Annotated in this window: 57 protein-coding genes and 2 tRNA genes (2 of these 59 only partly in view); 42 read left to right on the top strand and 17 right to left on the bottom strand. The window is 65.2% G+C overall.

What is annotated here, in order from left to right; translation table 11 throughout:
- From tig to J2Y55_RS06335, 8 genes are all read left to right on the top strand, one after another.
- Positions 1-131 carry the 3' end of a trigger factor gene (tig, locus tag J2Y55_RS06370; RefSeq protein ID WP_310149375.1) on the top strand. It extends 1,309 nt beyond the left edge of the window, so only the last 131 of its 1,440 coding nucleotides appear in the window; its start codon lies off the left edge, out of view; it ends in the stop codon at positions 129-131.
- Positions 132-290: 159 nt separating this feature from the next.
- Positions 291-917: an ATP-dependent Clp protease proteolytic subunit gene (locus tag J2Y55_RS06365; RefSeq protein WP_404978830.1), complete on the top strand. Its 627-nt coding sequence runs from the start codon at positions 291-293 to the stop codon at positions 915-917.
- Between the two features lie 285 nt (positions 918-1,202).
- Positions 1,203-2,471 (top strand): ATP-dependent Clp protease ATP-binding subunit ClpX, encoded by a 1,269-nt coding sequence (gene clpX, locus J2Y55_RS06360; protein ID WP_069691738.1) that lies wholly within the window; start codon positions 1,203-1,205, stop codon positions 2,469-2,471.
- Positions 2,472-2,768: 297 nt separating this feature from the next.
- On the top strand, positions 2,769-5,198 hold the full coding sequence (gene lon / locus J2Y55_RS06355; protein ID WP_310149371.1) for an endopeptidase La: 2,430 nt from the start codon (positions 2,769-2,771) through the stop codon (positions 5,196-5,198).
- A 167-nt stretch (positions 5,199-5,365) separates the two neighbouring features.
- Positions 5,366-5,441 (top strand) — tRNA-Val (locus J2Y55_RS06350).
- 187 nt (positions 5,442-5,628) lie between these two features.
- Complete coding sequence (locus tag J2Y55_RS06345) at positions 5,629-6,051, top strand: hypothetical protein (RefSeq protein ID WP_310149368.1); 423 nt, start codon at positions 5,629-5,631, stop codon at positions 6,049-6,051.
- A 204-nt stretch (positions 6,052-6,255) separates the two neighbouring features.
- Positions 6,256-6,332 (top strand) — tRNA-Asp (locus J2Y55_RS06340).
- Positions 6,333-6,477: 145 nt separating this feature from the next.
- Positions 6,478-7,242 carry a molybdate ABC transporter substrate-binding protein gene (locus J2Y55_RS06335; protein ID WP_310149365.1) on the top strand — a complete coding sequence of 255 codons (765 nt, stop codon included), beginning with the start codon at positions 6,478-6,480 and terminating at the stop codon, positions 7,240-7,242.
- Between the two features lie 19 nt (positions 7,243-7,261).
- Here the strand turns inward: J2Y55_RS06335 and J2Y55_RS06330 are convergent, their stop codons facing one another.
- Positions 7,262-7,885: a YcbK family protein gene (locus tag J2Y55_RS06330; protein WP_310149362.1), complete on the bottom strand. Its 624-nt coding sequence runs from the start codon at positions 7,883-7,885 to the stop codon at positions 7,262-7,264.
- 2 nt (positions 7,886-7,887) lie between these two features.
- Positions 7,888-8,442: an HdeA/HdeB family chaperone gene (locus J2Y55_RS06325; protein ID WP_310149360.1), complete on the bottom strand. Its 555-nt coding sequence runs from the start codon at positions 8,440-8,442 to the stop codon at positions 7,888-7,890.
- Between the two features lie 68 nt (positions 8,443-8,510).
- On the opposite strand from J2Y55_RS06325, the gene J2Y55_RS06320 reads away from it, so the two are divergent.
- The 27 genes from J2Y55_RS06320 to der all read left to right on the top strand — a co-directional run bounded on the left by J2Y55_RS06320 (position 8,511) and on the right by der (position 34,025).
- Positions 8,511-8,891: an NADH-quinone oxidoreductase subunit A gene (locus tag J2Y55_RS06320; protein ID WP_092166616.1), complete on the top strand. Its 381-nt coding sequence runs from the start codon at positions 8,511-8,513 to the stop codon at positions 8,889-8,891.
- Between the two features lie 64 nt (positions 8,892-8,955).
- The gene (locus J2Y55_RS06315) at positions 8,956-9,540 is read left to right on the top strand and encodes a NuoB/complex I 20 kDa subunit family protein (RefSeq protein ID WP_069691732.1); all 585 of its coding nucleotides are present in this window, start codon (positions 8,956-8,958) and stop codon (positions 9,538-9,540) included.
- A gap of 9 nt (positions 9,541-9,549) precedes the next feature.
- Entirely contained in the window at positions 9,550-10,149 is a 600-nt protein-coding gene (locus tag J2Y55_RS06310; RefSeq protein WP_310149353.1) for an NADH-quinone oxidoreductase subunit C, read from the top strand.
- Positions 10,150-10,199: 50 nt separating this feature from the next.
- The gene (locus tag J2Y55_RS06305) at positions 10,200-10,559 is read left to right on the top strand and encodes a four helix bundle protein (RefSeq protein ID WP_310149349.1); all 360 of its coding nucleotides are present in this window, start codon (positions 10,200-10,202) and stop codon (positions 10,557-10,559) included.
- Between the two features lie 45 nt (positions 10,560-10,604).
- Positions 10,605-11,795 carry an NADH-quinone oxidoreductase subunit D gene (locus J2Y55_RS06300; protein ID WP_310149346.1) on the top strand — a complete coding sequence of 397 codons (1,191 nt, stop codon included), beginning with the start codon at positions 10,605-10,607 and terminating at the stop codon, positions 11,793-11,795.
- A complete protein-coding gene (locus J2Y55_RS06295) occupies positions 11,792-12,124 on the top strand; it encodes a hypothetical protein (protein ID WP_310149343.1) in 333 nt (110 codons plus the stop codon). The genes J2Y55_RS06300 and J2Y55_RS06295 overlap by 4 nt, the downstream gene beginning before the upstream one ends.
- 8 nt (positions 12,125-12,132) lie before the next feature.
- Positions 12,133-13,356 (top strand): NADH-quinone oxidoreductase subunit NuoE, encoded by a 1,224-nt coding sequence (nuoE, locus tag J2Y55_RS06290; protein WP_310149340.1) that lies wholly within the window; start codon positions 12,133-12,135, stop codon positions 13,354-13,356.
- Positions 13,357-13,366: 10 nt separating this feature from the next.
- Entirely contained in the window at positions 13,367-14,671 is a 1,305-nt protein-coding gene (gene nuoF / locus J2Y55_RS06285) for an NADH-quinone oxidoreductase subunit NuoF (RefSeq protein WP_092165906.1), read from the top strand.
- Positions 14,672-14,675: 4 nt separating this feature from the next.
- Positions 14,676-16,739 (top strand): NADH-quinone oxidoreductase subunit NuoG, encoded by a 2,064-nt coding sequence (nuoG, locus tag J2Y55_RS06280; protein ID WP_310149335.1) that lies wholly within the window; start codon positions 14,676-14,678, stop codon positions 16,737-16,739.
- A 6-nt stretch (positions 16,740-16,745) separates the two neighbouring features.
- On the top strand, positions 16,746-17,765 hold the full coding sequence (gene nuoH, locus J2Y55_RS06275) for an NADH-quinone oxidoreductase subunit NuoH (protein WP_310149331.1): 1,020 nt from the start codon (positions 16,746-16,748) through the stop codon (positions 17,763-17,765).
- A 37-nt stretch (positions 17,766-17,802) separates the two neighbouring features.
- Positions 17,803-18,291: an NADH-quinone oxidoreductase subunit NuoI gene (gene nuoI / locus J2Y55_RS06270; RefSeq protein ID WP_103716946.1), complete on the top strand. Its 489-nt coding sequence runs from the start codon at positions 17,803-17,805 to the stop codon at positions 18,289-18,291.
- A 129-nt stretch (positions 18,292-18,420) separates the two neighbouring features.
- The gene (locus J2Y55_RS06265) at positions 18,421-19,041 is read left to right on the top strand and encodes an NADH-quinone oxidoreductase subunit J (RefSeq protein WP_092165896.1); all 621 of its coding nucleotides are present in this window, start codon (positions 18,421-18,423) and stop codon (positions 19,039-19,041) included.
- Positions 19,038-19,346, top strand: coding sequence for an NADH-quinone oxidoreductase subunit NuoK (gene nuoK, locus J2Y55_RS06260; protein WP_069691720.1), 309 nt, complete (start codon positions 19,038-19,040; stop codon positions 19,344-19,346). The genes J2Y55_RS06265 and nuoK overlap by 4 nt, the downstream gene beginning before the upstream one ends.
- 26 nt (positions 19,347-19,372) lie before the next feature.
- Positions 19,373-21,397, top strand: coding sequence for an NADH-quinone oxidoreductase subunit L (gene nuoL, locus J2Y55_RS06255; protein WP_310149326.1), 2,025 nt, complete (start codon positions 19,373-19,375; stop codon positions 21,395-21,397).
- A 4-nt stretch (positions 21,398-21,401) separates the two neighbouring features.
- Positions 21,402-22,913 (top strand): NADH-quinone oxidoreductase subunit M, encoded by a 1,512-nt coding sequence (locus J2Y55_RS06250; RefSeq protein ID WP_310149323.1) that lies wholly within the window; start codon positions 21,402-21,404, stop codon positions 22,911-22,913.
- A gap of 12 nt (positions 22,914-22,925) precedes the next feature.
- On the top strand, positions 22,926-24,353 hold the full coding sequence (gene nuoN, locus J2Y55_RS06245; protein WP_310149320.1) for an NADH-quinone oxidoreductase subunit NuoN: 1,428 nt from the start codon (positions 22,926-22,928) through the stop codon (positions 24,351-24,353).
- 150 nt (positions 24,354-24,503) lie between these two features.
- The gene (locus J2Y55_RS06240) at positions 24,504-25,280 is read left to right on the top strand and encodes a biotin--[acetyl-CoA-carboxylase] ligase (protein WP_310149317.1); all 777 of its coding nucleotides are present in this window, start codon (positions 24,504-24,506) and stop codon (positions 25,278-25,280) included.
- A 227-nt stretch (positions 25,281-25,507) separates the two neighbouring features.
- Positions 25,508-27,178 (top strand): ribonuclease J, encoded by a 1,671-nt coding sequence (locus J2Y55_RS06235; RefSeq protein WP_092165869.1) that lies wholly within the window; start codon positions 25,508-25,510, stop codon positions 27,176-27,178.
- Between the two features lie 178 nt (positions 27,179-27,356).
- Positions 27,357-27,761: a methylmalonyl-CoA epimerase gene (mce, locus tag J2Y55_RS06230; RefSeq protein WP_310149312.1), complete on the top strand. Its 405-nt coding sequence runs from the start codon at positions 27,357-27,359 to the stop codon at positions 27,759-27,761.
- A 5-nt stretch (positions 27,762-27,766) separates the two neighbouring features.
- Positions 27,767-28,174 (top strand): RidA family protein, encoded by a 408-nt coding sequence (locus J2Y55_RS06225; RefSeq protein WP_310149308.1) that lies wholly within the window; start codon positions 27,767-27,769, stop codon positions 28,172-28,174.
- On the top strand, positions 28,171-28,401 hold the full coding sequence (locus tag J2Y55_RS06220; RefSeq protein WP_069691713.1) for a DUF1467 family protein: 231 nt from the start codon (positions 28,171-28,173) through the stop codon (positions 28,399-28,401). The genes J2Y55_RS06225 and J2Y55_RS06220 overlap by 4 nt, the downstream gene beginning before the upstream one ends.
- Positions 28,402-28,779: 378 nt before the next feature.
- A complete protein-coding gene (locus J2Y55_RS06215) occupies positions 28,780-29,325 on the top strand; it encodes a peptidylprolyl isomerase (RefSeq protein WP_310149304.1) in 546 nt (181 codons plus the stop codon).
- A 37-nt stretch (positions 29,326-29,362) separates the two neighbouring features.
- Positions 29,363-30,010, top strand: coding sequence for a hypothetical protein (locus J2Y55_RS06210; RefSeq protein ID WP_310149302.1), 648 nt, complete (start codon positions 29,363-29,365; stop codon positions 30,008-30,010).
- Positions 30,010-30,480, top strand: coding sequence for a peptidylprolyl isomerase (locus J2Y55_RS06205; protein WP_103716935.1), 471 nt, complete (start codon positions 30,010-30,012; stop codon positions 30,478-30,480). Before J2Y55_RS06210 ends, J2Y55_RS06205 begins: the two co-directional genes overlap by 1 nt.
- 8 nt (positions 30,481-30,488) lie before the next feature.
- Positions 30,489-31,574 (top strand): tRNA preQ1(34) S-adenosylmethionine ribosyltransferase-isomerase QueA, encoded by a 1,086-nt coding sequence (gene queA / locus J2Y55_RS06200; protein ID WP_310149286.1) that lies wholly within the window; start codon positions 30,489-30,491, stop codon positions 31,572-31,574.
- A 219-nt stretch (positions 31,575-31,793) separates the two neighbouring features.
- A complete protein-coding gene (locus J2Y55_RS06195; protein WP_310149283.1) occupies positions 31,794-32,456 on the top strand; it encodes a tetratricopeptide repeat protein in 663 nt (220 codons plus the stop codon).
- A gap of 153 nt (positions 32,457-32,609) precedes the next feature.
- A complete protein-coding gene (gene der, locus J2Y55_RS06190; RefSeq protein WP_310149280.1) occupies positions 32,610-34,025 on the top strand; it encodes a ribosome biogenesis GTPase Der in 1,416 nt (471 codons plus the stop codon).
- Positions 34,026-34,242: 217 nt separating this feature from the next.
- Here the strand turns inward: der and J2Y55_RS06185 are convergent, their stop codons facing one another.
- From J2Y55_RS06185 to rpsF, 11 genes are all read right to left on the bottom strand, one after another.
- On the bottom strand, positions 34,243-35,076 hold the full coding sequence (locus J2Y55_RS06185) for a tetratricopeptide repeat protein (protein ID WP_310149277.1): 834 nt from the start codon (positions 35,074-35,076) through the stop codon (positions 34,243-34,245).
- 45 nt (positions 35,077-35,121) lie between these two features.
- Positions 35,122-35,862 carry an SDR family NAD(P)-dependent oxidoreductase gene (locus J2Y55_RS06180; RefSeq protein ID WP_310149275.1) on the bottom strand — a complete coding sequence of 247 codons (741 nt, stop codon included), beginning with the start codon at positions 35,860-35,862 and terminating at the stop codon, positions 35,122-35,124.
- Between the two features lie 19 nt (positions 35,863-35,881).
- Positions 35,882-37,354 (bottom strand): amidophosphoribosyltransferase, encoded by a 1,473-nt coding sequence (purF, locus tag J2Y55_RS06175; RefSeq protein WP_310149272.1) that lies wholly within the window; start codon positions 37,352-37,354, stop codon positions 35,882-35,884.
- A gap of 44 nt (positions 37,355-37,398) precedes the next feature.
- Positions 37,399-38,082 carry a CvpA family protein gene (locus tag J2Y55_RS06170; protein ID WP_310149269.1) on the bottom strand — a complete coding sequence of 228 codons (684 nt, stop codon included), beginning with the start codon at positions 38,080-38,082 and terminating at the stop codon, positions 37,399-37,401.
- A 107-nt stretch (positions 38,083-38,189) separates the two neighbouring features.
- Positions 38,190-39,587: a DNA repair protein RadA gene (gene radA / locus J2Y55_RS06165; protein ID WP_310149266.1), complete on the bottom strand. Its 1,398-nt coding sequence runs from the start codon at positions 39,585-39,587 to the stop codon at positions 38,190-38,192.
- A gap of 99 nt (positions 39,588-39,686) precedes the next feature.
- On the bottom strand, positions 39,687-40,817 hold the full coding sequence (gene alr / locus J2Y55_RS06160; protein ID WP_310149263.1) for an alanine racemase: 1,131 nt from the start codon (positions 40,815-40,817) through the stop codon (positions 39,687-39,689).
- Complete coding sequence (locus tag J2Y55_RS06155; protein WP_310149260.1) at positions 40,814-42,301, bottom strand: replicative DNA helicase; 1,488 nt, start codon at positions 42,299-42,301, stop codon at positions 40,814-40,816. Before J2Y55_RS06155 ends, alr begins: the two co-directional genes overlap by 4 nt.
- Positions 42,302-42,468: 167 nt before the next feature.
- Positions 42,469-43,032 carry a 50S ribosomal protein L9 gene (gene rplI / locus J2Y55_RS06150; RefSeq protein ID WP_092165833.1) on the bottom strand — a complete coding sequence of 188 codons (564 nt, stop codon included), beginning with the start codon at positions 43,030-43,032 and terminating at the stop codon, positions 42,469-42,471.
- Positions 43,033-43,067: 35 nt separating this feature from the next.
- The gene (locus J2Y55_RS06145; RefSeq protein ID WP_310149257.1) at positions 43,068-44,009 is read right to left on the bottom strand and encodes a hypothetical protein; all 942 of its coding nucleotides are present in this window, start codon (positions 44,007-44,009) and stop codon (positions 43,068-43,070) included.
- A gap of 162 nt (positions 44,010-44,171) precedes the next feature.
- Complete coding sequence (gene rpsR, locus J2Y55_RS06140; RefSeq protein WP_038367644.1) at positions 44,172-44,417, bottom strand: 30S ribosomal protein S18; 246 nt, start codon at positions 44,415-44,417, stop codon at positions 44,172-44,174.
- Between the two features lie 3 nt (positions 44,418-44,420).
- The gene (rpsF, locus tag J2Y55_RS06135) at positions 44,421-44,891 is read right to left on the bottom strand and encodes a 30S ribosomal protein S6 (protein WP_069691695.1); all 471 of its coding nucleotides are present in this window, start codon (positions 44,889-44,891) and stop codon (positions 44,421-44,423) included.
- A 328-nt stretch (positions 44,892-45,219) separates the two neighbouring features.
- Here rpsF and fabD point away from each other — a divergent pair, with 328 nt between their 5' ends.
- The 7 genes from fabD to gmk all read left to right on the top strand — a co-directional run bounded on the left by fabD (position 45,220) and on the right by gmk (position 52,057).
- On the top strand, positions 45,220-46,164 hold the full coding sequence (gene fabD, locus J2Y55_RS06130; protein WP_310149252.1) for an ACP S-malonyltransferase: 945 nt from the start codon (positions 45,220-45,222) through the stop codon (positions 46,162-46,164).
- A 31-nt stretch (positions 46,165-46,195) separates the two neighbouring features.
- Positions 46,196-46,933 carry a 3-oxoacyl-[acyl-carrier-protein] reductase gene (gene fabG / locus J2Y55_RS06125; protein ID WP_310149250.1) on the top strand — a complete coding sequence of 246 codons (738 nt, stop codon included), beginning with the start codon at positions 46,196-46,198 and terminating at the stop codon, positions 46,931-46,933.
- Positions 46,934-47,192: 259 nt separating this feature from the next.
- A complete protein-coding gene (locus J2Y55_RS06120) occupies positions 47,193-47,426 on the top strand; it encodes an acyl carrier protein (RefSeq protein WP_054207921.1) in 234 nt (77 codons plus the stop codon).
- A 54-nt stretch (positions 47,427-47,480) separates the two neighbouring features.
- A complete protein-coding gene (gene fabF / locus J2Y55_RS06115; RefSeq protein WP_310149243.1) occupies positions 47,481-48,746 on the top strand; it encodes a beta-ketoacyl-ACP synthase II in 1,266 nt (421 codons plus the stop codon).
- 146 nt (positions 48,747-48,892) lie between these two features.
- Positions 48,893-50,281, top strand: a complete 1,389-nt coding sequence (gene mltG / locus J2Y55_RS06110) for an endolytic transglycosylase MltG (RefSeq protein WP_310149237.1) — start codon at positions 48,893-48,895, stop codon at positions 50,279-50,281.
- Between the two features lie 240 nt (positions 50,282-50,521).
- Entirely contained in the window at positions 50,522-51,403 is an 882-nt protein-coding gene (locus tag J2Y55_RS06105) for a YicC/YloC family endoribonuclease (protein ID WP_310149235.1), read from the top strand.
- Positions 51,404-51,409: 6 nt separating this feature from the next.
- Complete coding sequence (gmk, locus tag J2Y55_RS06100) at positions 51,410-52,057, top strand: guanylate kinase (protein WP_092165811.1); 648 nt, start codon at positions 51,410-51,412, stop codon at positions 52,055-52,057.
- 45 nt (positions 52,058-52,102) lie between these two features.
- Here the strand turns inward: gmk and J2Y55_RS06095 are convergent, their stop codons facing one another.
- From J2Y55_RS06095 to J2Y55_RS06080, 4 genes are all read right to left on the bottom strand, one after another.
- Complete coding sequence (locus tag J2Y55_RS06095) at positions 52,103-53,002, bottom strand: Bug family tripartite tricarboxylate transporter substrate binding protein (RefSeq protein ID WP_310149228.1); 900 nt, start codon at positions 53,000-53,002, stop codon at positions 52,103-52,105.
- A gap of 306 nt (positions 53,003-53,308) precedes the next feature.
- Positions 53,309-54,157, bottom strand: a complete 849-nt coding sequence (gene rsmA / locus J2Y55_RS06090; protein ID WP_310149224.1) for a 16S rRNA (adenine(1518)-N(6)/adenine(1519)-N(6))-dimethyltransferase RsmA — start codon at positions 54,155-54,157, stop codon at positions 53,309-53,311.
- Complete coding sequence (pdxA, locus tag J2Y55_RS06085) at positions 54,154-55,170, bottom strand: 4-hydroxythreonine-4-phosphate dehydrogenase PdxA (RefSeq protein ID WP_310149221.1); 1,017 nt, start codon at positions 55,168-55,170, stop codon at positions 54,154-54,156. Before pdxA ends, rsmA begins: the two co-directional genes overlap by 4 nt.
- Before the next feature lie 34 nt (positions 55,171-55,204).
- Positions 55,205-56,131, bottom strand: the end of a protein-coding gene (locus J2Y55_RS06080) for an LPS-assembly protein LptD (RefSeq protein WP_310149218.1). 1,611 nt of this gene lie beyond the right edge of the window; 927 of the gene's 2,538 nt are visible here — the last part of the coding sequence; its start codon lies off the right edge, out of view — the gene reads right to left on this strand; it ends in the stop codon at positions 55,205-55,207.

Raw genomic sequence — 56,131 nt, 5'->3', positions numbered from 1 at the left:
TCACGCGCGAAGCGCTCTACGCCGATGACGAGGCGGATGAGACTGCCGAGGCCAAGCCGAAGAAGGCCGCCAAGAAGGCCAAGAAGGCTGACGCCAAGGGCGAGGACAAGGCCGAAGACGCTTCGGCCTGATTGTCGGCAACCTTAATCGCAATATTCGCGCCGCCGGGCTTCATGCTGGGCGGCGCTTCTCTTTTCAGCCGCGTTTGCCGTGCTTATGTGGGTGTCCTCCGAGACATTCGCTGATTCCCCATCCGCCGAAGCCGGCGCCGCCACCCAAGGACGATTTTCATGCTGCGCGATCCGATCGAGACCTACAACAATCTCGTCCCGATGGTGGTCGAGCAGTCCAGCCGTGGCGAGCGCGCCTTCGACATCTATTCGCGGCTGCTGCGCGAGCGCATCATCTTCCTGACCGGTCCGGTCGAGGACTATTCCGCCTCGCTGATCGTGGCGCAGCTCCTCTTCCTCGAGGCCGAGAACCCCAAGAAGGAAATCTCCTTCTACATCAACTCGCCCGGTGGCGTGGTGACGTCGGGCATGTCGATCTACGACACAATGCAGTTCATCCGCTGCCCGGTCACGACCTTGTGTGTCGGCCAGGCCGCCTCGATGGGCTCGCTGCTGCTGACCGCCGGTGCCAAGGACATGCGTTTCGCGCTACCCAACGCCCGCATCATGGTCCACCAGCCCTCGGGCGGCTTCCAGGGCCAGGTCACCGACATCCTGATCCACGCCCGCGAGGTCGAGAGCCTGAAGCGCCGGCTGAACGAGATCTACGTCAAGCACACCGGCCGCTCCTATGCCGACATCGAAGCGGCGCTGGAGCGCGATAATTTCATGACTGCCGAAGCGGCGCGCGATTTCGGCCTGATCGACAAGGTCATCGACAAGCGGCCGGAAGACGCGACGGCCTGATCGGCCGCGTGGGCTGCGACCAGCCGCCCCGTTGCCTGTGGGTTGGCGCGGCGGCTGCGAAGGGCCATATTGCAAGGGGACCGGCCCCATGTTTGCATGGGGAATCGGGCGAGCGGACTGGCGCTCCCAAACGGTCCGGTTTTGGGTCGGCTCTGTCCACCGGGTGTTCCGGAACGGGGCGTTAACCTAATGATCGTGATCTGAGCGTCTATTAATGACGGAGAGACGACGGTTGCATCCGCTCAGGCTGATGTGGTCGTCCGGCTCCGAGAATGGAGATGGACGATGAGTAAGGTCAGCGGCGGCGATTCGAAGAGCACCCTCTACTGCTCTTTCTGCGGCAAGAGCCAGCACGAGGTTCGCAAGCTCATTGCGGGCCCGACCGTGTTCATCTGCGATGAATGCGTCGAGCTCTGCATGGACATCATCCGCGAGGAATCGAAATCCGCGCTGGTGAAGTCGAAGGACGGCGTTCCGACACCGCGCGAGATCCGCAAGGTGCTGGACGACTACGTCATCGGCCAGGACCACGCCAAGAAGGTCCTCTCGGTCGCGGTCCACAACCACTACAAGCGCCTTTCGCACGCCTCGAAGCACAATGACGTCGAGCTGGCGAAGTCGAACATCCTGCTGATCGGCCCCACGGGCTCGGGCAAGACGCTGCTTGCGCAGACGCTCGCCCGCATTCTCGACGTGCCCTTCACCATGGCCGACGCGACGACACTGACGGAAGCCGGCTATGTCGGCGAGGATGTCGAGAACATCATCCTGAAGCTGCTCCAGGCCTCCGACTACAATGTCGAGCGGGCGCAGCGCGGCATCGTCTATATCGACGAGATCGATAAGATCAGCCGCAAGTCGGACAACCCCTCGATCACCCGCGACGTTTCGGGCGAGGGCGTGCAGCAGGCCCTGCTCAAGATCATGGAAGGCACTGTCGCCTCCGTGCCGCCGCAGGGCGGGCGCAAGCATCCGCAGCAGGAATTCCTGCAGGTCGACACCACGAACATCCTGTTCATCTGCGGTGGCGCTTTCGCGGGGCTGGACAAGATCATCTCCAGCCGTGGCAAGGGCACCTCGATCGGCTTCGGCGCGACGGTGAAGGGGCCTGACGACCGCCGCACCGGCGCGATCTTCCGCGAGGTCGAGCCCGAGGATCTGCTGAAGTTCGGCCTGATCCCGGAATTCGTCGGCCGCCTGCCGGTCCTGGCGACTCTGGAGGATCTCGACGAAGCGGCGCTGAAGACCATCCTGACCGAACCGAAGAACGCGCTGGTGAAGCAGTATCAGCGCCTGTTCGAGATGGAGGACACCGAGCTGACCTTCACCGACGAGGCCGTCAGCCTGATCGCCCGCAAGGCGATCGACCGCAAGACCGGTGCGCGCGGCCTGCGCTCGATCATGGAAGGCATCCTGCTGGAGACGATGTACGAGCTGCCGGGGCTGGAAGGCGTCGAGCAGATCGTGATCGGTCCGGAGGCCGTCGAGTCGAAATCGCGGCCGCTCTTCATCTATTCGGAGCGTGAGGAAGAGGCGAAGTCGGCCTCTGCGTGAGATGCCCGCCAAGCACCCAAGACATTGCAAACGCGCGCCTGTTGGCGCGCGTTTTGCGTCGTGGGGCAGGTTGGGCGGTCGCTTGCTTCACCCCGCGACAATCCAACCTGGGGATGCCTCGAAGGCTCGCTTGAAAGCCGGCGAGGAAGTCTCCACTTTAGGTGCACTTGCGAGAGTCGCATGCCTGTTGAGGGTGTGATGCGCGAGGGCGGACGTGGCGATCGTCGTCTCGGCCGCATACGTCAGGTGGCTCCGCCCATTTGGGGGTAGGCCTGGCGCAACCACAAAGGACAAGTCATGACTGGCTCGGCGCCCCGCGCTCCTTTCGTTCCCGGCGAGACCGGCCTCTACCCGGTGCTCCCCCTGCGCGACATCGTCGTTTTTCCGCATATGATCGTGCCGCTCTTCGTTGGCCGCGAGAAGTCCATCCGCGCCCTCGAGGAGGTCGTGAAGACCGATGGCCTGATCCTGCTCGCCACCCAGAAGAATGCTGGCGACGATGATCCTGCGACCAAGGATATCTATGAAATCGGTACGCTTGCCCGCGTGCTGCAACTGCTGAAGCTGCCCGACTCGACCGTGAAGGTGCTGGTCGAGGGCGTCGGCCGCGCCAAGGCGACCGCTTATGTCGCCGATGACGCCTTCTATCAGGCCGAGGCCGTTGGCCTGGCCGAGGAAGACGGCAAGAAGGTCGAGGTCGAGGCGCTGGGCCGTTCGGTCGTCAGCGAGTTCGAGAGCTATGTAAAGCTCAACAAGAAGATCTCGCCCGAGATCGTCGCCGCGGTCTCGCAGATCGACGAAGCCTCCAAGCTCGCCGATACCGTCGCCTCGCATCTTGCCGTCAAGATCGCGGACCGCCAGGCGGTGCTCGAGATCACCCATGTCGCGCATCGGCTGGAGAAGGTTCTCTCGCTGATGGAAAGCGAGATGTCGGTGCTCCAGGTCGAGAAGCGCATCCGCTCGCGCGTCAAGCGCCAGATGGAGAAGACGCAGCGCGAGTACTATCTCAACGAGCAGATGAAGGCGATCCAGAAGGAGCTCGGCGACGGCGAGGAAGGCCGTGACGAGCTGGCCGAGCTGGAAGAGCGCATCGCCCGCACCAAGCTCTCCAAGGAGGCCCGTGACAAGGCCGTCGCAGAGATGAAGAAGCTGCGCCAGATGTCGCCGATGTCGGCCGAGGCGACGGTGGTGCGCAACTATCTCGACTGGATGCTCGGCATTCCGTGGAACAAGCGCTCCAAGATCAAGAAGGATCTCTCGATCGCGCAGGGCGTGCTCGACGACGATCATTTCGGCCTCGACAAGGTCAAGGACCGCATCGTCGAATACCTCGCCGTGCAGCAGCGGACGAACCGGCTCGCCGGTCCGATCCTGTGCCTCGTCGGTCCTCCCGGTGTCGGCAAGACCTCGCTCGGCAAGTCGATCGCCAAGGCGACGGGCCGCGAATTCGTGCGCATGTCGCTCGGCGGCGTGCGTGACGAGGCCGAGATCCGCGGCCATCGCCGCACCTATATCGGCTCGATGCCCGGCAAGATCATCCAGTCGATGAAGAAGGCCAAGACCTCCAACCCGCTCATCCTGCTCGACGAGATCGACAAGATGGGCCAGGACTTTCGTGGCGATCCCTCGGCGGCCCTGCTGGAAGTGCTTGATCCCGAGCAGAACGGCACCTTCAACGACCATTACCTCGAGGTCGATTATGACCTGTCGAACGTGATGTTCGTCACCACGGCCAACACGCTGAACATCCCGCCGGCCCTGCTGGACCGGATGGAGGTGATCCGCATCGCCGGCTACACCGAGGATGAGAAGACCGAGATCGCCCGGCGTCACCTGATCCCGAACGCGATCAAGAAGCACGGCCTCGAATCCAAGGAATGGTCGATCGACGACGAGGCGCTGATGACGCTGGTCCGCCGCTATACGCGGGAGGCGGGCGTCCGCAACCTAGAGCGCGAACTCTCCAACACCGTCCGCAAGGCGGTGAAGGACATCGTTCTCTCGAAGAAGAAGAAGGTCGCCGTGACCACGCCGGTGCTTGAGGAGTATCTCGGCCCGCCGCGCTATCGCTATGGCATGGCGGAGACCGAGGATCAGGTCGGCGTCGTCACCGGGCTTGCCTGGACCGAGGTCGGCGGCGAACTCCTGACGATCGAAGGCGTGATGATGCCCGGCAAGGGCAAGATGACCGTCACCGGCAACCTCAAGGATGTGATGAGGGAATCGATTTCGGCGGCGGCCTCCTATGTCCGCTCGCGTGCCATCGATTTCGGCATCGAGCCGCCCTTGTTCGACCGGCGCGACATCCACGTCCACGTTCCCGAGGGCGCAACCCCAAAGGACGGCCCGTCGGCAGGCATCGCGATGGCGACCGCCATCGTCTCGATCCTGACCGGCATCCCGACCCAGCGCGACGTCGCCATGACCGGCGAGGTGACGCTGCGGGGCAGGGTGCTGCCGATCGGCGGTCTCAAGGAGAAGCTCCTGGCGGCTCTGCGGGGCGGCATCAAGAAGGTGCTGATCCCTGAAGATAACGCCAAGGATCTGGTCGACCTGCCCAAGTCGGTGAAGGAGGGCATGGAGATCATCCCGGTCTCGCGGATGGAGCAGGTGCTGCAGCATGCGCTGACGCGCCAGCCCGTTCCGATCGTCTGGGAAGAGGATCTGACCGCGCTGCGGCCGAAGGCCGCCGAAGATGATGCCGCAGGCGGCCTCATTGCCCACTGAGGCGAACAGCTTGGCCCAATGAGGCGAACAGCCTGACCGGGGAGCCGCCGGCGTTCAGCGCCGGCGGCTTTTTCTTTGAGTGAAGCGTGAAAAGGGGAGAAGCGCGCGATTCGCTTCATCTCGGCGCTTGATGGCGGGGGCGCCAGGCCTTAAACCCCACGGCATCGGGGCGGTTAGCTCAGTTGGTAGAGCGTCTCCTTTACACGGAGAGGGTCGCGGGTTCGAGCCCTGCACCGCCCACCATGCCCCGCCCAGGCGCATTGGCGTGCTCGGCTAGCGCGGGTCGAGGTCGTGGCGGAGGCTCTGTCGCTATAGCGCCGTACAGCCCGCAGCGATCGAATTCCGCCATCTTTCTACGTCCTCCTGTGATCCCCGTCGTGGTCGAGGAGGTGGAGTGAGGTTTCTTCCAAATGTGCTGGCAGGGGCAAACATGCTGGCAGGAGGCTGCCTGACCTTCTGCGGGTTGGCGGTCGCACAGGATCAATCGGCCGTCCCCGAGGGCTTCTTTGCCAATCGCCCGGCTTTCTCGCAGCCGGAGCAGGCCGCCCGGATGCCGGCGACCTGCGAGACCGTGAAAACACAACTGCCGAGCACTGTTCCAGCCGATGCGCGCGTCGACATGGCGATCAAAGGCCCGGTCAGCCTGATCCAAACGGATGGAACGCTGTGGTATGTTGCCGTGTGCTCCGATCCGGGAGTCCGAATTCTCTGCGTCACCTATAGCGGAAACGAGCTGAAGCTCGGCGACCAGGTGATTCTGCGGGGAGGTTATAGCCGCCAGGACGATCGTCATGTGCTGCTCGACCCCTGCCTGGCGTCGCCCGACCGTGGCGAGGCATCCGGCGAGGATTGAACCGAATCGGGTATGGCGGACGTCCTTGGCCCCGGTTTGGCGGCGTATCCGGCTTCCAATCGCGTCCGCTTGCATGGGCAAGTTGATGTCCGCGTGAACATGTTTCTGTCGCCGGCTGTGAATTTACCTGACCAGCGCGCTTGACACTTTCCGCCTCTCGCCATAATCCCAACCCCGCTGAGGCCGAGGCCTTAGCCGCCCTGCGCGGGTGTAGCTCAGTTGGTTAGAGTGCCGGCCTGTCACGCCGGAGGTCGCGGGTTCGAGCCCCGTCACCCGCGCCATTTTCCCCTTACATCGCAATCTGATAGGCAGGCCACCCCGCGTCGTTTCCGATGCGTCCGGCGCGGACTGCTTGCCGCGTGGCGCAACTGGCTTAATCTCCCATCGCCTTGAGCCGCCATGAGATGGCGCCCGCCGGAGATGTTCATGCGCCTCACAGTTGTCGCCAGTTTCATGATCGCGAGCCTTTGCGTCTGGGGCCCCGCAGGAGCCGCCGAGGTCAAGGTTCTGACGGCGGGAGCGTTCAAGCCGATCGTGCTGGCTGTCGCCGCTGATTTCGAGAAGCAGAGCGGCCACAAGCTCGTCATCGACAACGATACCGCCGGCGGGTTGCTGCGCCGCATCACGGGGGGCGAGGCGTTCGATCTCGCCGTGCTGACGCCTGCTGCGGTTAAGGAGCTCGTCGAGGCCGGCCGGATCGCTGCGGGCACGCCGAGGAACCTGGCGCGGACCTCGGTCGGCGTGGCGGTCAGGGACGGCGCCCCGCGCCCCGATATCGCAACTGTCGCGGCTTTCAAGGCCACGCTGCTCGCCGCCGGCAAGGTCGCCTATATCGATCCTGCGGCCGGTGGCTCGAGCGGGATCTATTTCGCCAAGCTGCTGGAGACGATGGGCATCGCGGATTCGGTCAAGGCCAAGGCCGTGCTGGTGCCGGGCGGTCTGGTCGCGCAGCGCCTTGTCACCGGCGAGGCCGATCTCGCCATCCACCAGATCAGCGAGATCCTGGCCGTGAAGGGAGCGACGCTGGTCGGTCCGCTGCCGACTGAGATCCAGAACTACACGACCTATACCGGCGGCATCGCAGCGGCGAGCACGCAGCCGGACGCGGCCAAGGCATTCCTTGCCTTTCTCGGGGGCGATGTCGCCAAGCGTATCCTGGCCGAGAAGGGCATGGAAAGCGCGCCGAACTGATCACCCGGCCGTCACGATTTCACCAGGGGCGGCGCGGCCCGGTGTCGATATGGATCAGCCCGTTCCAATAGACCTTGTTGCCGCCGACCTCCGGTAGCGAGCGGGCATAGTCCAGCACGACGCGCGGGCGCACGCCCGGGACACGGAAGTCCATGGCCTCGCAGCGCTTGTGGTAGGAGCCGCGCCGGGCGCGCCAGGGCGGCCGCCAGGTCGAGGTCACCTTCACGGCCCCGTATTTGTCGGCGACCTTGCCGAGAATGTCCTTCAGCCGCTGCGGCAGGCAGATGATGGAGGTGCCGGGATCGGTCGAGATGCCTGGCCGCTCGGGCTTTTCATTGGGGTCGAATTGCGGCTCGGCCCCGGCTTTCTGACCGGGCGAGAGCTTGGGCCATTCCGGCCCTTCCTCATCTTCGGGCTCGGCGGCGAATGGCGAGCTTGGGCCTGGACTTGGGCTCGGCGCAGGCGCTGCCGGGGGCGGAACCACGATGGCAGGCAAGGTCGATTGCGCCGGCAAATCCAGATCAAAGGGGCGCTGCGGCGGCAGCGGGGCACGTATGAGCTGCCCCTCCTGAGCCGAGCTCGTCATGGGCTGCAGGGCGCAAGCGAAGACCAGCGCCGCCAGGGGGAAGGCAAATGACTTCACGCTCAGGGCGCCGGGGTCGGCAGGAAGACGGCGCGGGTTTCGGCACCGACCAGCGGCAACTGCGGCGTCTTGGCGCAGAGCGCGGCCAGCTCGGCGGGCGCGCTCATGATCTTGTCGAGGTCGATCAGGGGGCGCTGCGCGGCGCCGGCATAATATCCGGCTAGCCAGAGCGAGAGCTGATTCCGGTCATTGCCATTCATCGCGACGAAGTCGGCGCAGGTCGCGCGCATCAGGTCGAGGGCCTCGGCGTTGACGCGATTGCCTCCCAACATGGAGGCGGCAAGCGCTGCGGCGAGCAGAAAAGAGCGTTGCATGGGCAGCACCATGGCGGTCTTTCTCCCTCCAGGGGCGGCCGCGGCCGCAAGACGTCGATTCGGCGCGAGTGTGTCGCTTTGCGCGGCAAACAGCCAGCCGGAAGCCTGCGCTATGCTGCAAAAAGCACCCGCAGTCGATGCGGAATGGCAAGCCGCGCGAAGAGGCACTGCGACATCCCTGCCAATCTGCGTCGAAATCAACCCTCTCGCGCGATTGTGCAGCGCGGCGGAGTCTTGCTTCATTCTAATGCAGGGTCTAATCGACTGTGCCAGCGCGCCGTCGCCTGGCCGCCCGAAGCGGGGACATGTCCATGCAAACACTCCCAGTACCGTCCCTGCTGAACGACTATCTGCCGCTCGTCATTTTCCTGGGCGTCGCGGCCATCATCGGCATCGCCTTGCTGGTGGCTCCCTTCGCCATCGCCTATTCGAAGCCCGATGCCGAAAAGCTCTCGGCCTATGAGTGCGGCTTCAACGCCTTCGACGATGCGCGCATGAAATTCGATGTCCGCTTCTATCTGGTCGCGATCCTGTTCATCATCTTCGATCTTGAGGTCGCCTTCCTGTTCCCCTGGGCCGTCGCGTTTGGCGGGCTCGGCTGGTATGGCTTTATCTCGATGATGATCTTCCTGGGCGTGTTGACCGTCGGCTTCGTCTACGAGTGGCGAAAAGGCGCGCTGGAGTGGGACTAGTCGTCCAGCCGCAGCACTGATTTCGCGACTTATCTGACGGTTACGGGTTACAAGGGTTCAGATCATGGCAACAACAGCGATCGATCGCGGCGACCCGCTGGTCGCGCCTGCGCCCAAGGGCCTGCTCGGCCCCGACGGCTTGCCCGTTGGCGCGCGCGATCCCTTCTTCACCGAGATCAACAGCGAGCTCGCCGACAAGGGCTTCCTGGTCACGGCGACGGACGACCTGATAAACTGGTCGCGCACCGGCTCGCTGATGTGGATGACCTTCGGGCTCGCCTGCTGCGCCGTCGAGATGATGCAGCTCTCGATGCCGCGCTATGATGTCGAGCGTTTCGGCTTCGCGCCGCGCGCCTCACCGCGCCAGTCCGACGTGATGATCGTCGCGGGCACGCTGACCAACAAGATGGCCCCGGCGCTGCGCAAGGTCTACGACCAGATGCCGGAGCCGCGCTACGTCATCTCGATGGGCTCCTGCGCCAATGGCGGCGGCTATTACCACTACAGCTATTCGGTGGTGCGCGGCTGCGATCGCATCGTGCCGATCGACATCTATGTGCCCGGCTGCCCGCCGACGGCGGAAGCGCTGCTCTATGGCGTGCTGCTGCTGCAGAAGAAAATCCGCCGCACCGGCACGATCGAGCGCTGAGGGCCTGTCATGAGCGATCTCCTTGCTCTCGGGGAAGACATCAAGGCGGCGCTACCCGGCGCCGTGACGCAAGCCGTCGTCGCCTTCGACGAATTGACTGTTCACGCTGAAGCCGCGTCGATCGTGCAGGTTCTCAAGGTCTTGCGCGACGATCCGCGCTTCCGCTTCGTGAACTTCACCGACATCGCGGGCGCCGACTATATCGAGCGCGAGAAGCGCTTCGACGTGGTCTATCATCTGCTCTCGCCGCGCCATAACCACCGGATTCGGGTCAAGATTCAGACCGACGAAGCGACGCCCGTTCCCTCCGTGATCGAGATCTTCCCGGCGGCGAACTGGTATGAGCGCGAGGCTTACGACTTCTACGGAATCCTGTTCTCGGGCCATCCCGATCTGCGCCGCATCCTCACCGATTACGGCTTCGAGGGTTACCCGCTGCGCAAGGACTTCCCGCTGACCGGCTTCGTCGAGGTCCGCTACGACGACGAGCAGAAGCGCGTCGTCTACGAGCCGGTGAAGCTGAACCAGGAATTCCGGAATTTCGACTTCCTCTCGCCATGGGAAGGCACTGACTATGTGCTGCCGGGCGACGAGAAGGCGAAGGTTTAAGGCAATGGGCAGTCGGCAGTCGGCAGTCGTGACGAAAGATGGGTTGTGCGATGAGCATTCAATCCTATCGGGACTTGCGCGTTTGGCAGGAGGCCATGAGCCTTGCCGAAGCGGTCTATCGACTGACGAAACAGTTTCCCAAGGACGAGCTGTTTGGCCTGACGTCGCAGATGCGGCGAGCTTCGGTCTCGATACCCGCCAATATCGCGGAAGGGTACGGCCGCGAGAGCACCGGGGCATATGTGCAGTTTCTGCGAGTCGCCCAAGGCTCTTTGAAAGAGCTGGAGACGCACGCCCTGTTGGCCAATCGCGTCGGCATTATGAGCGAATTGGATGCAGCCAATCTGCTCTCATTGGCCGAAGCGATCGGAAAGATGCTGCGTGCGTTGATCCGTTCGCTGGAAAAGTGACGACTGCCTACTGCCTACTGCCTACTGCCAGAGGCGAAGCCTGACATGACCGAACACAACATCCGGAATTTCTCGATCAATTTCGGCCCGCAGCACCCTGCGGCCCACGGCGTGCTGCGCCTCGTGCTGGAGCTCGACGGCGAGATCGTCGAGCGCGTCGACCCGCATATCGGCCTGCTGCATCGCGGCACCGAGAAGCTGATCGAGGCCAAGACCTATCTCCAGGCTTTGCCCTATTTCGATCGGCTCGACTATGTCGCGCCGATGAACCAGGAGCATGCCTATTCGCTCGCGGTCGAGAAGCTGATGGGCGTCACGGTGCCGCGCCGAGGCCAGCTCATCCGCGTGCTCTATTCCGAGATCGGCCGCATCCTCTCGCATATCCTCAACGTCACCACGCAGGCGATGGACGTCGGCGCGCTGACGCCCCCGCTCTGGGGTTTCGAGGAACGCGAAAAGCTGATGATCTTCTATGAGCGGGCCTGTGGCGCGCGCATGCATGCGGCCTATGTCCGGCCCGGCGGCGTCCATCAGGACCTGCCGGTCTCGCTGATCCACGACATCGGCGAATGGTGCGATCCGTTCCTCAAGGTCTGCGACGATCTCGAGACCCTGCTCACGGACAACCGCATCTTCAAGCAGCGCAATGTCGATATCGGCGTCGTCGATCTCGACACCTGCTGGAAATGGGGCTTTTCGGGCGTGATGGTGCGCGGTTCGGGCGCCGCCTGGGATCTGCGCAAGTCGCAGCCCTATGAATGCTATGAGGAGATGGATTTCGACATCCCCATCGGCAAGAACGGCGATTGCTACGACCGTTACTGCATCCGCATGGAGGAGATGCGCCAGTCCGTCCGCATCATGAAGCAGTGCTGCGAGAAGCTGCTGGCGGCTGACGGCGGCGGACCGATCTCTTCGCTCGACGGCAAGATGGTGCCGCCCAAGCGCGGCGAGATGAAGCGCTCGATGGAAGCGCTGATCCACCATTTCAAGCTCTACACCGAGGGCTACAAGGTGCCGGCCGGCGAGGTCTATGCGGCTGTTGAAGCGCCCAAGGGCGAGTTCGGCGTCTATCTCGTCTCAGACGGCACCAACAAGCCCTATCGCTGCAAGATCAAGGCCCCGGGCTTTGCCCATCTCCAGGCCATGGATTTCATGTGCCGCAAGCACATGCTGGCGGATGTCAGCGCGATCCTGGGCTCGCTGGATATCGTGTTCGGGGAGGTCGACCGGTGAACGAACTCCGATTGTTGTCAGAAGTTTCATCAAGAGCTGTGGTTTCGCCAAAAAATGTGCGGCACAGCCGGCTGAAAGTGGCGGCATTTTCTCTAATAAACGTTGGCTATATTGTGTGGGTTGTTGGGCGAAGCTTTATCGCTAGGCAGAATTTTTTTGTAACACACCCGGGGCACTGGTTTGTCCTAGGGTATTTATTTTTGGTGACGTTTTGTCTTTTTTTTGGCGATCGGCCCTTAAAAGTCATCGGATGGTTGATGATCGGGCTTCCACTCGCTGGTTTTTTGATTTTGGCAGCCATGTTCAGTGGCGTTAAAAGCTTTGGGTAATCACTGACATGTCCGTCCGTCGTCTCGCCCCCGATCACGTCCAGCCCGCCTCTTTCGCCTTCGATGTGGCGAATGAGAACTGGGCCGACCAGCAGATCGCCAAATACCCGGCCGGCCGGCAGGCCTCGGCCGTGATTCCGCTGTTGTGGAAGGCGCAGGAACAGCATCAGGGCTGGGTGCCGCGCGCCGCGATCGAGGCGGTGGCGAAGAAGCTCGACATGGCGCCGATGCGCGTCATGGAGATCGCGACCTTCTACACCATGTTCAACCTGCAGCCGGTGGGGGAGCATTTCATCCAGCTCTGCGGCACCACGCCCTGCGCCTTGCGCGGCGCGGAAGCGCTGAAGAAGGTCTGCGAGGACGTGATCGGCCCGCAATCGACCGTGAGCGCCGACGGCAAGCTCTCCTGGCTCGAGGTCGAGTGCCTCGGCGCCTGCTGCAACGCCCCGATGGCGCAGATCAATTTCGACTATTACGAAGACCTGACGCCCGATAATTTCCGCGCGCTGCTCGATGATCTGCGCCAGGGACGGCCGACCAAGCCCGGCCCGCAGAATGATCGCTCGTGCTCGGAGCCGCTCGGCGGCGGCGAGACCCTGAAGGATCCTGCGCTCTATGACGGCACGGTGATCGGCGCCGGCGACTGGCAAAAGCGCGTTGCCGAGCAGCGCAAGGCTGCCGCTGAAGCCGCAGCGGCCAAAGCCGCTGCGGAAGCGGCCGCGAAGGCAGCCGAGGCGACGCCTGCCGCCGTCGAGGCCAAGCCCGCCAGCGAAACGGCGGCCGCAAGCCGGCCCAAGCCCTCCGCTCCGGCTCAACCCTCGAGCGCAGCCAACGACACGCCGGCCGCCAGCGGCAAGGTCGAGGCAAAGGTTGTCGCGGAATCAGCCAAGCCGGCGGCCAAGGCCCCCACCAAGCCGATGGCCGAAGCGGAGCCGGCCCCGGCCGTCGCGGAATCGAAGCCGGAATTGCTGACCGCTGCGCGCGGCGGCAAGGGCGATGACCTCGAACTGATCTGGGGCGTTGGCCCCAAGCTTGTGAAGATGCTCAACGAGATGGGCGTCTGGCATTTCGACCAGATCGCGAGCTGGAAGGCCGAGGAACTCGCCTGGGTCGATGCGCGACTGACCGGCTTCAAGGGCCGGGCCACGCGCGACGACTGGATTTCGCAGGCGAAGAAACTCGCGACAGGCTGGCGGCCGGAATCGGCCCTCGGCGACAAGCCGGTGAAGTGAGGCGAAGACGATGCTTGCTGATCGCGACCGCATTTTCACCAATCTCTACGGCCGGCACGACCTTTCGCTGAAGGGCGCGATGGCGCGCGGCGCCTGGGACGGCACCAAATTCCTGCTCGAACAGGGCAAGGACTGGATCATCGACGAGATGAAGAAGTCCGGTCTGCGCGGGCGTGGCGGCGCGGGCTTCCCGACCGGCCTGAAATGGTCGTTCATGCCCAAGGTCAGCGATGGCCGACCGAGCTATCTCGTCGTCAATGCCGACGAGTCGGAGCCGGGCACCTGCAAGGATCGCGAGATCATGCGCAACGACCCGCATACGCTGGTCGAGGGCTGCCTGATCGCCTCCTTCGCGATGGGCGCGAACGCCGCCTACATCTATATCCGCGGCGAATATGTCCGCGAGCGCGAGGCGCTGCAGCGCGCCGTCGACGAGGCCTATGAGGCAAACCTCATCGGCAAGAACAACAAGCACGGCTATCCCTTTGATCTTTATGTGCATCACGGAGCCGGCGCCTATATCTGCGGCGAAGAGACGGCGCTGCTGGAGAGCCTCGAAGGCAAGAAGGGCATGCCGCGGCTGAAGCCGCCATTCCCGGCCAATGTTGGTCTCTATGGCTGCCCGACCACCGTGAACAATGTCGAGTCGATCGCGGTCGCGCCGACCATCCTGCGCCGTGGCGCGGCCTGGTTCTCCTCGCTCGGCAACCCCAATAATGTCGGTACCAAGCTGTTCTGCGTCTCCGGCCATGTGAACAAGCCCTGCAATGTCGAAGAGGTGATGGGCATTCCCTTCCGCGAACTGATCGACCGCCATTGCGGCGGCGTGCGCGGCGGCTGGGACAACCTGCTCGCGGTCATCCCCGGCGGCTCCTCGGTGCGCATGGTTCCGGCCGAGCAGATCATCGACACGCCGATGGATTTCGACTCGCTATCCAAGCTGAAATCGGGCCTGGGCACGGCGGCCGTCATCGTCATGGACAAGTCGACCGACATCGTCCGCGCGATCGCCCGCATCAGCTATTTCTACAAGCATGAGAGCTGCGGCCAGTGCACGCCCTGCCGCGAGGGCACGGGCTGGATGTGGCGCGTCATCAGCCGCATGGCCGAGGGCAGGGCGCAGAAGCGCGAGATCGACATGCTGCTCGACGTCACCAAGCAGATCGAGGGCCACACCATCTGCGCGCTCGGCGACGCCGCCGCCTGGCCGATCCAGGGCCTGATCGCGCATTTCCGTCACGAGATCGAGAAGCGCATCGACGATTATGCCGCGAACCCGCATTCCGAGCCGGTTCGACTGATGGCGGCGGAGTGAGACAATGACCAAACTCCTCATCGACGGCATCGAGGTCGACGTTCCCGCCGACTACACCGTGCTCCAGGCCTGCGAGGCTGCGGGCGCGGAAGTGCCGCGCTTCTGCTTCCATGAGCGGCTCTCCATCGCCGGCAATTGCCGGATGTGCCTGGTCGAGGTGAAGGGCGGCCCGCCCAAGCCCCAGGCCTCCTGCGCCATCGGCGTGCGCGACCTGCGTCCCGGCCCCAATGGCGAGCCGCCGGTCGTCTCGACCAAATCGCCCATGGTCAAGAAGGCGCGCGAGGGGGTGATGGAGTTCCTCCTGATCAACCACCCGCTGGATTGCCCGATCTGCGACCAGGGCGGCGAATGCGACCTGCAGGACCAGGCCATGGCCTATGGCGTGGATAATTCCCGCTATGCCGAGAACAAGCGCGCGGTCGAGGACAAATATATCGGCCCGCTGGTGAAGACCTCGATGACGCGCTGCATCCAATGCACGCGCTGCGTCCGCTTCACCACCGAAGTCGCTGGCGGCACCGATCTCGGCGCGATCGGCCGCGGCGAGGACATGGAGATCACGACCTATCTCGAACAGGCGATGACCTCCGAATTGCAGGGCAATATCGTCGATCTCTGCCCGGTCGGCGCGCTGACCTCGAAGCCCTACCAGAACAAGGCCCGGCCCTGGGAGCTGACCAAGACCGAATCCATCGATGTGATGGATGCGGTCGGCTCGGCGATCCGGGTCGACTCCCGTGGCCGCGAGGTGATGCGCATCCTGCCGCGCATCAACGAGGCGGTGAACGAGGAGTGGATCTCCGACAAGACCCGCCACATCGTCGACGGTCTGCGCACGCAGCGGCTCGACCGGCCCTATATCCGCCAGAACGGCGCGTTGAAGCCCGCAAGCTGGAACGAGGCCTTCGCGCTGATCGCCGCAAGGGTGAAGGCGGCGAGCCCTGAAAAGATCGGCGCGATCGCCGGCGACCTCGTCGCTGTCGAGGAGATGTTCGCACTCAAGACCCTGATGGCTTCACTCGGCAGCCCCAATCTCGACGGCCGCCAGGACGGCACGAAGCTCGATCCGAAGTTCGGCCGGGCCTCCTACATCCTGAACGCCGGCATCGCCGGCATCGACGAGGCGGATTCGCTGCTGATCATCGGCGCCAACCCGCGCAAGGAAGCGCCGATCCTGAATGCGCGTATCCGCAAGCGCTGGCTGCGCGGCGATTTCAAGGTCAGCCTGATCGGCGAGAAGGTCGATCTGACATATGATTACGACTATCTCGGCGCCGGCAGCGATACGCTGGCCGAGCTGATCAAGACGGCCACTGCGGCCAAGGCCAAGCCGATGGTGCTGATCGGGCAGGGCGCTCTCGCCCGTGCCGACGGTGCCGCGACCCTCTCCATGGCCGCCAAGGCGGCGCAGGTGCTGGGTGGCGCGGGTGAAGGCTGGAACGGCTTTGGCGTGCTGCATACGGCGGCCGCCCGCGTCGGTTCGCTCGATCTCGGCTTCGTGCCGGGTGAGGGCGGTCTGGACGTCGCCGGCATGATCGCGCCGGGTGCGCTCGACGTGCTGTTCCTGCTCGGCGCCGACGAGATCGACGTGCCGGCAGGTGCTTTCGTGGTCTATCAGGGCACGCATGGCGACAAGGGCGCTCATCGCGCCGACGTCATCCTGCCGGGCGCGGCCTATACCGAGAAGTCGGGCACCTACGCCAACACCGAGGGCCGGGTGCAGATGACCGATCGCGCCACCTTCCCGCCGGGCGACGCCCGCGAGGATTGGGCGATCCTGCGCGCGCTTTCAGCCGCCTTGGGCAAGACCTTGCCTTTCGACTCGCTCGCGGGTCTGCGCAAGGCGCTCTACGAAGCCTATCCGCACTTTGCGGCTCTCGACAGCCTGCCAGCCTCCGATGCGAGCGGGCTTGGCCAGCTCGCAGGTCTCGGCGGCAAGGCCGAGAAGGCCGGTTTCGTCTCGCCCGTCAGTGATTTCTACCAGACCAACCCGATCGCGCGCGCATCCGCCGTGATGGCCGAATGCTCGGCGCTGGCCTCAGGCCGGCTGCGGCAGGCGGCGGAGTAAGCGGCCATGAACTGGGATCTCGTCCTCGACCTCGCGATCATGCTCGGCAAGAGCCTGCTGCTGCTGGTCTGCCTGCTCGTCTTCATCGCCTATATCCTGCTCGCCGACCGCAAGATCTGGGCGGCGGTGCAGTTGCGTCGCGGCCCCAACGTGGTCGGGCCCTTCGGCCTGTTCCAGAGTTTCGCCGACCTGCTGAAATTCGCCTTCAAGGAACCGATCATCCCATCCAGCGCCAATAAGGGTGTGTTCCTGCTGGCGCCGTTGATCTCCTGCTTCCTGTCGCTGGGCGCCTGGGCGGTCATTCCGGTGGCGGAAGGCTGGGCGATCGCGGACATCAATGTCGGCGTGCTCTATATCCTGGCGATCTCGTCGCTGGGGGTCTACGGCGTGATCATGGCCGGCTGGGCCTCGAACTCGAAATACCCCTTCATGGGCGCGCTGCGCTCGGCGGCGCAGATGGTCTCCTACGAGGTCTCGATCGGCTTCGTCATCATCACCGTGCTGCTCTGCGTCGGTTCGCTCAACCTGACCGCGATCGTCGAGGCGCAGAACACCAGCTGGGGCATGCTGCGCTGGTACTGGCTACCGCTCTTCCCGATGTTCATCGTCTTCTTCATCTCGGCCCTGGCCGAGACGAACCGCCCGCCTTTCGACCTGCCGGAAGCGGAATCGGAGCTCGTCGCCGGCTTCATGGTCGAGTACTCCTCGACGCCCTACCTGCTGTTCATGCTCGGCGAATACGTGGCGATCATGACCATGTGCTCGCTGACGACGATCCTGTTCCTGGGGGGCTGGCTGCCGCCATTCCCGATCGCGCCCTTTACCTGGCTGCCCGGCGTGTTCTGGTTCGCGCTCAAGGTCTGCCTCGTCTTCTTCATGTTCGCGATGGTGAAGGCCTTCGTGCCGCGCTACCGCTACGACCAGTTGATGCGCCTGGGCTGGAAGGTCTTCCTGCCGCTCTCGCTGGTCTCGGTCGTGGTCGTGGCCTTCGTGCTGCAGGTCACGGGTTGGGGGCCGGTGCATTGATGACGACCACCCTGACGACGCATAAGGATTTTGCGCGATGACACTCGCTCAAGCCGCCAAGGGTCTGCTCCTCAAGGAGTTCGTCGGGGCGTTTGTCCTGTCGATGCGCTATTTCTTCAAGCCGAAGGCGACGCTGAACTATCCCTTCGAGAAGGGCATGCTCTCGCCGCGCTTCCGGGGCGAGCACGCTTTGCGCCGCTATCCCAATGGCGAGGAACGCTGCATCGCCTGCAAGCTCTGCGAGGCGATTTGCCCGGCCCAGGCCATCACCATCGAGGCCGGGCCGCGCCGCAATGACGGCACGCGCCGCACGACGCGCTACGACATCGACATGACGAAGTGCATTTATTGCGGCTTCTGTCAGGAGGCATGCCCGGTCGACGCCATCGTCGAGGGGCCGAATTTCGAGTTCGCGACCGAGACCCGCGAGGAGCTGTTCTATGACAAGGACAGGCTGCTCGCGAACGGCGCGCGCTGGGAGCGCGAGATCGCGCGCAACATCGCGATGGACGCTCCTTACCGGTAAGGGGACAGGGCCCGTCGCGCGGTTGTCGCTCGCGATGGGCCTGACTATAGACGCTCCAAACTGCGCCCGGCCCGAGAGTCGGTCGCTTTGCAACGAGGACCGCCCGCAAGGGCGGAAAGGCTGGCCAGGATGAACGCCTCAGCGGCTTTCTTCTATCTCTTCGCAGGCGTCACCGTCGCTTCGGCGTTCATGGTGGTAACCTCGCGCAATCCCGTTCATTCGGTGCTGTTCCTGATCCTCGCCTTCGTCAACGCGGCGGGGCTGTTCATGCTGCTCGGCGCCGAGTTCCTGGCGATGCTGCTGATCGTGGTCTATGTCGGCGCGGTCGCGGTGCTGTTCCTCTTCGTGGTGATGATGCTCGACGTCGATTTCGCCGAGTTCCGCCAGGGCTTCCTGAACTATCTGCCGATCGGGGCGCTGATCGGCCTGATCTTTGCAGTCGAATTGCTGCTGGTGGTCGGAGCCTGGGTCATCGACCCGAAGATCGTCAGCACGCCGGTCGCTCCGATCCCGGCCAACCTGACCAACACCGCGGCGCTCGGCCAGGTGCTCTACACGCAGTACATCTACTACTTCCAGGCGGCCGGGCTCGTCCTGCTTGTCGCCATGATCGGCGCCATCGTGCTGACCCTGCGCGAGCGCGTCGGCATCAAGCGCCAGGACATCACCCAGCAGAACGCCCGCACCAAGGCGACTGCGATGGAAGTGAAGCAGGTTCCTTCCCGCGCCGGCATCGAGGAGACGGTCTGATGATCGGACTGGGCCATTATCTCGCCGTCAGCGCGATCCTGTTCACGCTCGGCGTGCTCGGCATCTTCATCAACCGCAAGAACGTCATCGTCATCCTGATGTCGATCGAGCTCATCCTGCTCGCGGTCAACATCAACCTCGTCGCCTTCTCGAGCTTCCTGAACGACATCGTCGGCCAGGTCTTCGCGCTTCTGGTGCTGACGGTTGCGGCGGCTGAAGCCGCCATCGGGCTTGCCATCCTCGTCGTCTACTTCCGCAACCGCGGCACGATCGCGGTGGAAGACATCAACATGATGAAAGGCTGAGCGCAAAGAGCGCCCGGATCCAGCCCATGTATCACGCGATCGTCTTCCTCCCTCTGATCGGCTTCCTGATCGCTGGCCTCTTTGGCCGGCTGATCGGCGCGCGCGGCTCGGAGATCGTCACCACCTCTTTGCTGGTCGTCTGCGCGGTCCTGTCCTGGATCGCCTTCTTCCAGGTCGGCTTCGGCCATGGCACGACCCGCGTCCAGATCGCGACCTGGATGGCGTCGGGCGATCTGCGCGTCGACTGGGCCTTCCGCGTGGACACGCTGACCGCGGTGATGCTGGTCGTCGTCAACACCGTCTCCTGCCTCGTGCATCTCTACTCGATCGGCTACATGCACGAGGATGCGCACCGGCCGCGCTTCTTCGCCTATCTCTCGCTCTTCACCTTCGCCATGCTGATGCTGGTGACGGCCGACAACCTCGTGCAGATGTTCTTCGGCTGGGAAGGCGTGGGTCTCGCCTCCTATCTGCTGATCGGCTTCTGGTACCAGAAGCCCTCGGCCAATGCGGCGGCGATGAAGGCCTTCATCGTCAACCGCGTCGGCGATTTCGGCTTTGCACTCGGCATCTTCCTGGTCTTCGTGCTGTTCGGCTCGGTCGGGTTTGATGCTATCTTCCCGCGCGTCGCCGACCTGACCAATCAGAGCTTCCATTTCCTCGGGCGCGACTGGCATGCGCTGACGCTGGCGAGCCTGCTGCTGTTCATGGGCGCCATGGGCAAGTCGGCGCAGTTCCTGCTGCACACCTGGCTGCCGGACGCGATGGAGGGCCCGACGCCGGTCTCGGCGCTGATCCATGCCGCGACCATGGTCACCGCCGGCGTCTTCATGGTGGCGCGGCTCTCGCCGATCTTCGAATACGCGCCGGTCGCGCTGACTGTCGTCGTCGTCATCGGTGCGACGACCGCTTTCTTCGCCGCCACGGTCGGCCTGGTGCAGAACGACATCAAGCGCGTCATCGCCTATTCGACCTGTTCGCAGCTCGGCTACATGTTCGTGGCGCTCGGCGTCGGCAATTACGGCGCCGGCATCTTCCACTTGTTCACTCACGCTTTCTTCAAGGCGCTGCTGTTCCTCGGTGCGGGCTCGGTCATCCATGCGATGCATCACGAGCAGGACATGCGGAACATGGGCGGGCTCAGGAAGCACATCCCGCTGACCGCCATCGCGATGACCATCGGCACGCTGGCGCTGACGGGTTTCCCGGGCTTCGCCGGCTACTTCTCCAAGGACGCCATCATCGAGAGCGCCTATGCCTCGGTGGCGCATGGCGGTTTCGCGAGTTCCTATGCCTTCGTGCTGCTGGTCGCAGCCGCCTGCATGACCTCGTTCTATTCCTGGCGGCTCTATTTCATGACCTTCGAGGGCAAGCCGCGCTGGGGCGCGGACGCCCATGCCGCTCACGGCCACGATGCTCACGGCCATGACGATCACGCTCATGCGGCCCACGCCCATGACGATCATCACGGCCATGGTCACGACCACACGCCGCATGAGAGCCCGTGGGTGATGCTGATCCCGCTCGCCGTGCTCTCGCTCGGCGCGGTCGCGGCCGGCTTCGTCTTCAAGGAGGCCTTCATCGGCCACGACTTCGAGCATTTCTGGAAGTCGGCTCTGTTCATGGGCAAGGACAACCACATCCTGCACGCGATGCATGAAGTGCCGGGCTGGGTCGTGGCCTCGCCCTTCCTGGCGATGCTGCTGGGCTTCCTGTTTGCCTTCTACTGCTACGTGCTGCGGCCCGATGTGCCCCGCAAGCTCGCGGCCGCCAATCCGGCGCTCTACAAGTTCCTGCTGAACAAGTGGTATTTCGACGAGCTCTACGACTTCCTGTTCGTGAAGCCGGCGATGTGGCTTGGCAAGTTCCTCTGGAAGAAGGGCGACGGCTTCGTCATCGACGGCATGGGGCCGGACGGAATTTCCGCCCGCGTCGTCGACGTCACCAACCGGGTGGTTCGCCTCCAGACCGGCTATGTCTATCACTATGCCTTCGCCATGCTGATCGGCGTCGCGGGCTTTGTGACCTGGTATCTCGTGGCGCGCGGGTGAGATGATGTTCGGTTTTGGTATCCTCACCGGTCTTCTCGTCCTGCCGCTGGTCGGCGCGGCCTTCATCCTGGCGCAGCGCGGCGACGAGGCCTCGGTCGACTCGAATGCGCGCTATGCGGCGCTGGCGGCGACGGTCGCGACCTTCGTTCTGGCCTGCGTCGCCTGGGGCCGCTTCGAGCCGGGCAATCCCGGCTTCCAGATGGTCGAGACGCATGGCTGGGTCTCCGACGCGATCAAGTTCAAGCTCGGCGTCGATGGTTTCTCCTTCCCCTTCGTGGTGCTGACTGCCTTCCTGATGCCGTTCTGCATCCTGGCGTCCTGGACATCCGTGACGAAGCGGGTGCGCGAATACATGGTCGCGTTCCTGATCCTGGAGACGCTGATGATCGGCGTCTTCGTGGCGCTCGACCTCGTGCTGTTCTACCTGTTCTTCGAGGCCGGCCTGATCCCGATGTTCCTGATCATCGGCATCTGGGGCGGCAAGCGCCGGGTCTACGCCTCCTACAAGTTCTTCCTCTACACGCTGCTCGGCTCGGTCCTGCTGCTGCTGGCGCTGATGGCGATGTACTGGAATGCCGGCACCACCGACATCCCGACGCTGCTGGCGCATCATTTCCCGGGCGGCATGCAGCGCTGGCTGTGGCTCGCCTTCTTCGCCTCCTTCGCGGTGAAGATGCCGATGTGGCCGGTCCACACCTGGCTGCCTGACGCCCATGTCGAAGCGCCCACCGCGGGCTCCGTCATCCTGGCGGCGATCCTGCTGAAGATGGGCGGCTACGGCTTCATCCGCTTCTCGATCCCGATGTTCCCGGAGGCGTCGCAATATTTTGCGCCCTTCGTCTTCGCGCTCTCGGTCATCGCCATCGTCTACACCTCGCTGGTGGCGCTGATGCAGGAGGACATCAAGAAGCTGATCGCCTACTCCTCGGTGGCGCATATGGGCTTCGTCACCATGGGCCTGTTCACCCTGACGGCGCAGGGCATCCAGGGCGCGATGTTCCAGATGGTCAGCCACGGGTTGGTCTCGGGCGCGCTCTTCCTCTGCGTCGGTGTCGTCTATGACCGCATGCATACCCGCGAGATCGCGGCCTATGGCGGGCTGGTCAATCGCATGCCGATTTACGCCGTCATCTTCATGGTCTTCACCATGGCCAATGTCGGCCTTCCCGGCACGGCTGGCTTCGTCGGCGAGTTTCTGACGCTGATGGGCGCCTTCAAGGCCAATCCTTGGGTTGCCTTCATCGCGACCTCGGGTGTCATCCTGTCGGCCGCCTATGCGCTCTGGCTCTATCGCCGCGTCATGTTCGGCGAATTGGTCAAGCCGGAGCTCAAGGGCATCATGGACCTGAACAGCCGCGAGATCGTGATCCTCGTGCCGCTCGTCCTGCTGACGGTCTGGTACGGCATCCGCCCCGGCACGATCCTCGACGCTTTCGCTGCGCCGACCGAAGCCCTCATCAAGAATTATCAGGCCGCACTCACCGCCGCGAAAACGGCGATGCTGGTCGTTCAGTAAGGTTTGGCTGTGATGACCGTTCCCGCCCTCGGGCCCGCTCTGCCGGAAATCATCCTCGCGCTTGGCGCCATCGCCATGGTGCTGGTCGGCGCGATCAAGGGTGAGCGTTCGACGCGCCTGCTCGAAGGCGCGGCGATCGCGCTCTTCGTGCTCGCGCTCGTCCTGGTGCTCTCGGGCGAGGGCAAGCTCATCACCTTCAATGGCAGCTTCGTCGCCGACGGGTTCGCCCGCTTCATGAAGGTGCTGACGCTGCTGGGCGCAGCGGCCACGATCCTGCTCTCCTCCGATGCCTTGCGCCGCAGCGGCTCGATGCGCTTCGAATTCCCGATCCTCGTCGTGCTGGCGACGATCGGCATGATGATGATGATCTCGGCCAACGACCTGATCAGCCTCTATGTCGGCCTGGAACTGCAGTCGCTGGCGCTCTACGTCGTTGCCGCCTTCGACCGCGACAATGCGAAGTCGACCGAGGCCGGCCTGAAATACTTCGTCCTCGGCGCGCTCTCCTCGGGCATGCTGCTTTACGGTTCGTCGCTGGTCTACGGCTTCACCGGTACGGTGAGCTTCCCGGGCATCGCGGCTGCCACCCAGGGCGGTCATGCCGGCATCGGGCTGATCTTCGGCATCGTCTTCATCGCGGCGGGCGTCGCCTTCAAGATCTCCGCCGTGCCGTTCCATATGTGGACGCCCGACGTCTATGAGGGGGCTCCGACCCCGGTCGCCGCCTTCTTCGCCTCGGCCCCCAAGATGGCGGCGATGGCGATGGTGGTGCGCGTCTTCGTCGGCGCCTTCCCGGGCGCGCTGCATGACTGGCAGCAGATCATCATCTTCATCGCGATCGCCTCGATGGCGCTGGGCGCCTTCGCCGCCATCGGCCAGAGCAACATCAAGCGCCTGCTCGCCTATTCCTCGATTGCCAATATGGGCTATGCGCTGGTCGGCCTCGCCGCCGGCACCGCCAATGGCGTGCAGGGCGTCATGGTCTATATGGCGATCTATCTCGCCACGACGCTGGGCGCCTTTGCCTGCGTCCTGTTGATGCGCCGCGACGGCAAGCCGGTCGAGAACATCAGCGAGCTCGCCGGCCTCTCGCGCACCAATCCCTGGATGGCGTTTGCGCTGTCGATGATGATGTTCTCGCTCGCCGGCATTCCGCCGCTCGCCGGCTTCTGGGCGAAGTTCTACGTCTTCCTCGCCGCGATCGAGGCCAAGCTCTATGTGCTGGCCGTGGTCGGCGTGGTGACCAGCGTGGTTGGCGCCTATTATTATCTGCGCCTGGTCAAGATCATCTATTTCGACGACGCCAAGCCCGCCTTCGAGAAGGGCGATATCGGCGTGCGCGCCGTGCTCCTGATCTCGGCGGCCTTCGTGCTGGTGCTGTCGCTGGCCCCCGCGCCGCTGCTCAATTCGGCGGCAGCGGCGGCGAAGTCGCTGTTCTGACCGCGCGTGATGCTCCGACGTCATTGCGAGCACCCGGGTCTTGCCTTTGGCAAGCCCGAGTACAGGCTCCGCGAAGCAATCCAGGGCTGCACGCTCGACGTCTCCTGGATTGCTTCGTCGCTGCGCTCCTCGCAATGACGGGAACGGTCCATGCTCTCTGAAGCAGCCCGCGCTGCTGGCTACCGCCTGATCGTCCGTGACGAGGTCGGCTCCACCATGGAGGAGGCGCGGCGTGCGCTCGACCAGGGCGATGCCGGCAAGCTCTGGATCGTCGCGCGCAGCCAGAACGCCGGCCGCGGCCGCCATGGCCGGCAATGGGGTTCGCCGCCCGGCAATCTCTATGTCAGCCTGCTGTTGACCGCGCCTTGCGAGCCGGCGCTCGCGCCGCAGCTCGGCTTCGTCGCCGGATTGGCGCTGCATGACGCCGCCGCCGCCGTCACGGGGCTGACGCCTCCCGATCTAGCTCTGAAATGGCCCAACGACCTGCTGATCGAGCGCGCCAAGACGGCCGGCCTCCTGCTCGAAGGCGAGAGCCGGGCAGGGCGGCTCAATGTGATCATCGGCTTCGGCGTCAACATCGCCTCCTGCGCGCAGGGCACGCCCTATCCGGCGAGCTTCCTGAAGCAGCATCGGCCGACCGCGAGCATCGAGGCGATGCTGACGGCGCTCAGCGAGGCCTGGGTTGCGCGCTTCAGCGCCTGGCAGCAGCCCGGCGGCTTCGGCCCGACGCGCGCCGCCTGGCTGGAGCGCGCCGCCTTTCTCGGGGAAACGATCACGATCAGGCTGCCGGAAGGCCCGCTCGAAGGGCGCTTCACCGGGCTCGACCCATCCGGCCGGCTCGAAATGGAGACAACCATGGGCCGCCGCGCCATCGATGCCGGCGATCTGTTTTTCGGTTCGCCCAGTTCCCCTCAGCCCTCATCCTGAGGAGCCCGCGGAGCGGCGTCTCGAAGGATGCTCCAGGAGGCTCCGGAACCAACTGGAGCATCCTTCGAGACGCACTCCTGCGGAGCGCTCCTCAGGATGAGGGCTCAAGTGGGTTTTCCATGGCACTGCTCTGCCTCACCGCTATGGAGACCTGCCTTCCGGCATGGTAGGGCTCCCGCACATCTCCCGCGTTCATACGCCGATCCATATTCCAGTCAGGATATTCAGTGACCCGTTCCAGCGATCAACTCGTCTTCGTTCCCCTCGGCGGCCTCGGCGAGATCGGCATGAACGCCGCGCTCTATGGGTTCGGCCCGGAAGGGCGGCGGAAATGGATCCTGGTCGATTGCGGCCTGTCCTTCGCCGGCCCCGAGGTTCCCGGCGTCGACATCATCCTGCCCGACCTGCGCTACATCATCGAAGAGCGTGCCAATCTGCTCGGCATCATCATCACCCATGCGCATGAGGACCATATCGGCGCGCTCGCCGCCTTGTGGCCGAGCCTGCGCGCGCCAGTCTATTGCACGCGCTTCGCCGCCGGCCTCCTGGCGACGCGCCGGCTCTCCGAGCCGGGCGCGCCCAAGGTGCCGATGCATGTGGTGGCGCAGGGCGGCCGCGTGACGCTCGGCCCCTTCGACATCGAATTCGTGCCGGTCGCGCATTCGATCCCCGAATCGAACGCGCTGGCGATCCGCACTCCGGTCGGCCTCGTTGTCCATACAGGCGACTGGAAGATCGACCCGACGCCGCAGGTCGGCCTGCCGACCGACGAGAAGCGGCTGCGCGAACTCGGCGACGAAGGCGTGCTCGCGCTGATCTGCGACTCGACCAATGTCATGCGCGACGGCACCAGCCCGAGCGAGGCCGATGTCGCGGCCAAGCTGAAGGAACTGGTGCATTCCGCACCGGGCCGTGTCGCCGTCACCACCTTCGCCTCCAACGTCGCGCGCCTGCGCGCCGTTGCGGAGGCTGCGATGGCCGATCAGCGCGAGGTCGTCGTCGTCGGGCGCGCCATGGACCGCGTCATCGATGTCGCGCGCGAATGCGGCTATCTCGACGGTATCCCGGCCTTCCGCTCGGCAGACACCTATGGCTATCTGCCGCGCGACAAGGTCGTGGCGCTGCTCACCGGCAGCCAGGGCGAGCCGCGCGCGGCGCTCTCGCGCATCGCCTCGGACGATCATCCCGAGATCGCGCTCTCGCCCGGCGACCGGGTGATCTTCTCGTCGCGCACCATTCCCGGCAATGAGAAGGCCGTCGGCAACATCCTGAACGCGCTCGCGCGCGACAATATCGAGATCATCACCGACCGCACCCATCTCGTCCATGTCTCAGGGCATCCGCGCCGCGAGGAGATGGCCAGGCTTTATGGCTGGCTGAAGCCGAAGATCGTCATCCCCGCCCATGGCGAGGATCTGCATCTGTCGGAGCACGCCATCTTCGCGCGTGGGCTCGGCGTCAAGACCGTGGTGCGCGCCGGCAATGGCGATGTCGTCGCGATCACAGCCGATGGCGCCAGCAAGGTCGACGAGGTCACGCATGGCCGGCTCTATCAGGACGGTACGCTTTTGGTGAACGCGCTGGAGAAGACCATCTCCGAGCGCCGGAAGCTCTCCTTCGCCGGCATGATCTCGGTCGCGGTCGCCATCGACGAGAAGGGCGGGCTTGCCGGCGATCCCGAGATCGCGGTGCTGGGCTTGCCGCCGAGGACGCGCGACGGCACCGATTTCGACGAATATGTCGCCGAGGCCGTCTCCGAATTGATCGACGGTATCCCCAAGGCGCGCCGGCGCGACCCCGAGGCGCTCCGCAATGCGCTGGAGCGCGGCCTGCGCAGCGCCGTCAACGAGGAATGGGGCAAGAAGCCGCTGGTGCATGCGCTGGTGATCGAGGTTTAAGCTGGCACGACTTTGCTCGGAGCCACCGCGTCATACCGGACGCAGCGAAGCGGAGATCCGGGATCCATCGTAGGAAACTGCGCTCTACGATGGATCCCGGATCGGCGCTGCTGCGCAGCTTGTCCGGGATGACGGTGCGGTTCAGAGCCAGGATGGTCAGCTCGATGAAGGGAAAGCCATGATCGGACGCCTCAACCACGTCGCCATCGCCGTGAAGGATCTCGCGGCCTCGACGGCGCTCTATCGCGATACGCTGGGCGCGCGGGTTTCGCAGCCGCTGCCGCAGCCAGAGCATGGCGTGACGGTGGTCTTCGTGGAATTGCCGAACACCAAGATCGAATTGCTGGAGCCGACGGGCCCTGACTCGCCCATTGCGAAATTCCTTGAGCGTAACCCCGATGGCGGCATCCACCACATTTGCTACGAGGTCGACGACATCCTGGCTGCCCGCGACCGGTTGAAGGCGACAGGGGCGCGCGTTCTGGGCTCCGGAGAGCCGCGCATCGGCGCCCATGGCAAGCCGGTGCTGTTCCTGCACCCCAAGGATTTCTGCGGCACGCTGGTCGAGCTCGAGCAGGCCTGAGCACGATGGACGAGATCACCTTCTTCGGCGAGCCGGAAGCGGGATCGCCGCGCCCCTTCAGCGCCGCAACGCGGGCCGGTGGCCTGATTTTCGTCTCCGGCCGTTCGGCGCCACATGATCCCGAGCGTGGCGTCTTTCGCGGCGACACGCCGGCCGATGAGGTCCGCAACGCATTGGCGAAGATCGCCGAGATCCTGGCGCAGGCGGGCAGCGGCCTCGACCGCGTCGTGCAGGTCTCAATGCTGATCACCAACCCCGACGACTATGGCGCCTGCAACGCCGAATATGTGAAGCATTTTCCGGGCGGATTGCCGGCACGCCATACCGCCCGTTTCGGCGTGCCGACGCAGGCGCGCGTCGCTTTCTCCTGCATCGCGCTCGCCGGCGATGCGACAAGGGATGACCGCTCATGACCATCGCTGGCGGGCTCGCCGTTTATTTCGTGATCTGGTGGACGGTGCTGTTTGCCGTGCTGCCCTTCGGCGTGCGCAGCCAGGCTGAGGCCGGAGAGGTCACGGACGGCACGGAACCGGGTGCGCCGGTGCTTCCCGGCCTGCTCAAGAAGGCCTTGATCACCTCGGTCATCGCCGGGGTGGTCTTTGCGCTCGTCTGGTATATCTGGGCGAAGTTCGACCTCTAAACTTCGCGCGCTGGACTTCAAAAAGAAAAAGGCAAGGCCGATGCCTTGCCTTGGAAGTCTGTTTTTACCGCAGTAACGGCACGCATCTGATCGCGCGCGACTCATATACTAGGCGGGCGTTTGTTCCTCCCGAGACCTGGTCCGCGGCGCTTCGATAATCGCAAAGCGTGTCCAGCCCGGAATGATTAGCGGATTATGACGGGGCTGTCACCACTTTAGGCATGCGCAGCCTGATCTTTTTGCAAGTTTATTCTGTGTTGCACTTGTGCGGTGCAGCAAAGTTCTATCCGGGGCGTTTTCCCGCCTTGTTCCGGCCAAAGGATGCCGCTAGGCGAGTGCCAGACCAGCCGGGCCCGCCGGTTGCCATGGAGATCGTCTATGCTGCGCAGCTCTCTCGCCGCTCTCGCCCTCATCGCCTCGCTCGGCATCGCCCAGGCCCAGGCACCGGACCCGGCCAATACACTGGTCCTGGAGACCAAGGACGGGCCGGTGACGATCCGGCTGCGGCCCGATCTCGCGCCCAAGCATGTTGCGCAGATCAAGGCGCTGACCAAGCGCGGCTTCTATGATGGCATCGTCTTCCACCGCGTCATCGACGGCTTCATGGCCCAGACCGGCGACCCGACAGGCACCGGCACCGGCAAGTCCGATCTGCCGAACCTGCCGGCCGAATTCACCCCGACGCCTTACAAGGTCGGCTCGGTCGGCATGGCCCGCTCGCAATCGCCGGATTCCGCCAATTCCCAGTTCTTCATCTGCTTTGAGGGCTGTGGTTCGCTGACCGGCCAGTACACGCTGTTTGGCGAGGTCGTCTCCGGCATGGATGCCGTGCGCAAGATCAAGAAGGGCAGCCAATCGGCCAATGGCCAGGTTACGAACCCTGACAGGATCGTCCGCATGCGCCTGCAGGCCGACGCCAAGTAACGGCCAAACCACACATAGGGCCAGTCAGGGGAGGGCCGTGACAATGCTGCGCGCGGCTCTCACCTGTCTCGCTCTGCTGCTGGCCGCCGGCTCGGCCGGCGCGCAGGATACGCGCGATCTCGGCCTGCCGCCGCCCTCCGGGTCGCAAAATCCCGTCTTGCCGCCAGCGTCCGGTTCGCAGAATCCCATCCTGCCGCCGCAGTCGGGGCAGCGCTACATGCCTGGCGTCGGCGGTCCGTTCAGCGGAGATGATATACCCGGCAGCGGCTATCGCAGGATCAGGCCGCCGCGTGAGTCGGGCAGCGGCGAGGTCGGTGTCGTGGGAGGGCTTGCGCCTTCGACGAAACCGTTCGAAGGCGAGGCACTCGCCCGTCTCACCGATATCGCGCCCGCTTTGCGGCGCTGCTGGCATCCACCCATCGTCGACGGTCCCGATACGGGCGTCATGGCGACGGTCAGGTTCAGTCTGCGCCGCGACGGCTCGCTCTTCGGCCAGCCGCGTGTGACCTGGGAAACCAGGCGGACCGACCCGGCCCTGCGCCAGCGTTTCACGGACTCCGTCGTCGCTGCTGTTCGCGATTGCACACCGATGAGGTTGTCGCCGCAGCTCGGAGCGAGTATCGCGGGGCGACCTTTTTCCATTCGCTTCCACGGCCGCGCGCCGTTCACAGAAAGGCAGATCTGATGTCGCTCGATCCCGAGAACACCCTCGTCATGGAAACCACCAAGGGCAAAGTCGTCATCAAGCTGCGCCCCGACCTTGCTCCCGGCCATGTCGAGCGCCTGAAGACGCTCTCGCGCCAAGGCTTTTATGACGGCATCGTCTTCCACCGCGTCATCGACGGCTTCATGGCCCAGGTCGGCTGTCCGCATGGCACCGGCACCGGCGGCTCGGACCTGCCCGACCTGAAGGCCGAGTTCAATGCTGAGCCGCATGTGCGCGGCATCTGCTCGATGGCCCGCTCGCAGAACCCGAACTCGGCCAACAGCCAGTTCTTCATCGTCTTCGACGACGCCCGCTTCCTCGACAAGCAATACACCGTCTGGGGCGAAGTCGTTGAAGGCATGGAGAACGTCGACAAGATCAAGCGCGGCGAGCCGGTGCGCGACCCCGATTCCATCGTCTCGATGAAGGTTCTGGCCGACGCGGCCTGATCCAAGCTGTGGATGTCGGGCTCTTCGATTTCGACCTCCCCGAAGACCGCATCGCGCTGAGGCCCGCCAGCCCGCGCGATGCGGCGCGTCTGCTCGTCGTCAGGCCCGATGCGCCCGAGCCTTTCGAGGATCGCGGCTTCCGCGATCTTGTCGGCCAGCTCCAGCCGGGTGATGCGCTTGTCCTGAACGACACCCGCGTCATCCCCTCGCGGCTGCGTGGCCGCCGCTTCCGGGGCGAGACTTCCGCCGGCATCGAGATCATGCTGCACAAGCGCGAGGGCGCCGATCGCTGGCTCGCCTTCGCCCGCCCGGCCAAGAAGCTCACTATCGGCGAGAGGATTGTCTTCGGCGAGGCCGGAGCAGGCAATGTCTGCGAACTCGGCCGGCTCGAAGCGGAGATCCTGTCCAAAGGCGAGGGCGGCGAGGTCGAGCTGCGCTTCGCTCTGTCGGGGCCAATGCTCGATGAGGCTATTGCACGGCTCGGCGAATTGCCGCTGCCGCCCTATATCGCCGGCAAGCGCCCGACCGACCAACAGGATGCGAGCGACTACCAGACCATGCATGCCCGTGAGGACGGCGCGGTCGCCGCTCCGACGGCTGGCCTGCATTTCACGCCGGAGCTTGTCGCCGCGCTCGAGGCGCGCGGGGTCTCGCGCCACCTCGTGACGCTGCATGTCGGAGCGGGGACCTTCCTGCCTGTGAAGGCGGAAGACACAAGCGAGCACCGCATGCATGCCGAATGGGGCAGCGTCTCGGCCGAGACGGCCGCTGCGCTGAATGCGGTCAAGGCGAAGGGCGGGCGCGTCGTCGCGGTCGGCACGACCTCGCTACGGCTGCTCGAAAGCGCCACTGGCGAGGACGGCATCATCGCGCCTTTCTCCGGCGACACCGCGATCTTCATCACGCCGGGCTATCGTTTTCGCGCCGTCGACCTGCTGCTGACCAATTTCCACCTGCCGCGCTCGACACTGTTCATGCTGGTCTCGGCCTTCTGCGGCCTCGACATGATGAAACGCGCCTATGCCCATGCGATCGCGGAGAATTATCGCTTCTACTCCTATGGCGACGCCAGCCTGCTGCATCGCGGCGCGTAGCCCTCATCCTGAGGAGCAGCCGCAGGCTGCGTCTCGAAAGATACTCCAGACGGTTCCAGAGCCTCCGGGACCATCCTTCGAGACGCGCTCCCTACGGAAGCGCTCCTCAGAATGTGGGCTGGAGAGTCCAAAGCCTATGCGGGTCGGTGTCGTGTTCCGGCTCGCAATCGCCGCGCGGAAATGCTAACCGGCACGGCAACAAGGGAATTCTGACGGGCCATGGCCGATATTTTTCGCGAAATCGATGAAGAGGTGCGCCGCGACAAGGCGGCGGCCATCTGGAGCAAATACGGCAACGTCTTCGTCGCGCTGGCCGTGCTGGCCGTGCTCGCCGTCGCGGGCTGGCAGTATTGGCTGCATCGCGAGAACCAAGCCTCCCAGGCCGTCGGCGCGCGGCTCGAAGCCGCGCTGAAATCCTCGCGCGACGGCAATGGCGCGGAGGCCGAAACGATCCTGAAGGAGCTCACTGAGGGCGCTCCCGCCGGCTATCGCCAGATCGCGCGTTTCCGTCTTGCTGCCGAGACCGCCAAGCGCGATGCCGCTGCCGGTGTCACGGCTTTCGATGCGCTCGCCAATGATGGTGGGCTCGATCAGCTCTATCGCGATCTGGCGCGCCTGCGCGCCGGCATGCTGCGCGTCGATCTTTCGCCCTATGCCGAGGTCAAGACGGCGCTGGAGCCGCTGGTGACGCCTCAGGGCGTCTGGCGCCACTCGGCGCGGGAGATGCTGGGCATCGCCGCGCTCAAGGCCAATCTGTTCGAGGATGCCGGGCGCTGGTTCGATGCGATCGTCACCGACCCGCTGGCGCCGCAGGTGCTGCGCCAGCGCACCGATCTCTACCTTGCTCTGGTTCGCGGCGGTGCAGTCGAGACGAAGAACTGAGTTCCCACGAACGAGGTTTGCGAGAATTTCATTTGTAGCGCTGGTCATCCCAGGCGACCCTAAGGGGACCCGGGGTGACCATGCGTTTTTATCGGCTGCGAAGGAGCCAACGTCGTTGGACCACGCAGGCGAAACAGGAATAGTTGACACGCAATGACCGCCATCGTCGCCATCATCGGCCGCCCCAATGTCGGCAAGTCGACGCTGTTCAACCGGCTCGTCGGCAAGAAGCTCGCGCTCGTCGACGATCGGCCCGGCGTGACGCGTGACCGGCGCGAGGGCGAGGCCTCGCTCGGACATCTGCGCTTCAACGTGATCGATACGGCCGGTCTGGAAGAGGCCGACAAGGATTCGCTCCTAGGCCGGATGCGCGCGCAGACGGAAACCGCGATCGCCCAGGCTGACGTCATCCTGTTCATGATCGATGCGCGGCTCGGTCTCACGCCGATGGACCAGCCCTTCGCCGATCTGGTGCGCAAATCCGGCAAGCCCGTCATCCTGCTCGCCAACAAGGCCGAGGGGAAGAAGGGGCTGGACGGCATCTTCGAATCCTATGCGCTGGGCCTTGGCGATCCCGTGCCGTTCTCGGCCGAGCACGGCGAGGGCACGTCCGACCTGCTGGAGGCGCTCGCGCCCTTCGTCGATGACGAGCCGGAAGAGGAAGAGCCCTTCGACGAGAGCTATGGCGACAAGCGCTGGGTCGATGCCCCGGCCGCCGCCGGCGAGGAAGACGAAGAGTACAACGATCCGAACAAGCCGCTGCGCGTCACCATCATCGGCCGCCCCAATGCCGGCAAGTCGACACTGGTCAATCGCATGATCGGCGAGGAGCGTTTGCTGACCGGCCCTGAGGCTGGCATCACCCGCGACACCATCTCCGTCGACTATGAATGGCGCGGCCGCCCCGTAAAGCTGTTCGATACGGCCGGGATGCGCAAACGCGCCCGGATCGAGGAAAAGCTCGAGAAGATGTCGGTGCAGGACGCGCTACGTGCGATCCGCTTCGCCGAGGTCGTCGTCGTGTTGCTGGATGCCACGATCCCGTTCGAGAAGCAGGATTTGACGCTCGTCGACTTCACCGAGCGCGAGGGCCGCACCGTCGTCATCGGCCTGAACAAATGGGATCTCGTCGCCGACAAGAATGGCTTGCTGGCCGAGTTGAAGGAGAAGGCCAAGCATCTGCTCGCGCAGGTGCGCGGCGTGCCGATCGTGCCGCTTTCCGGGCTTGCCGGCGAGGGCATCGACCGCCTGATGCAGGCCGTGTTCGAGAGCTACGACGTCTGGAATCGTCGCGTCTCGACGGCCCGAATCAACCGCTGGCTGGAAGGCGTGCTCTCGGCCCATCCGCCGCCAGCCGTCGCAGGCCGGCGCATCAAGATCCGCTACATGACGCAGGCCAAGGCACGCCCGCCGACCTTCGCGCTTTTCGGCAACCAGCTCGACCATCTGCCGGTGTCCTACACCCGCTATCTCGTCAACAATCTGCGCGAGGCCTTCGAACTGCCGGGCACGCCGATCCGCCTGCATACGCGCGGCGGCGAAAACCCCTACGACAAGGGCAAGAAGTAGCGCGAGGTTCGGCGGGCGCGCGCCGTTTCTTCCCTTCTCCCCTGGCGGGAGAAGGTGGCGCGCAGCGCCGGATGAGGGGGCGCCGTGCCCTGTCCGGCTGGCGTCGTGTTCGGCCAAGCGGAAAGCTCACCGCGCGCCCTCATCCGTCATGGCTTCGCCATGCCACCTTCCCCGCGAGGGGGCAAGGGAAACGCCACTTCGCCCGAAGTCTTGCCGCCTACCGCGATGACGGGGCGGTATTTCTCGACGACAGCTCGCCTAGCTTGGCCTCGTCGGCTCGCGCCCCGTCCTGATCGCCAGCTGCACGCCTGGCTGCGGCGCGGAAGCGATAATTGCCATCCGAATCGGGGGCGAGACGGATGGCTTCACCGAAATCGGTGATGGCCCGGGCGGTGTCGCCCTTGTTGAAATGGGTCAAGCCGCGAACGGTCCAGGCTTTTTCCAATGCGGGCGCCAAGGCGATAGCTCGATCGAGGTCGGTGAGAGCCCTGTCCGGCTCTCCGAGCGAGGCTCGAATCGATGCGCGCGTGACAAGGAAATCCGCTTGCGACGGGTCGAGGCGGATGGCCGTATCGAGGTCGCGCAAGGCCCGCCGAAGGTCCCTCATATAGAGCAGATGCGCCTTGCCGCGCTTGGCGAAGGCGACGGCGAGGGTCGGCGCAAGGGCGATGGCCCCGTCGTAATCGGCAAGCGCGCGGGCGTAGGCATCGCCGGTTCCCGGCGCGAGAAGGTCCCCACGATCGAGGAGGGCGGTTGCGAGCTCGCCGCCCGCGAGGCCTCCAGTGTCGATCAGTCGGTTGCAGGCCGCAAGAGCCCGGTCGTGGCGAGCGATGATCTCCTGCGCTTGCGCGATCAGCGCCTGCGCGTCGGCCAATGGCACCGCGAGCGACGGCTCGGAGCCGGAGCGGCAGGTTCGGCGCAAGTCCTCAACCGGGGAGGCGGACGGGGCGCCGGGGCCGCCATCCGCTACGGCTTGCCCCGTCATCATCACGGCCGATGCCAGGCCGAGAGCGGCAAGGGCGGGCAGCAACGGGGCTGAGCGTGCGAGCATCATCACTCCAACGGTCGAGCCGTCCGGCCTGTCGATAAGGCGCCCTCAGGCCGGCATTTGCGGCGTCAACACCTTTCCCTGCGGGAAATCGAAGATCTTGCCGGTCTGGCTCCATGCCGGCGAGGCGATCTCGACCAGATGCGGCGCCAGCTCCTCCGGCGTCCTGAGCGTCAGCGGATCCTCGCCCGGCATCGCCTCGGCGCGCATCTTGGTCCGCAGCGGGCCCGGATTGACCAGCATCACCTTCAGCGGTGTCGTCACTGTCTCGGCGGCATAGGTGCGCGCCATCGCTTCGACGGCGGCCTTCGAGATCGAATACGGCCCCCAATAGGCCAGGCATTTATGCGCGGCGCCGGAGGACATCAGGATCACGCGGGCTGCGTCCGAGGCCTGCAGCGCCGGCTCGACCGATTTCAGCAAGCGCCAATTCGCCGTGACATTGGTGTCGAACACGTTGGCCCATTCCTTCGGCGAGGCATGGGTCAGGGGCGTCAACGGCCCCAGAATGCCGGCATTGGCCAGGAGGATGTCGAGCTTGCCCCAGCGCTGCAGCAGGGCAGGGCCAAGCTTCTCGATCGCGGCGGTATCCGCGAGGTCGACCGGGACGAGCGTCGTGCTGCCGCCTAACGCCAGAATCTCGTCGTCCAGCTCTTCGAGAGCCCCGGTGGTGCGGGCAAGCGCGACGACATGCGCGCCGGCCCGGGCGAAGGCGAGCGCGGCTGCCCGGCCGATGCCGCGCGATGCGCCGGTGACGAGCGCGACGCGCCCTTCCAAAGGCTTGGACATGGAATTCCTTGAGCGGGGATCAGCCGGCTTCGGCCAGCAGCGAAATCTGCTGCTTGGCGCTCTCGCCGATCACATCGGTCAGTGAGGTCGGGTAATCGCCGGTGAAGCAATGGTCGGTGAATTGCGGGCGGACGGGGTCGCGTCCGGCATGGCCCATGGCGCGATAGAGCCCGTCGACCGAGAGGAAAGCCAGCGAATCGGCGCCGACGAACTGGCGCATTTCTTCGAGCGAATGCGTCGCGGCGAGCAGTTTTTCGCGGTCAGGCGTGTCGATGCCGTAATAATCGGGATGAGTGATCGGCGGCGAGGAGATGCGGAAATGCACCTCGCGTGCACCAGCCTCGCGCATCATCTTGACGATCTTCAGCGAGGTCGTGCCGCGCACGATCGAATCGTCGACGAGCACGATGCTCTTGCCCTCGACGACGCTGCGATTGGCGGAATGCTTCAGGCGCACGCCGAGCTCGCGGACCTTCTGCGTCGGCTCGATGAAGGTACGGCCGACATAATGGTTGCGGATGATGCCGAGCTCGAAGGGAATGCCGCTTGCCTGGGCGAAGCCGAGCGCGGCGGGCACGCCGGAATCGGGCACGGGCACGATCACATCGGCATTGGCGGGGGCCTCAGCTGCGAGCTGGGCGCCCATCTGCTTGCGGCGCTCATAGATGCTGCGGCCCTTCACGATGGAATCGGGCCGGGCGAAGTAGATGTACTCGAAGATGCAGGGCCGCTCGGCCATCGGTGGGAACGGCTTGTGGCTCTCGATGCCGCTCTCGGAAATGACGACCACCTCGCCGTTCTCGACCTCGCGGACGAATTTTGCGCCGATGATGTCGAGCGCGCAGGTCTCGGAGGTCAGGATCGGGCAGCCGTCGAGCTCGCCCAGAACCAGCGGGCGGATGCCGAGCGGATCGCGGGCACCGATCAGCTTCTTGTTGGTCATGCCGACGAAGGCATAGGCGCCCTCAATCTGGCGGATGGCCTCGACGAAGCGTTCGATGAAGCGCGGTTTGCGGCTGCGCGCGACGAGTTGGAGCAGCACTTCGGTGTCCGAGGTCGACTGATAGATCGCGCCGTCTCGCACGAGGTTGCGCCGCAGCGTCAGGCCGTTGGTCAGGTTGCCGTTATGCGCGACCGCGAACCCGCCGCCATGGAGCTCGGCGAAGAGCGGCTGGACGTTGCGCAGGATGGTCTCGCCCGTGGTCGAATAGCGGACATGGCCGATGGCCTGCTTGCCCTTGAGCTTCTCGATGACGGAGACTTCCGAGAAGGCGTCGCCGACGAGGCCGAGCCTGCGCTCGGAGTGGAAGCGCTTGCCGTCGAAGGTCACGATGCCCGCTGCCTCCTGGCCGCGATGCTGCAGGGCGTGGAGGCCCAACGCCGTCAGCGCGGCGGCGTCGGCATGTCCGAAGATGCCGAAGACGCCGCATTCCTCCCGCAGCCGATCTGCATTGGGGTCAAAAGCGGCTTCGGCTTCGGTCTGCAGCGTCATCACGGGCTCCAATGCGGCAGGACTGGGAGGTCTCTACGCTCGAATTACGGACGGGGTTGGGCAGGCGTCGTGGCTTTGCCAGCTTCGATCACCCGCTGCAATGCCTGCTTGTCGTTGGCATTGGGCACTTGGGTGCGGCGCTGTGGGTCGGCGGTCGGGTTGGCGGGGGCGCGAGGCTCCTCGGCCGGCGCCTCCGTCGGCTCCTCGCCCGTCTTCGGCTTGAGCATCTTCTTGATCATGTCGGAGTTGATGTCTTGCGGCAGCATCGTCAAGAGCGAGCGGCCGGTTTCCTCGAGAATCGGGCGGGCGCGCGCATCCTTGGCCCAGGACGGCAGGTTCTTCTCGGGCAGCAGCGCGCTGAAGAACAGATAACCGACGACGGCAAGCAGCAGGCCGCGACCGGCGCCGAAGACGAAGCCGAGCGTGCGATCCAGTGCGCCGATGCGTGAATCCAGCACGAAGTCCGAAATCCGCGCCGTCACCAGCGAAACCACGATCAAGGTCACCAGGAACAGCGCCGCGATCGAGGCGATCAGGGCGATGGTGTCATTGGGGATGTACTGCTTGGCGAGCGGCAGAAGCTGCGGGTGGAAGACCCAGGCCACGGCGGCCGCGGCGACCCAGGAGGCAATCGCCAGCACTTCACGCGTCAGACCGCGCACGGCGGCCAGCAATGCCGAGATCAAAACCACGCCGACAACGACGAGATCGAGGATGGTGACAGGCATGGACGAGCCGCTTCGCTTAAGAACTCAGGAAGGCCTGCATGAAATGGGCGGGCCACATCGTTTTTGCTATACGCGCTCGCATGGCCTGCGTCACCATTGCGTCCGAGTCATTTCACATCTCTGCGAGGTGCACGCGCCGCGATATCGGCAACAAGCTCCGTGACATGGCCGAAGCGCCGCAGCATCAGCCCGCCGCCATCGCCCGTATCTGCGCCGCCTGAAGGCATCAGCGCCGATTCGAAGCCAAGCTTGGACGCCTCCCGAAGCCGCGCGGGCGTGACTGACACCGGCCGAATCGCGCCCGACAGCGCGATCTCGCCGAAATAGACCGATTCCGGCGGCAGGATCGCCCCGCTCAGCGATGAGACCAGCGCGGCGGCGACCGCCAGATCCGCGGCGGGCTCGTTGACCCGCAAGCCGCCCGCGACATTCAGATAGACATCGTGCTGGCCAAGCTTGAGCCCGCCATGTGTCTCGAGCACGGCCAGCACCATGGCCAGGCGGCTGTTATCCCAGCCGACGACGGCACGGCGCGGCGTGCCCAGCGAGGTCGGAGCGACCAGGGCCTGGATCTCGACCAATACCGGCCGCGTGCCCTCGATCCCGGCGAAGACGGCCGCGCCTGGCGCCGCCTGATCCCGGTCCGCGAGGAAAAGCGCCGAGGGATTGGTGACCTCCGACAGGCCCATCCCGGTCATCTCGAAGACGCCGATCTCGTCGGTGGGGCCGAAACGGTTCTTCTGGGCGCGCAGGATGCGGAAGGCATGCGCGCCTTCGCCCTCGAAGGAGAGCACGGCGTCGACCATGTGCTCGACGACGCGGGGGCCGGCGATCTGCCCGTCCTTGGTGACATGGCCGACGAGAATCAGGCAGGCGCCGCTGGTCTTGGCATAGCGGATCAGCGCCTGCGCCGAGCCGCGAACCTGGGTGACGGTGCCCGGCGCGCTCTCGACTTCGCCCGACCACATGGTCTGGATCGAATCGATCACCACCAGGGCAGGGCGGCTGCCCTGGCCCAAGGTCGCGATGATGTCCTCGACATTGGTCTCCGCCGCCAGGTCGACCGGGGATTCCGCCAGCCCCATGCGCTCGGCGCGCAAGCGGACCTGGCCGGTCGATTCCTCGCCGGAGACATAGACGACGCGGCGGCCGGAGAGCGCGAGAGCGGCGCAGGCCTGCATCAGCAAGGTCGATTTGCCGATACCGGGATTGCCGCCGATCAGCAGCACCGAGCCCGGCACGAAGCCGCCACCGGTGACGCGGTCGAGTTCGCCGATGCCGGCCTTGATGCGCGGCGCATCCTGCGTGTCGCCCTTCAGCGTCTCCAGGGCGAAGACGCGTCCGCGCGCCTTGCCGTTCGATGAGGTGCGGCCACCGGGAACAGGCGCGGCCTGGGCTTCCTCAGATAGCGAGGACCAGGTGCCGCAAGCGTCGCATTTGCCTTGCCAGCGATGATAGACCGCTCCGCAAGCCTGGCAGATATAGGTCGGACCGCGCTTGGCCATCAGCCGTCATTCTCTGGCGAAGCGAAGTGCAGACCCGAGAATCGCTTGCAGGAGATGCTCGGGTCGAGCTCGAGCATGACGCGCCGATGGCGGGTCATCTCAAAGCCCGACATAGCGGCGTGCGTAACGCCGGCCGAGGCTGGTCAGGATCTCGTAGCCGATCGTCTTGGCCCCGGCTCCGACCGTCTCGATATCGAGTGGGCCGCCGACCAGGGTCACGCTCTCTCCGCGAGCCGCCGCTCCGGCCGGGGCGTCGGTAACGTCGACGATGATCAGATCCATCGAGACGGAGCCGACGAAGGGACAGATGACGCCGCCGACCAGCGCCGAGCCGCCCGTGACGCTATCCGTCCAGCTCGCATTGCGCGGGTAGCCGTCGGCATAGCCGAGGCAGATGGTGGCGAGCTTGCGCCGGCTCTTGGCCGTCCAGCGGCCATTATAGCCGGCCTGCGTACCGGCCTCGACCTCGCGCAACTGGATGATGCGCGCCTCCAGGCCGATGACGGGCTGCATCGGGTTGGCCTGGCCTGGTGTCGGGTTGCCGCCATAGAGCGCATAGCCTGGCCGGGTCAGCTGATAGGATGGGCAGTCCTTCAGGAAATGGCCGGAGGAGTTCTTCAGCGAGGCCGGAGTGTCGGGGAATGCGGTCGCGATCTCGGCGAAGGCCGCGATCTGGCGGGCATTGGCCGGGTCCGCCTCGTCCTCGGAGGAGGCGAAATGGCTCATCACCAGCCCGATCCCGGCAGCCGCGATCACGCCGCTGCGCTCGCGGGCCAGATTGAGGCCCTCGCCGGGCCAGAGCCCGAGCCGGTTCATCGCGGTATCGACATGCAGCGCCGCTGGCCGGACCTGCGCGCCGGTCTGGCGAAAGGAGGCCCATTCCAGCAGTTCCTCATGCGAACCGAGCACGGGCGACAGCCCGTGTTCCGCATAGACGCCGCATGTGTCGGGCAAAAGCCCGTTGAGGATATAGACCGCTGCATCGGGGGCAACGCTGCGCGCCCGGATACCCTCGGAGAGATGCGCGACGAAGAAGCTGCGGCAGCCGGCTTTGGCGAGCGCCGTCACTGCCGGTTCGATGCCGATGCCATAAGCGTTCGCCTTGACCACGGCGCCGGCTTCCGTGCCGGCACGCGCGCCCAGCGCCCGCCAATTGGCGACCAGCGCGCCAAGGTCGACGGTGAGGATGGCGCCGGCGGTCGCGGCGTCGGTCGAATCGAAGGTGCTCATTCGCGATCCGGGAGTCGGAGGTCGTCAGCGCGGTCGGAGAAGCGCGTCACCTCGGCGTCGAACTGGAGCGCGATCGCCCCGGTAGGACCGTGGCGCTGCTTGCCGATGATGAGCTCGGCCACGCCATGGGCGGCTTCCATCTCGATTTGCCACTTGTTGTGCTCTTCGGTGCCGGGGCGCGGCTCCTTGCCCTTGAGATAGTATTCGTCGCGATAGACGAACATCACGACGTCGGCGTCCTGCTCGATCGAGCCCGATTCGCGCAGATCCGAGAGCTGCGGGCGCTTGTCGTCACGGCTTTCGACCTGACGCGAGAGCTGCGAAAGCGCGATGATCGGAACGGCAAGCTCCTTGGCCAGCGCCTTCAGGCTGGTGGTGATCTCGGTCAATTCCTGCACACGATTCTGGCTGTTCTTGGACGAGCCGGAGAGGAGCTGCAGATAGTCGATGAAGAGGGCGTCGAGCCCCTTCTGGCGTTTCAACCGGCGGGCGCGGGCAACGAGCTGGGCGATCGAGATGCCGCCGGTCTGGTCGATATAGAGCGGCAGCTTCTCGATTTGCGCCGCGACATCGGTCAAGCGCGCGAAATCCGCCTCGGTGATGCGGCCCTGCCTGATCTTGTAGGAGGAGATGCCCGACTGCTCGGCGACGATGCGCGTCGCGAGCTGGTCGGCCGACATTTCGAGCGAGAAGAAGGCGACGATGGCGCCATCGACGGTCTTGAGCGTACCGTCCGGCTGCCGCTCGCCGCGCCAGGCCTTTGCCATGTTGAAGGCGATGTTCGTTGCAAGCGACGTCTTGCCCATGGCGGGGCGGCCGGCGAGCACGATCAGGTCGGAGGGCTGCAGGCCGCCCATGCGCTGGTCGAGATCGCGCAGGCCCGACGAGATGCCCGAGAGGCCGCCGGCGCGCGCATAGGCGTTGGCCGCCATGTCGATCGCGGTGCGCAGCGCGTTGTCGAATTTCTGGAAACCGCCCTCGTAGCGGCCCTTTTCGGCGAGCTCGTAGAGCTTGCGCTCTGCGTCCTCGATCTGCTCGCGCGGCGCCATGTCGACCGGGGCGTCATAGGCGACATTGACCAGCTCCTCACCGACGCCGATGAGCTGGCGGCGGATGGCGAGGTCGTAGACCGTGCGGCCGTAGTCCTGCGCGTTGATCACCGTCGTCGCCTCGGCCGCGAGGCGGGCGAGATATTGCGAGGCGGTGATGCCGCCGAGGTCCATCTCGCCGACAAAGGTCTTGAGCGTGATCGGCGTCGCGATCTTGCCGGCGCGGATAAGGCTCGACATCAACTCGAAGACGCGCTGGTGGATCGCCTCGAAGAAATGGTCCGGCAGCAGGAAGTCGGAGACGCGATAGAAGGCGTCGTTATTGACCAGGATCGCGCCCAGCAGCGCCTGCTCCGCCTCGATGTTGTGGGGCTGGACGCGGTACTCGGCCTCGCGGTTCTCGAGGCGGGCAACGAGGGCGGTGGCGGTGGCCATGGTCTGCGGACAGGTTCTGTCAGGGATGAGTCGGAACGTAGTTTAGTCTAGCACCCTGACGGTTTGCGCCAGCACCGAATCCGCAATCCACGGCACTCCACAGCCGCCAAACGAAAAGGGCGCCATGTTGCCATGGCGCCCTTGACTCGATGCGAAATCGAGAAAGCTCAGCGATCGTCCTCGCCGGCTTCCGCCAGGGCCGCACCGACCTCGAGGCCGAGATCGTCGAGGTCGAATTCCTCGCGAGCCGTGACGTTCTCGCCGCGCACCTGGCGCTCGGCTTCTTCAGCCGAACGGGCGACGTTGATCGTGACCGTGACCGAGACTTCCGGATGCAGCACGACCGGGACGGTGTGCAGGCCCAGCGTCTTGATCGGGGCGTTCAGCGTCACCTGGCTGCGGGCGACGTGGAAGCCGTCGGCGGTCAGGGACTCGGCGATGTCGCGGGTCGAGACCGAGCCGTAGAGCACGCCGGACTCGCCCGACTGGCGCAGGATCACGACCGAGTGGCCGTTCAGCGTCTCGGCGACGGTCTCGGCTTCCGACTTCAGTTCGAGATTGCGGGTCTCGAGCTCGATGCGCTGGGTCTCGAAGCGCTTGCGGTTGTCTTCGGTGGCGCGCAGCGCCTTGCCGCGGGCGAGCAGGTAGTTGCGGCCGAAGCCGTCGCGGACGCGCACGACTTCACCCATCTGGCCGAGCTTGGCGACGCGTTCGAGCAGGATCACTTCCATGGTCTTAATCTCCGTTTTGAGTTGGGTTGATGGGCTTAGGCGTTGGGTGGTGGAGGCAGTGCAACCCGCTTGCGCAGGCCGAGAAGGGTGTCGAGCAGGCCCGCCAGAGCCAAAAGTGGCGTCAGGACGGCTTGCATGACGATGAGCGCGACATAGACCGAGACGAGCATCGGCGTGCGCCAGGCCTTGCCGCGCGAGGCGTCGTGCAGGAGCGCGAGCCCACTGAACATGAAGGCGGCAAGCAAGGCCCCGGTCATCGCCGCGCCGGCGACGCCGACGAAGCCGCCGAGCGAGGCCGTCACCATGGCGAGCACCAGCAGCAGCAGCGCCTGGCGCGGCAATGTGGTGGCGGGAATGAACGGCCAGGGCCGCGGCAGCCGGCCGGAAATGCGGACCGCCTTGGCGGCGATCCAGAGATTGGCGGTGATCGTGGTGACGAAGGATGCCCCGATGCCGACCGGAACCGCTGGCGCGAGGCTCTGGGCGAGCTCCGGCAGCCGGACATCGGCGGGCAGCGCGATCAGCTTGGCGCGCACCATCTCGGTGAGCAGGTTTTCGATGATGCGGGCGATGACGGAGCGATACGCCTCGTAGTCCGTCGTCATCACGAGCGCGCTGCCGACGGTGACAAGCGCGGCCGTGCCGGCGATCCAGAGCAGCAGCCGACCGAGCGGATACCATTCGACAGCGCCCGCCTCCTCGCGCGCCAGCAAGGCGAGATAGGCGATCCACCAGGCCGGCACGGCAATGATGACGGCAAAGCCAACCCCGGCGGTGAGGCTGAGCGCCACGGCGACCGCAAGCGTGCCCGCGGCGATGGCCACGAGACCCGCGCGGTGGTTCCAGCCGAGCGCTGCGATGAAGATCGGGAGGGGAGCGGCGGAATACAGCAATGCCGCCAGCGGCGATCCAGTGATCACCACCGCGAAGAGCAGGGCCGCTACCAGGCCCGCGCCGATGCCGACGATCGGAAGCATGCTTTCGTCCTGCTGTCCCGCTGTTCGCTAGCCTTCCGGCCCGACAGGGTGAGAGGCTTTTCGCCTCAACATACCCGGTGGAGTTTCACCACTGGGCGACCATGGGTTGTCGTTTCGATGAACCGGCGGCGCCGAGGCGCCGCCGGGTAGTCTCAAACCCGCTCAGCGGATGACGTAGGGCAGCAGGCCAAGGAAGCGGGCGCGCTTGATCGCCTGGGCGAGCTCACGCTGCTTCTTGGCGGAGACCGCCGTGATGCGCGACGGCACGATCTTGCCGCGCTCGGAGATGTAGCGCGAGAGCAGGCGCACATCCTTGTAGTCGATCTTCGGAGCACCCTCACCCGAGAAAGGGCAGGACTTGCGGCGGCGGAAGAAGGGGCGGCGAGCGCCGGCTGATGCAGTCGACATGGCTCAGACCTCCGCGCCAGTGGTTTCGGTGACTTCGTCGTCGCGACGCGGACGGTCGCGGCGAGGGCCACGATCGCGGTCGAAACGGTCACCACCGCCGCCTGGGCCTCCACGATCGAAGCGGTCACCCCGATCGCCACGGTCGTCGCGGTCACGCTTCTGCAGCATGGCCGACTGACCCTCTTCGAGCTCCTCGACGCGGACGGTCAGGAAGCGCAGGACGTCTTCGTTGATGCGCATCTGGCGCTCCATCTCCAGCACGGCGGCGGAGGGGGCGTTGATGTTCAGCAGCGAGTAATGCGCCTTGCGGTTCTTCTTGATGCGGTAGCCGAGCGACTTGACGCCCCAGTACTCCACCTTGGGAACCGAGCCGCCATTCGCCTCGATGATGCCCTTGAACTGCTCGACAAGGGTTTCGACCTGCTGCGCGCTGACGTCTTGTCGCGCGAGCAGGACATGCTCGTACAATGCCATTGAGTGGCCTTTCTGTTTCACCCTGCTTCGCCCGGCGCGGAGCCCTCCGAGCCCTGGAACAGGCCCGACAGGATTTCATCGAAGGCGGAGACACGGGATGACGGTCCTTACTAGGAACCTGCGGGCGAAAGCCCGCCATCCGTTCAGCCTCCGGCCGAACAAGCAGAAGCGGGTCGTTACAGGCTGACGACGCCTCGCGCAACCAAAATCAGTGCAAAGAACCCATCTGGACAGCGGAAATGTTGCATGAGTTGCTTGACGGGAGCTCTCCAGCAATGTGACAGCGCCGTCTTGATCACTATGGCGTGACGATCGAGGTTAGCCTGAAATGACCACAGCGTTCATCTTTCCCGGCCAGGGTTCCCAGGTCGTGGGCATGGGCAAGAGCCTGGCCGAGGCCTTCCCCCAGGCGAAAGCCGTGTTCGACGAGGTCGATGCGGCGCTCTCGCAGAAGCTCTCCACCCTGATGTGGGAAGGGCCTGCCGAGGACTTGACGCTGACCGCCAATGCGCAGCCGGCGCTGATGGCCGTCAGCCTCGCCGTCGTTCGCGTGCTCGAGGCCGAGGTTGGGCTCGACCTGAAGCGCGCCGCAGCCTTCGTCGCCGGCCACTCGCTCGGCGAATATTCGGCGCTCGCTGCGGCCGGGACCTTCAGCATCACGGATGCGGCGCGCCTGCTGCGGATCCGCGGCGACGCCATGCAGAAGGCGGTGCCGGCCGGGCAGGGCGCCATGGCGGCGCTTCTGGGGGCGGAGCTTGATCTTGCGCGCTCGATCGCCAGTGACGCCGCGCAGGGCGAGGTCTGCGAGGCGGCCAATGATAATGGCGGCGGTCAGGTCGTGCTGTCGGGCGCCAAGGCGGCGATCGAACGCGCCATCGCGCTTTCCGGCGAGCGCGGCGTCAAGCGCGCCATGCTGCTGCCGGTGTCCGCGCCCTTCCATTGCGCCCTGATGCAGCCTGCGGCCGAGGCCATGCGCGCCGCGCTGGCGGAAGTCTCCATGCAGGCGCCGGTCGTTCCGGTGATGGCGAATGTCGGCGCCGCGCCGCTGAGCGATCCGGCCGCCATTCGCGCCTCATTGGTGGCGCAGGTCACCGGCACGGTGCGCTGGCGCGAATGCGTGCTGGCGATGGCTGATGCTGGCGTCACGGAATTCGTCGAAGCCGGCAGCGGCAAGGTGCTGGCCGGCCTGATCAAGCGGATCGCGGCTGGCACCGCCACCATCTCCGTCGGCACGGCCGACGATATCGCGAATTACAAAACCCGGAACGGGTGAAACGGCGGGGCGCCGAACACAGGGAGAGACCATGTTTGATTTGACGGGCAAGAAGGCCCTGGTTACCGGCGCGACCGGCGGCCTGGGTGGCGCGATCGCGCGGCAGCTGCACAGCCAGGGCGCGACCGTGGCTCTCTCCGGCACGCGGATCGAGGCCCTGGAGGCCCTGGCTGCCGAGCTCGGCGAGCGGGCTGTGATCGCGCCCTGCAACCTGTCCGACAAGGAATCGGTCGAGGCGCTGGTGCCGGCGGCGGAAGAAAAGCTCGGTGGGCTCGACATCCTCGTCAACAATGCCGGCGTCACGCGCGACAACCTGTTCCTGCGCCTGAAGGACGAGGATTGGGACAGCGTCATCGCCGTCAATCTGACCGCAGCCTTCAGGCTCTCGCGCGCGGCCGTGAAGACGATGATGCGCCGCCGCTATGGCCGTATCATCTCGATCGGCTCCGTCGTCGGGACGACCGGCAATCCTGGCCAAGGCAATTACGCGGCCTCCAAGGCTGGGCTGATCGGCATGTCGAAAGCGCTCGCGGCCGAGGTCGCCAGCCGCAACATCACCGTCAATATCGTCGCGCCGGGGTTCATCGAGTCGCCGATGACGCAGGCGCTCAACGAAAAGCAGCGCGAGGGCATCTTGTCCGACGTGCCGATGGGTAGGCTGGGCTCGGGGGCAGATGTTGCTGCCGCGGTTGCCTATCTCGCCAGCAATGAGGCCGCTTACGTGACGGGGCAGACCCTGCACGTCAACGGTGGAATGACAATGATTTGAATGGCTTGATAAAGCTTTTCAAAAGTTTTCAAAGAAGGTTTTGTACTCTCGCCAGCCCCCGCGGCCTGTGTTACTGAGCGCCGTCGCGCTGCAGCGCAGATGCCGAGGGGACTTGACGAGGACCCGGTTGTTGCGTTTGTGCAGGCTTCGAGAGTTCCGGCCCGCCGGCACCATTCTGGTGAGGCGGGATACGGGAAGTGCAATTCCCCTTTACGCGTCGCGATCCAGCGGTGTGTTTCAAGCTTTAAGGAAGAGACCCATGAGCGATGTCGCCGAGCGCGTGAAGAAGATCGTGGTCGAGCATCTCGGCGTCGAGCCGGAGAAGGTCGTGGACGGCGCGAACTTCATCGAGGATTTGGGCGCTGACAGCCTCGACACCGTCGAGCTCGTGATGGCCTTCGAGGAAGAGTTCGGCGTCGAGATCCCCGACGATGCAGCCGAGACGATCGTGACCGTCGGCGACGCCGTCAAGTTCCTGTCGAAGACCGCCTGAGCAGCCTTCAGGTCGCTCGCCGCCGAAAGTCCCATGGTTTCACGCAGTTTTACGATGCGACGTGTCGTCGTCACCGGCCTTGGCATGGTGACGCCGCTTGGATGTGGCGTCGAGCCGACTTGGGCTCGCATTCTGTCCGGCGCCAGCGGCGCCGGGCCGATCACGAGTTTTGACGCGAGCGATCTGCCTGCGCGGATCGCCTGCAACATTCCACGTGGCGATGGAACCGACAGCACGTTCAATCCCGACGATTGGATGGAGCCGAAGGAGCAGCGCAAGGTCGATGATTTCATCGTCTTTGCGATGGCAGCGGCCAAGCAGGCGCTGACCGATGCGAACTGGGCGCCCGAGAGCTATGAGGACCAGACTGCGACCGGCGTCGCGATCGGTTCCGGCATCGGCGGACTCGGCGGTATCTATGAGGCTTCCATCCTGCTGAAGGAGCGTGGTCCGCGCCGACTCTCACCCTTCTTCATCCCTGGCCGCCTGAGCAATCTGGCGGCAGGCTATGTCTCGATCGAGAACCAGCTCAAGGGCCCCAACCACGCGGTCGTGACGGCCTGCTCCACCGGCGCTCATGCGATCGGCGACGCTGCCCGCATGGTCGCGCTCGGCGATGCCGAGGTGATGGTGGCCGGCGGCACGGAATCGGCGATCAACCGGCTCGGCATTGCAGGCTTCTGCGCCTGCCGCGCATTGTCGACCGGTTTCAACGACACGCCTGAGAAGGCTTCGCGTCCTTATGACAAGGACCGCGACGGCTTCGTCATGGGCGAGGGCGCCGGCGTTGTCGTGCTGGAGGAACTCGAACATGCCCTGGCGCGCGGTGCCCGTATCTATGCCGAGATCACCGGCTACGGCATGTCGGGCGACGCCTATCACATCACCTCGCCTTCGGAAGACGGCGACGGCGCTTATCGCTGCATGTCCGCGGCGTTGAATCGGGCGGGGCTGACGGCATCCGATCTCGATTACGTCAACGCGCACGGCACCTCGACGCAGCTCGGCGACGAGATCGAACTGCGCGCAGTCGAGCGGCTTCTGGCCAATGCCTCGCGCAAGCCGGCGATGTCGTCGACCAAATCGGCCACGGGCCACCTGCTCGGCGCCGCCGGCGCGATCGAGGCGATTTTCTCGATTCTGGCGATTCGCGACCAGATCGCACCGCCGACGATCAATCTCGACAATCCCTCCGTCGAGACCGATCTCGATCTCGTGCCACATGTCGCCAAGAAGCGCCGCATCGACGCTGTGCTGTCGAATTCCTTCGGCTTTGGCGGGACTAACGCCTCGTTGGTGATGCGGCGCTACATCGACTGAGCTCCATGTTTCGGGGGGCAGCGCGCTTTCGCCATAATTTCTGCTAGTCTGCCGGTCGAAACCACGACAGGCTGGCTTGCTGGTCGTACCCGTCTCGCTGGCGGCACCAAGCCTGTATCAATTTGAAGAAATGCGAGCGCCGAACCGTGAACCAGTCGCCCCGCGTCGCCCCCAAGAGCCCCAGCGAGGCACTCAAGCCGGTCGCTCCGCCCGCGCCGCCGCCGAAGGCGCGCCGCCGCCGTCGCAGCCCCTTCATCGCCATGATGAGCGGCCTGTTCACGGCGCTGCTGGTTCTGGCGGGCGTTGTCGGCGCCGGCATTGCCGTGATCGGCAGCCAGAGCAAGGCGCCAGGCCCGCTCGCCAGCGACCGTGTCCTGATCATCCCGAAGGAAAGCGGCCTGACGGAGATCTCCGATCTCCTGCTGCGCGAAGGCTTGATCGAGCATCCCTGGGCCTTCCGCGTCTCGGCGCTGGTGACCGGCAACTGGACCAAGCTCAAGGCCGGTGAGTACCTGTTCAAGGCCCGCGCCAGCCAGCAGGAGATTCTCGACATCATCGCCGAGGGCAAGGCCGTCGAGCATTCGATCACGGTGCCGGAGGGGCTGACCAGCGAGCAGATCATCGCCAGGCTGAAGGACAACGACCTTCTGACCGGCGATGTGATCCAGGTGCCGCGGGAAGGCTCTATCCTGCCCGATACCTACAAGTTCCAGCGGGGCTCGACCCGGCAGGCCATCGTCGACCGCATGACACGCGATCAGCGTATCGCCCTCAACGCGATCTGGATCAAACGCCCCGCCGATCTGCCGATCAAGACGCCGCAGGAACTGGTGATCCTGGCCTCCATCGTCGAGAAGGAGACCGGCCGCGCCGATGAACGGCCGCGCGTCGCCGGCGTCTTCATCAACCGCCTCAACCGCAAGATGAAGCTCCAGTCCGACCCGACGATCGTTTACGGCATCGTCGGTGGCAAGGGCACACTCGGCCGCTCGATCCAGCGCAACGAGATCACCCAGGCAACGCCCTACAACACCTATGTCATCGACGGGTTGCCGCCCGGCCCGATCGCCAATCCAGGCCGCGCCGCCATGGAGGCCGTGGTCAATCACTCGCGGACCAAGGAGCTCTATTTCGTCGCCGACGGCAGCGGCGGCCATGCCTTCGCCGAGACGCTGGACCAGCACAACCGCAATGTCGGGCGCTGGCGCCAGCTCGAGGCAGGGCGCCGCGAGCCGGGCAAGCCGCCATCGGAATCCTCCGTCGACAAGGTCGAGCCGCCGCCGGCGCCCGATACGCGCACCGAGGCGCCCGGACCGCAGCGGGCCAACACCGATGCGGATGATGTCGAGACCTTCCCGACCCCGGGGAGCCGCCGTGCGGGGGCTCCTGCGGCTCAGCCGGGCGCCAACGTCCAGGCCGGCGTCACCGGACGGGCCCGCGCCTTCGACGCTTCGGAAGGGACACCGCGCGATCCGCTGCTGAACAAGAGCTTCGATCTGAACAGCCCCAAGCAGGTGCCTTCGCTGCGCCCCTGAGCCATCCGGGCGCACTATCCACATCCCGACCGAGGCGTCGCGGCGGCAAGCCTTGCTCGCCGGGATAGCTATCACTAGAGCAGGATGCGAAAAAGTGGGAACCGGTTTTTCGCATCGATCCTGTTCTCACTTTTTGATGAGAGACGGATTCTGATTTCAGCTGGGACCACTTCGTGATTCCATCAGACATCATCCGGCTCTAGGGTCCGCCGCGTTGTTGCGGCAGAGGCAGGGATTTCCATGGCCATCGAGAGCATGACGGGATTTGCCCGCGTCGCCGGTACGGTGGGCATCCATGCCTGGGCCTGGGAGATCCGCAGCGTCAACGGGCGTGGTCTGGATGTACGCGTGCGTGTGCCGCCGGGGTTCGAGAGCATCGCCGAAGCCGCGCGCAAGCGCATCTCCAGCGCCTTTTCGCGTGGGACCCTGCATGTGAACCTCGCTGTGACCAGCGATGCGGGCCCGCCGCGTCCGCGGATCAACGAAGCGGCTCTCGCCACGCTTCTGGAGGCGGTGTCGCGCCTGCCCGCGTCGGATGCCATTCGCCCCGCCTCCTATGACGGGCTGCTCGGCATTCGCGGCGTGGTCGAGTTCACCGAAGAAGCCCAGGACGCGCTCGGAGCGGTCGAGGCATCCGCGCTGAAGGGATTGGAAGCCGTCGTGCTGGCCTTGAAGGAGGCGCGGGCAAGCGAGGGACGTGCGCTCGAAGCCGTGCTTTCCGGGCATCGTGACAGCATCGCCCGTCTCACGGCAGAGGCCGAGAGCCATCCCGCCCGCGGCGTCGATGCGATCCGTGAGCGCCTGGCCACACAGCTGCAGGCGCTGATGGAGGCAAGCCCGGCACTGGATCCGCAGCGCTTGCATCAGGAGGCGGCCCTGCTGGCGGTCAAGGCCGACATCCGCGAGGAGGTCGATCGTCTGCACGCCCATGTCGCTGCCTTGCAGGTGCTGCTCAACCAGGGTGGCGCGATCGGCCGCAAGCTTGATTTTCTCTCGCAGGAGTTCGGCCGCGAGGCTTCGACCCTCTGCGCCAAGGCGGGTGATGCGGGCTTGTCGCGGATTGGCCTGGAGCTACGGACCGTCGTCGACCAGATGCGCGAGCAGGTGCAGAATGTGGAGTGAGCGCTGATGGCTGACGCCGTTCGCCCGGCCCGTCGCGGGCTTATGCTGATCCTGTCCTCGCCTTCCGGCGCGGGAAAATCGACGCTGACGCGCAATCTGTCGCAGAACGAGAACAATCTCGATTTGTCGATCTCGGTGACGACGCGGCTCAAGCGCCCCTCCGAGATCGACGGCGTGCATTACCGCTTCATCGATCGCGCGACGTTCGACGCCATGCGCCAGCACAACGAGCTGCTCGAGTGGGCCGAGGTCCATGGCAATGGCTATGGTACGCCGCGCAAGGATGTCGAGACGTCGCTCGCCGATGGCCGGGACGTGCTCTTTGACATCGACTGGCAAGGCACCCAGCAGATCGTCAAGAAGGCCCGCGAGGACGTCGTCACCATCTTCATCCTGCCGCCTTCCATGGCCGAATTGCGCTCCAGGCTCGTGCGCCGCGCCGAGGATGCTCCCGAGGTCATCGCCAAGCGCCTCGGCAACGCCCGTGACGAGATCGCGCGCTGGGAGAAATACGACTACGTCATCGTCAATGACGATCTCGGTGCGGCCTATGAATCGATCAAGGCGATCCTGACGGCGGAGCGGCTCAAGCGCAGCCGGGCGACTGGCCTCAAGGATTTCGTCGATCGCCTGCTTGGTGAGGCTCTGCCGTAGCAGCCAGAACATCGGCCCGAAAAGCGGGATCCGGCTCTAGCTGTGTCAGTTCGGCTGAATGCCCACGTCGCGGACGAGCTTGGACCAGCGTGCGCTGTCGGCCGCGATCACCGCCGAAAGCTCGGCTGGCGAATTGCCTATCGGCGTTGCGCCCTGGGCCTGCATGGCCTCCGCAACATCGGCGGATCTGATCGCCTGGGACACGGCTTCGTTCAGCTTCGCGACGATCGGGCCCGGCGTCGCCGCAGGCGCCATCAGCGCATACCAGGAGACGGCCTCGAAGCCCGGCAATCCGAAGGCCTCGGCGATGGTCGGTAATTCCGGCATCACCGGGCTGCGCTGCGCACTGGCGAGCCCGAGCGCCCGCAACTGGCCGCTATCGATCAAGGGCTTGGCGGTTGAGAGCTGTGCAAAGATCAGGTCGACATCGCCGCGCAGGACGTCGGTCAGGGCCGGCGCGACCCCGCGATAAGGCACATGCGTCATGGATAGGCCGGTCGACCGGGCCAACAATTCGGCGGCAAGATGGGCCAGGCTGCCAGCGCCGGGAGACGCATAGGTCAGGCCTCGCTGGTTCGGGCCGGGCCGCCCGCGCGCCAGCATGTCTTGCGCGGTCGCGATCGGCGATCCGGAACCAACGACCAGTACGTTCTCGACGGTGGCGATCTGCGTGATCGGGGTGAAATCCTTGACCGGATCATAGGGCAGATTGGCAAATAGCGCCGGATTGACCGCTGCATTGCCGACCGGCATCAGCGCCAGCGTGTAGCCGTCAGGCTCCGCCTTGGCGACGGTGGCCATCGCCGTGTTGCCTTGGGCGCCGACCCGGTTCTCGACGATGACCGGCTTGTTCCAGCGTTGCGTCAGCTTCTCGGCGACGATGCGGGCAAGCGCATCGGGCGCTCCGCCCGCCGCGAAGCCGACGACGATCCGGACAGGCCTCATTGGATAATCCGTCGGCTGGGCTTCAGTCGGGCGAGCGCCCGCCAAGCTGATAGCGACCGTGATGCAGCTCAACAGGGACGCGATGGCGCGGCGCATCGGCGCGACCTCCTGACGGCGAACCATGGCATCGGCCCAAAACCTGGGAGCCGGCTTTCGGGCGGGCCGATGCAAGATCAAGGCCTTGGACCACCGGCATCCGTCTCTAGAACGTTTTCGAGCGAAGTAGGTGCCGGTTCGCGTGAAGAATACGCGTTAAAACAAAGGGGTAGAGCAGTTTTCGATCCAAATGGATCGGAATCTGCTCAATCAACGCTGCCGCGCCAAGGCGTTGGCGAGCCGCACGAAACCCGAGACCGGAATCTCCTCGGCCCGGGCCGTCGGCGCAAGTCCGGCTTCCTCGATCAGCGGCAGCGGATCCGACAGGATCGGCTTCAGGCTCTGGCGCAGCATCTTGCGCCGCTGGCCGAAGGCAGCAAGCGTGACCCGCTCGAGCAGGCGCCGGTCGCAAGGCTCCGGCTCGGCGCGTGGAATGAGCTGCACGATCGAGGAGGTGATCTTCGGCTGGGGCACGAAGGCGGTGCGCGGCACGTCGAACAGAATTTTAGTGTCGCAAAGCCAGTTGCACAGCACAGCCAGCCGGCCGTAATCGGCGCGCTCCTCGGGTGTCGCCACGATCCGCTCGGCGACCTCACGCTGGAACATCAGCGTCAGCGATTGCCACCAGGGCGGCCAGGGGTCGAGGCTGAGCCAGCCCACGAGCAGCGGCGTGCCGATATTATAGGGCAGGTTTGCGACGATGCGGGCCGGTTTGCCGGCAAGATGGGGCCTGAGATCGACAGCCAGTGCGTCGCCGTCGATGACCTCCAGGCGGCCGGGGTAATGCGCGGCGATCTCCGCCAGCGCGGGCAGGCAGCGCCGGTCGCGCTCGATCGCGATCACCCGGCCGGCGCCGTTGGCGAGCAGCGCGCGCGTCAACCCGCCGGGGCCGGGGCCGATCTCGACCACGGTCTCGCCCTCCAGCGGGCCCGCCGCCCGCGCGATCCGTCCCGTCAGGTTGAGATCGAACAGGAAGTTCTGCCCGAGTGCCTTCTGGGCCATGAGGCCATGGCGCTCGACCACATCGCGCAGGGGCGGCAGGGTGTCGATCTGGCTCACGCCGAAGCCTGCACGGGTTGCGCCGCCATGCGTGCGGCAAGCCGCAGCGCGGCGCAGAGGCTGTCTGGCCGGGCGATGCCTTGCCCGGCAATGTCGAAGGCGGTGCCGTGGTCGGGAGAGGTTCGGATGAAGGGCAAGCCGAGCGTGACGTTCACCCCCTCGTCGAAGGCGATCGTCTTGATCGGGATCAGCGCCTGATCATGGTACATCGCCAGCGCGACATCATAGCCGGAGCGCGCCCGGGCATGGAACATCGTGTCGGCCGGGTAGGGGCCGCGCGCCTCGATGCCCAGCGCCCGCAACCTCGCGATCGCAGGCACAACCACCTCGTCGTCTTCGCGCCCGAGCGCGCCGCCTTCTCCCGCATGCGGGTTCAGGCCGCTGACTGCGATGCGGGGCGAGCCGATGCCGAAGCGGCGCGACAATTCACCGGCGACGATCCGACCAGTTTCGACGATCAGGTCCTGCGTCAGCGCATCCGGCACCGACCGCAGCGGGATATGGATCGTGACGGGAACGACCGCGAGGTCCTCGCACCACAGCATCATGACCGGGTGAGGCGGCGTGCCGCCATCGGCGGCGAGATGCGCGAGGAATTCCGTGTGACCGGGATGAGCGAAGCCGGCGGCGTAGAGAACGGATTTGGCGATCGGGTTGGTGACGACGGCAGAGGCCTGTCCTTGCCTCACAGCCGCGACCGCAGAGGTGATCGAGACGATCGTGCCCGCAGCCGATTCCGGATCCGGCTGCCCCGGCTTTGCTGCAACGGCGTGACCATGCGCGATGACAGGCAAGGCCTTCGCAAAGGAGCGGTTCACCGCATCCCATTCGCAGGAGATCAGCGGCACATCGAGCCCGAGCCTCTGCGCGGTCTGCGTGAGATGGTCGATATCCGTGATGCAGGCAAAGGCGGGCAGCGCGCGCTGTTCGCGTTCGCGCCAAGCCAGCAATGCGAGTTCTGGGCCGATTCCGGCGGGGTCGCCCTGCGTCAGGGCCAGGGGCGGCGCTGGCACCTTTGCCTCCGAGAGGGGTCGATGCCAGTCGGCGTCACTGGCTGACGCCGTCGCCGGTCGAAGAGCCACCGAGATTCTGGGAATAGGTGATCTGTCCGAGCGTCTTGAGCTCGAGCTTGAACATGATCGTGCGGGTATCTTTCGCCGTGCCGGAGACCTGCTTGTCAGCGTAGTTCTGCGTGTAGCTGACGTCGAAAATGGTGCACTCGTCGGTGTAGTTCACGCCGAACGAGGTCGAGGCCGTCTGGAACGGAGTCGTGTTCGGGTACGTGGCGATGGTCGCGGTTCCCGCAGCATAGCTGGCGCGCCAAACTTCGCGGTCATACTTGTACTTGTCGAGGTCGAACAGCACGCCGGCCCGCACGCGCCAGTTCTGCGCGACCAGGACCGAGCCGTTGAGCGACAGACCCTCACGCCGGCGCGGGATGCCGAGATCGGGCTGCGGCTCATAGCGGCCATAGCCGATCGACGCCGAGAAGATGCTGTTGGTATAGGTTGCCCCCGCGTCGATGCGCTGCGCCTCGAAGGTGCTCTCGTTCAGGCGAGCCGCGCCCGTCAGGACGAAATTCTTGAAGGGCGAGATCTGGGCGCGCGCGACATAATCGGAGCGGTTTGTGTCGAGGCCGGAATCAAGCCCGGTATTGACCAGGTCCCCGCGAGCGAAGGAGTTGCGTCCGGCGATGCTGTAGGATTGTCCGAACAAAGCGTTGGCATAGCCGTCGGTGCCAAAGCGCCCGGTATAGCGGGCGCCGACATTGGCGCGCGTGCCGCCTTCGAGCCGGTCATATCCCGAGAATTTGCTGTTCCATTCGAACAGGTTGGTGTCGTCGAAGACCAGGCTCTGCGAATCCTCGTTCGCGACGCGCAGGCTGCTCGTCTCGTTCGGGCGCGCGATGATCTGCGCGACAGGCTCGATGATATGCGTTCCCCAACTCGTCTTGGCGACGAACGGATAGCGATA

This window comes from Allobosea sp. BE125 (assembly GCF_031456075.1).
Classification (GTDB): Bacteria; Pseudomonadota; Alphaproteobacteria; order Rhizobiales; family Beijerinckiaceae; genus Allobosea.
Note: the sequence above shows the minus strand (reverse complement) of the source record. Positions and strands in the feature narration are given on the sequence as shown.

Bases quoted from the DNA above. Each gene is read 5' to 3' on its own strand.
- J2Y55_RS06305 (WP_310149349.1), top strand. From the start codon at position 10,200: ATGAGCATTCAATCCTATCGGGACTTGCGCGTTTGGCAGGAGGCCATG.
- J2Y55_RS06240 (WP_310149317.1), top strand. From the start codon at position 24,504: ATGCTCTCTGAAGCAGCCCGCGCTGCTGGCTACCGCCTGATCGTCCGT.
- J2Y55_RS06180 (WP_310149275.1), bottom strand. From the start codon at position 35,862: ATGTCCAAGCCTTTGGAAGGGCGCGTCGCGCTCGTCACCGGCGCATCG.
- rplI (WP_092165833.1), bottom strand. From the start codon at position 43,032: ATGGAAGTGATCCTGCTCGAACGCGTCGCCAAGCTCGGCCAGATGGGT.
- J2Y55_RS06225 (WP_310149308.1), top strand. From the start codon at position 27,767: ATGGACGAGATCACCTTCTTCGGCGAGCCGGAAGCGGGATCGCCGCGC.
- nuoH (WP_310149331.1), top strand. From the start codon at position 16,746: ATGAACTGGGATCTCGTCCTCGACCTCGCGATCATGCTCGGCAAGAGC.
- rpsR (WP_038367644.1), bottom strand. From the start codon at position 44,417: ATGTCGACTGCATCAGCCGGCGCTCGCCGCCCCTTCTTCCGCCGCCGC.
- J2Y55_RS06185 (WP_310149277.1), bottom strand. From the start codon at position 35,076: ATGCTCGCACGCTCAGCCCCGTTGCTGCCCGCCCTTGCCGCTCTCGGC.
- J2Y55_RS06345 (WP_310149368.1), top strand. From the start codon at position 5,629: ATGCTGGCAGGAGGCTGCCTGACCTTCTGCGGGTTGGCGGTCGCACAG.
- nuoF (WP_092165906.1), top strand. From the start codon at position 13,367: ATGCTTGCTGATCGCGACCGCATTTTCACCAATCTCTACGGCCGGCAC.
- nuoI (WP_103716946.1), top strand. From the start codon at position 17,803: ATGACACTCGCTCAAGCCGCCAAGGGTCTGCTCCTCAAGGAGTTCGTC.
- J2Y55_RS06205 (WP_103716935.1), top strand. From the start codon at position 30,010: ATGTCGCTCGATCCCGAGAACACCCTCGTCATGGAAACCACCAAGGGC.
- J2Y55_RS06105 (WP_310149235.1), top strand. From the start codon at position 50,522: ATGGCCATCGAGAGCATGACGGGATTTGCCCGCGTCGCCGGTACGGTG.
- nuoL (WP_310149326.1), top strand. From the start codon at position 19,373: ATGTATCACGCGATCGTCTTCCTCCCTCTGATCGGCTTCCTGATCGCT.
- clpX (WP_069691738.1), top strand. From the start codon at position 1,203: ATGAGTAAGGTCAGCGGCGGCGATTCGAAGAGCACCCTCTACTGCTCT.
- fabG (WP_310149250.1), top strand. From the start codon at position 46,196: ATGTTTGATTTGACGGGCAAGAAGGCCCTGGTTACCGGCGCGACCGGC.
- J2Y55_RS06155 (WP_310149260.1), bottom strand. From the start codon at position 42,301: ATGGCCACCGCCACCGCCCTCGTTGCCCGCCTCGAGAACCGCGAGGCC.
- gmk (WP_092165811.1), top strand. From the start codon at position 51,410: ATGGCTGACGCCGTTCGCCCGGCCCGTCGCGGGCTTATGCTGATCCTG.
- J2Y55_RS06325 (WP_310149360.1), bottom strand. From the start codon at position 8,442: ATGAAGCAAGACTCCGCCGCGCTGCACAATCGCGCGAGAGGGTTGATT.
- J2Y55_RS06265 (WP_092165896.1), top strand. From the start codon at position 18,421: ATGAACGCCTCAGCGGCTTTCTTCTATCTCTTCGCAGGCGTCACCGTC.
- lon (WP_310149371.1), top strand. From the start codon at position 2,769: ATGACTGGCTCGGCGCCCCGCGCTCCTTTCGTTCCCGGCGAGACCGGC.
- nuoE (WP_310149340.1), top strand. From the start codon at position 12,133: ATGTCCGTCCGTCGTCTCGCCCCCGATCACGTCCAGCCCGCCTCTTTC.
- J2Y55_RS06250 (WP_310149323.1), top strand. From the start codon at position 21,402: ATGTTCGGTTTTGGTATCCTCACCGGTCTTCTCGTCCTGCCGCTGGTC.
- fabD (WP_310149252.1), top strand. From the start codon at position 45,220: ATGACCACAGCGTTCATCTTTCCCGGCCAGGGTTCCCAGGTCGTGGGC.
- J2Y55_RS06300 (WP_310149346.1), top strand. From the start codon at position 10,605: ATGACCGAACACAACATCCGGAATTTCTCGATCAATTTCGGCCCGCAG.
- nuoN (WP_310149320.1), top strand. From the start codon at position 22,926: ATGACCGTTCCCGCCCTCGGGCCCGCTCTGCCGGAAATCATCCTCGCG.
- der (WP_310149280.1), top strand. From the start codon at position 32,610: ATGACCGCCATCGTCGCCATCATCGGCCGCCCCAATGTCGGCAAGTCG.
- J2Y55_RS06310 (WP_310149353.1), top strand. From the start codon at position 9,550: ATGAGCGATCTCCTTGCTCTCGGGGAAGACATCAAGGCGGCGCTACCC.
- J2Y55_RS06365 (WP_404978830.1), top strand. From the start codon at position 291: ATGCTGCGCGATCCGATCGAGACCTACAACAATCTCGTCCCGATGGTG.
- J2Y55_RS06320 (WP_092166616.1), top strand. From the start codon at position 8,511: ATGCAAACACTCCCAGTACCGTCCCTGCTGAACGACTATCTGCCGCTC.
- J2Y55_RS06195 (WP_310149283.1), top strand. From the start codon at position 31,794: ATGGCCGATATTTTTCGCGAAATCGATGAAGAGGTGCGCCGCGACAAG.
- J2Y55_RS06220 (WP_069691713.1), top strand. From the start codon at position 28,171: ATGACCATCGCTGGCGGGCTCGCCGTTTATTTCGTGATCTGGTGGACG.
- J2Y55_RS06095 (WP_310149228.1), bottom strand. From the start codon at position 53,002: ATGAGGCCTGTCCGGATCGTCGTCGGCTTCGCGGCGGGCGGAGCGCCC.
- fabF (WP_310149243.1), top strand. From the start codon at position 47,481: ATGCGACGTGTCGTCGTCACCGGCCTTGGCATGGTGACGCCGCTTGGA.
- nuoG (WP_310149335.1), top strand. From the start codon at position 14,676: ATGACCAAACTCCTCATCGACGGCATCGAGGTCGACGTTCCCGCCGAC.
- radA (WP_310149266.1), bottom strand. From the start codon at position 39,587: ATGGCCAAGCGCGGTCCGACCTATATCTGCCAGGCTTGCGGAGCGGTC.
- J2Y55_RS06170 (WP_310149269.1), bottom strand. From the start codon at position 38,082: ATGCCTGTCACCATCCTCGATCTCGTCGTTGTCGGCGTGGTTTTGATC.
- J2Y55_RS06120 (WP_054207921.1), top strand. From the start codon at position 47,193: ATGAGCGATGTCGCCGAGCGCGTGAAGAAGATCGTGGTCGAGCATCTC.
- purF (WP_310149272.1), bottom strand. From the start codon at position 37,354: ATGACGCTGCAGACCGAAGCCGAAGCCGCTTTTGACCCCAATGCAGAT.
- rpsF (WP_069691695.1), bottom strand. From the start codon at position 44,891: ATGGCATTGTACGAGCATGTCCTGCTCGCGCGACAAGACGTCAGCGCG.
- J2Y55_RS06315 (WP_069691732.1), top strand. From the start codon at position 8,956: ATGGCAACAACAGCGATCGATCGCGGCGACCCGCTGGTCGCGCCTGCG.
- mce (WP_310149312.1), top strand. From the start codon at position 27,357: ATGATCGGACGCCTCAACCACGTCGCCATCGCCGTGAAGGATCTCGCG.
- J2Y55_RS06335 (WP_310149365.1), top strand. From the start codon at position 6,478: ATGCGCCTCACAGTTGTCGCCAGTTTCATGATCGCGAGCCTTTGCGTC.
- alr (WP_310149263.1), bottom strand. From the start codon at position 40,817: ATGAGCACCTTCGATTCGACCGACGCCGCGACCGCCGGCGCCATCCTC.
- J2Y55_RS06215 (WP_310149304.1), top strand. From the start codon at position 28,780: ATGCTGCGCAGCTCTCTCGCCGCTCTCGCCCTCATCGCCTCGCTCGGC.
- J2Y55_RS06145 (WP_310149257.1), bottom strand. From the start codon at position 44,009: ATGCTTCCGATCGTCGGCATCGGCGCGGGCCTGGTAGCGGCCCTGCTC.